Annotated in this window: 57 protein-coding genes and 1 tRNA gene (1 of these 58 only partly in view); 18 read left to right on the top strand and 40 right to left on the bottom strand. The window is 67.0% G+C overall.

Features of this window, described 5'->3' with window-relative positions; genetic code table 11:
* The 3 genes from ligA to sciP form a co-directional block, all read right to left on the bottom strand.
* Positions 1-1,243, bottom strand: partial view of an NAD-dependent DNA ligase LigA gene (gene ligA / locus ACJASC_RS09980; protein ID WP_415145646.1) — the 5' portion only. It extends 929 nt beyond the left edge of the window; 1,243 of the gene's 2,172 nt are visible here — the first part of the coding sequence; the start codon lies at positions 1,241-1,243; the stop codon falls past the left edge of the window.
* 100 nt (positions 1,244-1,343) lie between these two features.
* Positions 1,344-2,057, bottom strand: coding sequence for a response regulator transcription factor CtrA (gene ctrA, locus ACJASC_RS09975; protein WP_045320127.1), 714 nt, complete (start codon positions 2,055-2,057; stop codon positions 1,344-1,346).
* 70 nt (positions 2,058-2,127) lie between these two features.
* On the bottom strand, positions 2,128-2,430 hold the full coding sequence (sciP, locus tag ACJASC_RS09970) for a CtrA inhibitor SciP (RefSeq protein WP_415145643.1): 303 nt from the start codon (positions 2,428-2,430) through the stop codon (positions 2,128-2,130).
* Between the two features lie 152 nt (positions 2,431-2,582).
* Between sciP and mnmA the strand changes: the two genes are divergently transcribed.
* The gene (gene mnmA / locus ACJASC_RS09965) at positions 2,583-3,722 is read left to right on the top strand and encodes a tRNA 2-thiouridine(34) synthase MnmA (RefSeq protein WP_021694660.1); all 1,140 of its coding nucleotides are present in this window, start codon (positions 2,583-2,585) and stop codon (positions 3,720-3,722) included.
* A gap of 43 nt (positions 3,723-3,765) precedes the next feature.
* On the opposite strand, the gene lpxB is transcribed toward mnmA, so the two are convergent.
* The 13 genes from lpxB to pyrH all read right to left on the bottom strand — a co-directional run bounded on the left by lpxB (position 3,766) and on the right by pyrH (position 15,864).
* Entirely contained in the window at positions 3,766-4,914 is a 1,149-nt protein-coding gene (gene lpxB, locus ACJASC_RS09960) for a lipid-A-disaccharide synthase (RefSeq protein WP_415145641.1), read from the bottom strand.
* Positions 4,911-5,696: an LpxI family protein gene (locus ACJASC_RS09955; RefSeq protein WP_415145639.1), complete on the bottom strand. Its 786-nt coding sequence runs from the start codon at positions 5,694-5,696 to the stop codon at positions 4,911-4,913. Before ACJASC_RS09955 ends, lpxB begins: the two co-directional genes overlap by 4 nt.
* Positions 5,697-5,701: 5 nt before the next feature.
* Positions 5,702-6,484, bottom strand: a complete 783-nt coding sequence (lpxA, locus tag ACJASC_RS09950; RefSeq protein ID WP_415145637.1) for an acyl-ACP--UDP-N-acetylglucosamine O-acyltransferase — start codon at positions 6,482-6,484, stop codon at positions 5,702-5,704.
* A complete protein-coding gene (gene fabZ, locus ACJASC_RS09945; protein WP_415145635.1) occupies positions 6,484-6,960 on the bottom strand; it encodes a 3-hydroxyacyl-ACP dehydratase FabZ in 477 nt (158 codons plus the stop codon). Before fabZ ends, lpxA begins: the two co-directional genes overlap by 1 nt.
* Positions 6,961-7,046: 86 nt before the next feature.
* Positions 7,047-7,682, bottom strand: a complete 636-nt coding sequence (locus ACJASC_RS09940) for an OmpH/Skp family outer membrane protein (protein WP_415145633.1) — start codon at positions 7,680-7,682, stop codon at positions 7,047-7,049.
* Positions 7,682-9,997, bottom strand: a complete 2,316-nt coding sequence (gene bamA, locus ACJASC_RS09935; protein WP_415145631.1) for an outer membrane protein assembly factor BamA — start codon at positions 9,995-9,997, stop codon at positions 7,682-7,684. The genes ACJASC_RS09940 and bamA overlap by 1 nt, the downstream gene beginning before the upstream one ends.
* 70 nt (positions 9,998-10,067) lie before the next feature.
* Positions 10,068-10,193, bottom strand: a complete 126-nt coding sequence (locus tag ACJASC_RS09930) for a hypothetical protein (RefSeq protein ID WP_021694653.1) — start codon at positions 10,191-10,193, stop codon at positions 10,068-10,070.
* A gap of 91 nt (positions 10,194-10,284) precedes the next feature.
* Positions 10,285-11,619, bottom strand: coding sequence for an RIP metalloprotease RseP (gene rseP, locus ACJASC_RS09925; RefSeq protein ID WP_415145629.1), 1,335 nt, complete (start codon positions 11,617-11,619; stop codon positions 10,285-10,287).
* 9 nt (positions 11,620-11,628) lie between these two features.
* Positions 11,629-12,807: a 1-deoxy-D-xylulose-5-phosphate reductoisomerase gene (gene dxr / locus ACJASC_RS09920; RefSeq protein ID WP_415145627.1), complete on the bottom strand. Its 1,179-nt coding sequence runs from the start codon at positions 12,805-12,807 to the stop codon at positions 11,629-11,631.
* On the bottom strand, positions 12,804-13,556 hold the full coding sequence (locus tag ACJASC_RS09915; protein WP_045320130.1) for a phosphatidate cytidylyltransferase: 753 nt from the start codon (positions 13,554-13,556) through the stop codon (positions 12,804-12,806). Before ACJASC_RS09915 ends, dxr begins: the two co-directional genes overlap by 4 nt.
* A 106-nt stretch (positions 13,557-13,662) precedes the next feature.
* The gene (gene uppS, locus ACJASC_RS09910; protein WP_415145625.1) at positions 13,663-14,397 is read right to left on the bottom strand and encodes a polyprenyl diphosphate synthase; all 735 of its coding nucleotides are present in this window, start codon (positions 14,395-14,397) and stop codon (positions 13,663-13,665) included.
* Between the two features lie 32 nt (positions 14,398-14,429).
* Entirely contained in the window at positions 14,430-14,993 is a 564-nt protein-coding gene (frr, locus tag ACJASC_RS09905; protein WP_415145623.1) for a ribosome recycling factor, read from the bottom strand.
* A 145-nt stretch (positions 14,994-15,138) separates the two neighbouring features.
* Positions 15,139-15,864, bottom strand: coding sequence for a UMP kinase (gene pyrH, locus ACJASC_RS09900; protein WP_415145621.1), 726 nt, complete (start codon positions 15,862-15,864; stop codon positions 15,139-15,141).
* A gap of 107 nt (positions 15,865-15,971) precedes the next feature.
* Between pyrH and miaA the strand changes: the two genes are divergently transcribed.
* Both miaA and ACJASC_RS09890 read left to right on the top strand, forming a co-directional pair.
* Positions 15,972-16,856 carry a tRNA (adenosine(37)-N6)-dimethylallyltransferase MiaA gene (gene miaA, locus ACJASC_RS09895; protein ID WP_415145619.1) on the top strand — a complete coding sequence of 295 codons (885 nt, stop codon included), beginning with the start codon at positions 15,972-15,974 and terminating at the stop codon, positions 16,854-16,856.
* A gap of 83 nt (positions 16,857-16,939) precedes the next feature.
* Positions 16,940-17,773: a DUF1206 domain-containing protein gene (locus ACJASC_RS09890; protein WP_415145617.1), complete on the top strand. Its 834-nt coding sequence runs from the start codon at positions 16,940-16,942 to the stop codon at positions 17,771-17,773.
* Positions 17,774-17,779: 6 nt separating this feature from the next.
* On the opposite strand, the gene ACJASC_RS09885 is transcribed toward ACJASC_RS09890, so the two are convergent.
* Positions 17,780-18,388 carry a lytic transglycosylase domain-containing protein gene (locus ACJASC_RS09885; protein ID WP_415145615.1) on the bottom strand — a complete coding sequence of 203 codons (609 nt, stop codon included), beginning with the start codon at positions 18,386-18,388 and terminating at the stop codon, positions 17,780-17,782.
* 175 nt (positions 18,389-18,563) lie between these two features.
* Here ACJASC_RS09885 and ssb point away from each other — a divergent pair, with 175 nt between their 5' ends.
* Entirely contained in the window at positions 18,564-19,076 is a 513-nt protein-coding gene (gene ssb / locus ACJASC_RS09880) for a single-stranded DNA-binding protein (RefSeq protein WP_415145613.1), read from the top strand.
* 55 nt (positions 19,077-19,131) lie between these two features.
* On the opposite strand, the gene ACJASC_RS09875 is transcribed toward ssb, so the two are convergent.
* Positions 19,132-20,256, bottom strand: a complete 1,125-nt coding sequence (locus ACJASC_RS09875; protein ID WP_415145611.1) for an anhydro-N-acetylmuramic acid kinase — start codon at positions 20,254-20,256, stop codon at positions 19,132-19,134.
* Positions 20,257-20,319: 63 nt separating this feature from the next.
* Between ACJASC_RS09875 and tyrS the strand changes: the two genes are divergently transcribed.
* Together tyrS and ACJASC_RS09865 are read left to right on the top strand one after the other, a co-directional pair.
* Positions 20,320-21,570, top strand: coding sequence for a tyrosine--tRNA ligase (gene tyrS, locus ACJASC_RS09870; RefSeq protein WP_415145609.1), 1,251 nt, complete (start codon positions 20,320-20,322; stop codon positions 21,568-21,570).
* 113 nt (positions 21,571-21,683) lie between these two features.
* Entirely contained in the window at positions 21,684-22,331 is a 648-nt protein-coding gene (locus ACJASC_RS09865; protein WP_415145607.1) for a DUF998 domain-containing protein, read from the top strand.
* Here ACJASC_RS09865 and ACJASC_RS09860 read toward each other — a convergent pair.
* Positions 22,328-23,290 (bottom strand): DUF3179 domain-containing protein, encoded by a 963-nt coding sequence (locus ACJASC_RS09860; RefSeq protein WP_415145605.1) that lies wholly within the window; start codon positions 23,288-23,290, stop codon positions 22,328-22,330. The two genes, ACJASC_RS09865 and ACJASC_RS09860, sit on opposite strands and share 4 nt — an antisense overlap.
* 160 nt (positions 23,291-23,450) lie before the next feature.
* On the opposite strand from ACJASC_RS09860, the gene ACJASC_RS09855 reads away from it, so the two are divergent.
* The 3 genes from ACJASC_RS09855 to eno are packed head-to-tail and all read left to right on the top strand — an operon-like array spanning position 23,451 to position 26,078.
* A complete protein-coding gene (locus ACJASC_RS09855) occupies positions 23,451-23,876 on the top strand; it encodes a Fur family transcriptional regulator (RefSeq protein WP_021694638.1) in 426 nt (141 codons plus the stop codon).
* Between the two features lie 3 nt (positions 23,877-23,879).
* The gene (locus tag ACJASC_RS09850; RefSeq protein WP_415145603.1) at positions 23,880-24,770 is read left to right on the top strand and encodes a DMT family transporter; all 891 of its coding nucleotides are present in this window, start codon (positions 23,880-23,882) and stop codon (positions 24,768-24,770) included.
* Positions 24,771-24,800: 30 nt separating this feature from the next.
* Complete coding sequence (gene eno, locus ACJASC_RS09845) at positions 24,801-26,078, top strand: phosphopyruvate hydratase (protein WP_415145601.1); 1,278 nt, start codon at positions 24,801-24,803, stop codon at positions 26,076-26,078.
* A 70-nt stretch (positions 26,079-26,148) separates the two neighbouring features.
* On the opposite strand, the gene ACJASC_RS09840 is transcribed toward eno, so the two are convergent.
* Positions 26,149-26,628 carry a PRC-barrel domain-containing protein gene (locus tag ACJASC_RS09840; protein ID WP_415145599.1) on the bottom strand — a complete coding sequence of 160 codons (480 nt, stop codon included), beginning with the start codon at positions 26,626-26,628 and terminating at the stop codon, positions 26,149-26,151.
* 83 nt (positions 26,629-26,711) lie between these two features.
* Here ACJASC_RS09840 and ACJASC_RS09835 point away from each other — a divergent pair, with 83 nt between their 5' ends.
* Positions 26,712-26,951, top strand: coding sequence for a sulfurtransferase TusA family protein (locus ACJASC_RS09835; protein WP_415145597.1), 240 nt, complete (start codon positions 26,712-26,714; stop codon positions 26,949-26,951).
* A 108-nt stretch (positions 26,952-27,059) separates the two neighbouring features.
* On the opposite strand, the gene ACJASC_RS09830 is transcribed toward ACJASC_RS09835, so the two are convergent.
* From ACJASC_RS09830 to purC, 6 genes are all read right to left on the bottom strand, one after another.
* Complete coding sequence (locus tag ACJASC_RS09830) at positions 27,060-29,798, bottom strand: Rne/Rng family ribonuclease (RefSeq protein WP_415145595.1); 2,739 nt, start codon at positions 29,796-29,798, stop codon at positions 27,060-27,062.
* 428 nt (positions 29,799-30,226) lie between these two features.
* Positions 30,227-31,561 carry a sigma-54-dependent transcriptional regulator gene (locus tag ACJASC_RS09825; RefSeq protein ID WP_021694226.1) on the bottom strand — a complete coding sequence of 445 codons (1,335 nt, stop codon included), beginning with the start codon at positions 31,559-31,561 and terminating at the stop codon, positions 30,227-30,229.
* Between the two features lie 9 nt (positions 31,562-31,570).
* Positions 31,571-33,319: a sensor histidine kinase gene (locus tag ACJASC_RS09820; RefSeq protein WP_021694225.1), complete on the bottom strand. Its 1,749-nt coding sequence runs from the start codon at positions 33,317-33,319 to the stop codon at positions 31,571-31,573.
* An 82-nt stretch (positions 33,320-33,401) separates the two neighbouring features.
* Positions 33,402-34,070, bottom strand: a complete 669-nt coding sequence (purQ, locus tag ACJASC_RS09815) for a phosphoribosylformylglycinamidine synthase subunit PurQ (protein ID WP_415145592.1) — start codon at positions 34,068-34,070, stop codon at positions 33,402-33,404.
* A gap of 246 nt (positions 34,071-34,316) precedes the next feature.
* Positions 34,317-34,556: a phosphoribosylformylglycinamidine synthase subunit PurS gene (gene purS / locus ACJASC_RS09810; RefSeq protein ID WP_021694223.1), complete on the bottom strand. Its 240-nt coding sequence runs from the start codon at positions 34,554-34,556 to the stop codon at positions 34,317-34,319.
* 53 nt (positions 34,557-34,609) lie between these two features.
* Entirely contained in the window at positions 34,610-35,371 is a 762-nt protein-coding gene (gene purC / locus ACJASC_RS09805; RefSeq protein WP_021694222.1) for a phosphoribosylaminoimidazolesuccinocarboxamide synthase, read from the bottom strand.
* 181 nt (positions 35,372-35,552) lie between these two features.
* Between purC and ACJASC_RS09800 the strand changes: the two genes are divergently transcribed.
* The 3 genes from ACJASC_RS09800 (at position 35,553) to bmt (ending at position 38,990) form a co-directional block, all read left to right on the top strand.
* A complete protein-coding gene (locus tag ACJASC_RS09800; RefSeq protein ID WP_021694221.1) occupies positions 35,553-35,867 on the top strand; it encodes a DUF1476 domain-containing protein in 315 nt (104 codons plus the stop codon).
* Between the two features lie 152 nt (positions 35,868-36,019).
* Entirely contained in the window at positions 36,020-38,014 is a 1,995-nt protein-coding gene (locus ACJASC_RS09795) for a phosphatidylglycerol lysyltransferase domain-containing protein (RefSeq protein ID WP_415145589.1), read from the top strand.
* Positions 37,977-38,990, top strand: a complete 1,014-nt coding sequence (gene bmt, locus ACJASC_RS09790; protein WP_021694219.1) for a betaine--homocysteine S-methyltransferase — start codon at positions 37,977-37,979, stop codon at positions 38,988-38,990. The genes ACJASC_RS09795 and bmt overlap by 38 nt, the downstream gene beginning before the upstream one ends.
* A 66-nt stretch (positions 38,991-39,056) precedes the next feature.
* Here bmt and ACJASC_RS09785 read toward each other — a convergent pair whose 3' ends face one another.
* The 3 genes from ACJASC_RS09785 to ACJASC_RS09775 all read right to left on the bottom strand — a co-directional run bounded on the left by ACJASC_RS09785 (position 39,057) and on the right by ACJASC_RS09775 (position 42,525).
* A complete protein-coding gene (locus ACJASC_RS09785) occupies positions 39,057-40,526 on the bottom strand; it encodes a carboxypeptidase M32 (protein WP_415145586.1) in 1,470 nt (489 codons plus the stop codon).
* The gene (gene ctaA / locus ACJASC_RS09780) at positions 40,523-41,680 is read right to left on the bottom strand and encodes a heme A synthase (RefSeq protein ID WP_415145584.1); all 1,158 of its coding nucleotides are present in this window, start codon (positions 41,678-41,680) and stop codon (positions 40,523-40,525) included. The genes ACJASC_RS09785 and ctaA overlap by 4 nt, the downstream gene beginning before the upstream one ends.
* A gap of 101 nt (positions 41,681-41,781) precedes the next feature.
* A complete protein-coding gene (locus ACJASC_RS09775) occupies positions 41,782-42,525 on the bottom strand; it encodes an RNA methyltransferase (protein WP_415145582.1) in 744 nt (247 codons plus the stop codon).
* Positions 42,526-42,600: 75 nt separating this feature from the next.
* On the opposite strand from ACJASC_RS09775, the gene ACJASC_RS09770 reads away from it, so the two are divergent.
* Both ACJASC_RS09770 and ACJASC_RS09765 read left to right on the top strand, forming a co-directional pair.
* A complete protein-coding gene (locus ACJASC_RS09770; protein ID WP_415145580.1) occupies positions 42,601-42,930 on the top strand; it encodes a TfoX/Sxy family protein in 330 nt (109 codons plus the stop codon).
* 52 nt (positions 42,931-42,982) lie between these two features.
* The gene (locus tag ACJASC_RS09765; protein ID WP_415145578.1) at positions 42,983-43,609 is read left to right on the top strand and encodes a thiamine phosphate synthase; all 627 of its coding nucleotides are present in this window, start codon (positions 42,983-42,985) and stop codon (positions 43,607-43,609) included.
* Here ACJASC_RS09765 and olsA read toward each other — a convergent pair.
* From olsA to ACJASC_RS09750, 3 genes are all read right to left on the bottom strand, one after another.
* Positions 43,585-44,463 (bottom strand): lyso-ornithine lipid O-acyltransferase, encoded by an 879-nt coding sequence (gene olsA, locus ACJASC_RS09760; protein ID WP_415145576.1) that lies wholly within the window; start codon positions 44,461-44,463, stop codon positions 43,585-43,587. The genes ACJASC_RS09765 and olsA overlap by 25 nt on opposite strands.
* Positions 44,460-45,221: a GNAT family N-acetyltransferase gene (locus ACJASC_RS09755; RefSeq protein ID WP_415145574.1), complete on the bottom strand. Its 762-nt coding sequence runs from the start codon at positions 45,219-45,221 to the stop codon at positions 44,460-44,462. Before ACJASC_RS09755 ends, olsA begins: the two co-directional genes overlap by 4 nt.
* 159 nt (positions 45,222-45,380) lie before the next feature.
* Positions 45,381-45,566 carry a DUF3553 domain-containing protein gene (locus ACJASC_RS09750; RefSeq protein ID WP_021694211.1) on the bottom strand — a complete coding sequence of 62 codons (186 nt, stop codon included), beginning with the start codon at positions 45,564-45,566 and terminating at the stop codon, positions 45,381-45,383.
* Positions 45,567-45,596: 30 nt separating this feature from the next.
* On the opposite strand from ACJASC_RS09750, the gene ACJASC_RS09745 reads away from it, so the two are divergent.
* Positions 45,597-46,190 carry a histidine phosphotransferase family protein gene (locus tag ACJASC_RS09745; RefSeq protein ID WP_415145572.1) on the top strand — a complete coding sequence of 198 codons (594 nt, stop codon included), beginning with the start codon at positions 45,597-45,599 and terminating at the stop codon, positions 46,188-46,190.
* On the opposite strand, the gene ACJASC_RS09740 is transcribed toward ACJASC_RS09745, so the two are convergent.
* From ACJASC_RS09740 to ACJASC_RS09710, 7 genes are all read right to left on the bottom strand, one after another.
* Entirely contained in the window at positions 46,191-47,456 is a 1,266-nt protein-coding gene (locus ACJASC_RS09740) for a glutamate-5-semialdehyde dehydrogenase (RefSeq protein ID WP_415145570.1), read from the bottom strand.
* Positions 47,457-47,509: 53 nt separating this feature from the next.
* On the bottom strand, positions 47,510-48,616 hold the full coding sequence (gene proB, locus ACJASC_RS09735; protein ID WP_045320014.1) for a glutamate 5-kinase: 1,107 nt from the start codon (positions 48,614-48,616) through the stop codon (positions 47,510-47,512).
* On the bottom strand, positions 48,604-49,644 hold the full coding sequence (gene obgE, locus ACJASC_RS09730; RefSeq protein ID WP_021694207.1) for a GTPase ObgE: 1,041 nt from the start codon (positions 49,642-49,644) through the stop codon (positions 48,604-48,606). The genes proB and obgE overlap by 13 nt, the downstream gene beginning before the upstream one ends.
* A 100-nt stretch (positions 49,645-49,744) precedes the next feature.
* On the bottom strand, positions 49,745-50,260 hold the full coding sequence (locus ACJASC_RS09725; RefSeq protein WP_415145567.1) for a GNAT family N-acetyltransferase: 516 nt from the start codon (positions 50,258-50,260) through the stop codon (positions 49,745-49,747).
* 11 nt (positions 50,261-50,271) lie between these two features.
* Positions 50,272-50,820 (bottom strand): GNAT family N-acetyltransferase, encoded by a 549-nt coding sequence (locus tag ACJASC_RS09720; RefSeq protein ID WP_021694205.1) that lies wholly within the window; start codon positions 50,818-50,820, stop codon positions 50,272-50,274.
* Between the two features lie 151 nt (positions 50,821-50,971).
* On the bottom strand, positions 50,972-51,241 hold the full coding sequence (gene rpmA, locus ACJASC_RS09715; protein ID WP_017928738.1) for a 50S ribosomal protein L27: 270 nt from the start codon (positions 51,239-51,241) through the stop codon (positions 50,972-50,974).
* Positions 51,242-51,253: 12 nt separating this feature from the next.
* The gene (locus tag ACJASC_RS09710; protein WP_415145564.1) at positions 51,254-51,853 is read right to left on the bottom strand and encodes a 50S ribosomal protein L21; all 600 of its coding nucleotides are present in this window, start codon (positions 51,851-51,853) and stop codon (positions 51,254-51,256) included.
* Positions 51,854-52,070: 217 nt separating this feature from the next.
* Between ACJASC_RS09710 and ACJASC_RS09705 the strand changes: the two genes are divergently transcribed.
* Entirely contained in the window at positions 52,071-52,400 is a 330-nt protein-coding gene (locus ACJASC_RS09705) for a hypothetical protein (RefSeq protein ID WP_415145562.1), read from the top strand.
* On the opposite strand, the gene ACJASC_RS09700 is transcribed toward ACJASC_RS09705, so the two are convergent.
* A complete protein-coding gene (locus ACJASC_RS09700) occupies positions 52,401-53,240 on the bottom strand; it encodes a hypothetical protein (protein ID WP_415145560.1) in 840 nt (279 codons plus the stop codon). It lies immediately after the preceding gene.
* A 161-nt stretch (positions 53,241-53,401) separates the two neighbouring features.
* Here ACJASC_RS09700 and ACJASC_RS09695 point away from each other — a divergent pair.
* Positions 53,402-53,491 (top strand) — tRNA-Ser (locus ACJASC_RS09695).
* Positions 53,492-53,913 lie beyond the last annotated feature (422 nt).

The following is a 53,913-nucleotide window of genomic DNA, read 5'->3' as shown; positions in this document are numbered from 1 at the left end:
CGAGATCGACATCGGCAATCTTGGGGATCACGTCGCCGGCGCGGTAGACCTGCACGCGGTCGCCTTCGCGGATGTCGCGCCCCTCGCGGATCGCCATGCCCTTGGAATCGCGGCCCGCGATATAGTCCTCGTTGTGCAGCGTCGCATTTGAGACGACGACGCCCCCCACCGTCACGGGCTTGAGCCGCGCCACGGGGGAAAGCGCACCGGTCCGACCCACCTGGATCTCGATCTTCTCCAGCGTGGTCCAGGCCAGCTCGGCGGGAAACTTGTGCGCCAGCGCCCAGCGCGGCGTGGTCGAGCGCATGCCGAGACGGCGTTGGAACGACAGGTCGTCGACCTTGTAGACGACGCCATCGATGTCATAGCCCAGATCGGCGCGTCTCGCCTCGATTTCGCGGTAGGCGTCGATCATCTTCTGAGGGGTGTCGCAGCGCCGGGTCATGGGGTTGGTGCAAAAGCCGAGTTCCCGCAGGCGAACAATGGCGTCGAACTGATGCGTGGCCAGCGGCGCCGACAGTTCGCCCCACGCATAGGCAAAGAACCGCAGCGGCCGCATCCTCGTGATCTCGGGATCGAGTTGGCGCAGCGAGCCCGCGGCGGCGTTGCGCGGGTTGGCGAAGGTCTTGGAACCGCGCTCGGCGTGGCGGGCGTTGAGGGCGGCGAAATCGGCATGGCTCATATAGACTTCGCCGCGCACCTCCAGCACCTCGGGCGCGCCGTCGAGCCGGTCGGGAATGTCATCGATGGTGAGCGCGTTGGGGGTTACATCTTCGCCCACGGCCCCGTCACCGCGCGTGGCGGCGCGCGCCAGACGCCCCTGCTCATAGCGCAGCGACAGCGACAGCCCGTCAATCTTGGGCTCGGCGGTGAAATCAAGCGGCGCATCCTCGGCGAGGCCGAGGAACTTGCGCACGCGCATCGCGAACTCGGTCACCTCCTCGTCGGTGAAGGCATTGCCCAGAGACAGCATTCGCACCGCATGGGGCACCTTGCCGAAACCGTCGGCCGGGGCGGCCCCCACCTGTTCGGTTGGGCTGTCCTCGCGCTTGAGGTCGGGAAAGCGCGCCTCGATCTCGGCATTGCGGCGGCGCAGCGCGTCATAGGCGGCATCGCTGATCTCTGGCGCATCGCGCTGGTGGTAGGCGGCATTCGCCGCACCGATCTCCGCGGCGAGACGCTCGATCTCCTCGCGTGCCTGAGCTTCGGTGAGTGCCGCGACCTCGATCGCCGCCAAATCCATGTCCGCCGTCAAAGCCGTCTCCCGGTCGCCGTCGCGGACTGATCCATCCGCGTGGCGAACTTAGAAGCCCTGTGCGGGAGCGTCCAGATGCGAGCCGGGGTCAGGCACCGATGGCGATCGGGGGCGTTTGCGTCAACGGCTCGGGGTCGCGCAGCACGTAGCCACGGCCCCAGACCGTCTCGATGTAATGCTCGCCCCCCGTCGCCTGAGCCAGCTTCTTGCGCAGCTTGCAGATGAAGACGTCGATGATCTTCAACTCCGGCTCGTCCATGCCGCCATAGAGGTGGTTGAGGAACATCTCCTTGGTGAGAGTGGTGCCCTTGCGCAGGCTGAGAAGCTCCAGCATCTGGTACTCCTTGCCCGTCAGATGCACTGCCTGCCCGGCGGCCTTGACCGTTTTGGCGTCGAGGTTCACCGACACCTCGCCGGTTGTGATGACCGATTGCGCATGCCCCTTGGAGCGGCGGATGATCGCATGGATGCGCGCCACCAGCTCGTCGCGGTGAAACGGCTTGGTCAGGTAGTCGTCGGCCCCGAAGCCGAAGCCCTTGAGCTTGCTTTCGGTGTCGTCGTCGCCCGACAGGATCAGGATCGGTGTCTCGACCCGGCTGAGCCTGAGCTGGCGCAAGACCTCGTGCCCGTTCATGTCCGGCAAATGCAGGTCCAGAAGGATCAGGTCGTAGTCGTACAACTTGGCCAGATCGATCCCCTCCTCCCCCATGTCGGTGGCATAGACATTGAGGTTCGCATGAGTGAGCATCAATTCGATGCTTTTCGATGTGGCCGGGTCATCCTCGACTAGCAAGACGCGCATTCCATCCCCTCCGTGATCGGCTTGACCGTTGCAGGGCAGTAAGCCAGTTGACGGTTAATTCCGTATTACCTTAAGGCAACTCTGATGCTTCACCCTCAGGTTGTCTATACCTTTGTACAGTTGTGGCTTTGAGAGCCGCCGTTCCGTAGCGTCCGACGAGCCGCTCCCAACTGGTCAGCTCCTCTTCGGAGAGCCGATAGGTCCGGATCGCATAATCGCGCGATATCAACCCGGCGGTGATCGCGAGCAGCAGTTGCGCCTTTCGCGACGCGACCCAGCGCTCCGTATCCGGCGGTGGCAGATCGGCGCGCGTCATGACGCGTCCATCGGGCAACGTCACCGCATGTCGGCCTTCGGTCTTCTTCAGGTACATTCTCACCTCCGTTCGCCCCGGGGCAGACCTTGCCCAAACGGAGCTAAGGAGCCGTGAAGCGAGGGGGTTGAGAATGGGTGCCATTTTCATATATTGCGGCGCGATCACCCGCCTCGCGCGCCTCCCCTCCCTCTCGCGCCAAGGATCGCCCCATGCCGCTGGACACCGCACTCAATTCGCTGGGCTTCGCCAAGCCCGCCTCCGACACCCGCGTCGTCGTGGCGATGTCAGGCGGCGTCGACAGCTCGGTCGTGGCCGCCCAGCTCAAGGAAGAGGGCTACGACGTGGTGGGCGTGACGCTGCAGCTCTACGACCATGGCGCGGCGCTCGCCAAGAAAGGGGCCTGCTGCGCGGGCCGCGACATCCACGACGCGCGCCGCGTGGCCGAGAGCATGGGCTTTCCGCATTACGTGCTCGACTACGAGAACACCTTCCGCGAGGCGGTGATCGACGAGTTCGCCGACAGCTACCTTGCGGGTGCGACGCCGGTGCCCTGCATCCGCTGCAACGAGCGGGTGAAGTTCAAGGACCTGCTCGCTACCGCGAAGGATCTCGACGCCGACTGCATGGCCACCGGGCACTATATCCGCCGCGAGATGGGCGTGGCCGGCGCCGAGCTGCATTCGGCCGCCGACGCGAACCGCGATCAGAGTTATTTCCTGTTCTCGACCACGCAGGAGCAGCTCGATTACCTGCGCTTTCCCCTTGGCGGGCTGGCCTCCAAGGCCGAGACCCGGGCGCTGGCCGCGCGCTATGGCCTCTCGGTCGCCGACAAGCCCGACAGCCAGGACATATGCTTCGTGCCCGACGGGAACTATGCCGCCGTGATCGAGAAGCTGCGCCCCGGCGCCGCAGAGCCGGGCGAGATCGCGCATGTCGACGGGCGCATCCTCGGCGAGCATCGCGGGCTGATCCATTACACGGTGGGCCAGCGGCGGGGCCTCGGGATCGGCGGGCTCGACGAGCCGCTCTATGTGGTGAAGCTCGATGTCGAGGCGCGCCGCGTCATCGTCGGACCCAAAGAGATGCTCGCGACCCGGCGCGTGCCGCTGCGCGAGATTAACTGGATCGGCGGCGGCGGCTTCACCGATCAGGCCGAGCGCGAGGTTCTGGTGCGCGTCCGCTCGACCCGCCCGCCCGCGCCTGCGGTGATCCGGCCGCTCGGCGCGACCGAGGCCGAGGTCGAACTGCTGTCGCCCGAACAGGGCGTCTCGCCGGGGCAGGCTTGCGTGTTCTATGCGCCCGAAGGTAGCCGGGTGCTTGGCGGCGGCTGGATCTGGAAGGGCCGCTGAGGCGCAATCCTTCGGATTAGCTGAAAATCCTCGACAGAAACCTTCAGCGTGTGCAGTCGAGAATCGCGCGCGCGGCCCTCAGACCCGGCGCTTCACCCCCTGCTCCGAGGCGTTTCATCGTCTCACGCAACGCCGCGCGCTGAGCTTCGGGCCGCTCGAGCACGCGCAGCAGCGCCCGGCCGATCGGCTCGGGGCTGCAGTCCTTGCCGATGTACTCCGGCACGCTTCGAGTTTCGCTCACGAGGTTCACCAGCGTCACCGTATCGGTAAGCAGCATCCGCCCGATGATGACCCGCGACACCCAGCCCATGTCATAGGCCACGACCATCGGCGTGTCCGCCGCCGCGAGCTCAAGCGACACCGTGCCGGAGGCGGCGAGTGCCACGTCGGCGGCGCGGAAAGCCGCGCGCTTTTGCGCGCCGTCCGGGTCCTGCGCCGGATCGATCAGCAGCGGCGCGACCGACCAATGGCGCGTCTCGGCGCGGACCAGATCGACAACGGACGCCGCGCAGGGCAGCACGACGCGCGCCTCCGGCAGCGCTGCCTGCACCCGCGCCAGCGCCGCGCCGAAGGTTTCGGACAGGCGCTGCACCTCGCCCCGGCGCGATCCGGGAAGCGCCAGCAGGAGAGGTGCGTCGCCAATGCCGTGCTGGTCGCGGAACGCGCGCGCCTCCCTGTCGTCGGCCTGCGGATCGGTGACGACCGGGTGGCCGACGAAATCGCACTCCATCCCGGCGGCTTCCATGTAGGGCGGCTCGAACGGCAAAAGCGCCAACACCTGATCGATGCTGCGCGCCATCTTGGCCGCCCGGCCCGGACGCCAAGCCCAGACGCTCGGTGCGACGTAGTGGACGCAGCGCACCGGCGCGCCCGCCGCCTTGACCCGCCGCGCCACGCGCAGGCAGAAATCCGGGCTGTCGATGGTGAGCAGGATGTCGGGGCGGGTCTCGATCACGGCCCGTGCCGTCTCGTCGAGACGACGCATCAGCTGGCGGTAGCGCGGCAGCACCTCGGCGATGCCCATCACCGACAGCTCCTCCATCGGAAAGCGGCTCCTAAGCCCTTCGCCTGCCATACCGGGACCGCCGATGCCGTCGAAACTCACCTCGGGCGACAATTGCCTTAGCCCGGCCATCACCGCCCGGCCCAGCCGGTCGCCGGACGGCTCTCCTGCAATGACGAAGACTTTCATGCCCGCACCAAGAGCGCGATGCCGTGGCGGTCGGCGGCGGCGAGGGTGGCGTCGCGGTCGAGCAGCATGACGCCGCCCGCCTCGATCACGATGGCCGACAGTCCCGCTTGCGCCGCACCCTCGATCGTGCCGGGGCCAATCACCGGCAGGTCGGCGCGGCGATCCTGACCGGGTTTGGGCGCCTTGTAGAGCAGGCCCCCCGTCGCCTCTCCGCCGGAGAGGCTGCGCAGCATCCAGTCGGTGCCGGGCAACGCCTCGACCGCAAGACAGAGCCCGCGGCGCACCACGCAGGCCTGACCGACATCGGCCACGGCCATGGCGCGATGCACAGACGCCGCGCGTCGCGCATCGGCCTCCTGCGCATCCGTGACGGCAACGGCCCCCAGAATACCCGGCGCGGGCAGAAGCCCGGGCGCAATCTCGTGGGCGGCGCGCAGGGCGAACCCCTCATCCTCCAGAAGCGCCATCACCGCCCGAAGCGTGGCGTCGTCGCCCTGCCCCATGGCCGCCATGAGGCGCGGCACGAGCGGCGCGGTGGCCGCGTCGATGGCACCGGGGTCGATCTCGGGCCGGGTCATCGCGCCGGCAAGGCAAATCTCGTTCAGGCCGCGCGCCCGCAGATCGGCCAGAAGCGTGCCAAGGGTCTCGATCCTGTAGCCGAGGCGATGCGTTCCCTCGGGCACGGTCACCGGCACGCCCGCCATTTCGCAGACCAGCGCCTCGGGCCGATGGGCGAGGATCGCGCCCGGAAGCGCACCGGTGCCGGCGAGAAGCGCCAACATGCGGTTCAGCCCTGCGGCGTCAGGAACTGCCGGTCGCTCTGAGCCGAGACGAACTCCGACAATTCACGCACGAGGTCGCTTTCGATGGCGCCAAGCCCGGCGGCGCGCTCGTGGAAGGTGCCCCCGCCCTCTTTCAGCGCGCGAAAGGCCCCGCGCAGCGCGGTGATCTCCTCGCGCGAGGTGCCGCGCCGCTTGAGACCGACGAGGTTCAGCCCGTCGAGCCGCCCCCGCGGGCCTTGGACGAGGCCGAAAGGGATCACGTCGTTGGTCACCATCGTCACCGCGCCGATGATCGCGCCGCGACCGATGCGCACCCATTGGTGGATGCCGCAAAGCCCGCCGACGATCACGTCGTCGCCGATGTCGCAATGCCCGGCGATGGCGGCATGGTTCACGAGGATCACCCGGTCGCCCACCCTCACGTCATGCGCCACATGGCATCCCGCCATCAGCAGGCAATCGTCGCCGATCCGCGTTTCGGCCCCGCCACCGGCGGTGCCGGTATTGATCGTCACATGCTCGCGGATACGGTTGCGCGCGCCGATCCGCAGGCGCGTATGCTCGCCGCCGAACTTCAGGTCCTGCGGGATCTCGCCGATCACCGAAAAGGAAAACACCACCGTGTCCGCGCCGATCCACGTGTCGCCGGTGACGACGACATGGCTCTTGAGCTCGACGCCATCGGCAAGAACGACCTGCGGCCCGACATGGCAGAACGGACCGACGCGGCAGCCGTCGCCGATCCGCGCGCCGTCCTCGATCACGGCCGAAGGGTGGACATCGCTCATCAGCCCTGCAGGTCCATCATCGCGGTGAATTCGGCCTCGGCGGCCATTTCGCCATCGACTGTCGCCACGCCCTTGAACTTCCAGACCTTGCCACCCGGCTTGCCGCGCGTGGTCTCGACCTTCATCAAAAGCTGATCGCCGGGGACGACCTTGCGGCGGAACTTGGTGTTGTCGATGCCCATAAAGTAGATGAGCATGTTGCCATCCACGAGGCCCATGGCGGTGCCGACCATGACGGCGGCGGTCTGCGCCATCGCCTCGATGATGGTGACGCCGGGCATGATCGGATTGCCGGGAAAATGGCCTTGGAAATGCGGCTCGTTCATCGTGACATTCTTGATGCCCGTCGCGGTCGAGGTGCCGTCGATATCGACCACGCGGTCCACCAGCAGAAACGGGTAGCGATGCGGCAGGATGCGCTGGATCAGCTGGATGTCGGCGGTGGTGGGCGTGCCCGTGTCGGGGGTGTCGGTCATGTGCTTTGGGTCCTTCCCGTCGGGGGCATGTGTCGCGATCTGAGTAGCAAGCCACGCCTGAGGCGGCAAGCCGGGCCGCCTGCGTCCTAGCGGTCCTGCGCCGGGACGGCCGTGGGAGCGGCGTCGGGCTGGGCTGCCTCGGGGACCGGCAGGTCCGACCCGTTGCCGATCTCGGCGTCGACCGCCGCGATGGCCGCATCGGTCACGTCGACCGCCCCCGTCGAGAGGAACACCGCCCGGCGATCGAGGATCACCGCGGCGCCGCGCGCCATCATCACCTGTCCCAGCGTCGGACCGATCGCCGCGAGAAACCGCTCGCGCCCAGCGGCGGCCTCGAGTTGCAGCGCCCGCTCCTTGGCGTCGCGCTCGCGGCGGATCTCCTGCACCCGCGCATCGAAGGCCTCGGCCTCCTCGCGGAAGGCTGCGGGCTCCATGCCCGGGCGGCGCCGGGTCAGGCTCTGTTCTTCGGCGGTCAGTTCCGCCTCGATGCGGCGATTTTCTTCGATCAGCGCCTCGGTTTCTGCCTGCAGGTCGGTGGCAAGGGCCTGGCCGAAAAGGCTTTCAGCGAAAAGCCGGTCGGTGTCGAGCACCACGACACCGCCCTGCGCCGCCAGATCGACGGCGGGCGGCACGATGACGGGCTCCGCACGCTGCGCCGCGGCCGGCCCCGCGAGGCAAGCCAGCAGAGCGCAGAGCGCCCGCCCTGCCGGACGCGCACGCATCAGAACCGCGAGGAGATGGTCAGGTCGAAGTTGCGGGTCTCGTCTTCCGCCTCGGATTGCAGCGCTTCGGTGAAGTTGAAGCGCAACGGCCCAAGCGGCGTGTCCCAGAAGACCGAGGCCCCGACCACCGCGCGCGGCGTGTAATCGTCGTAGAGGACGAGGTCGGGATCGCGGCCGCGCAGGTCGCCCACCTCCCAGACCGAGCCGTAATCGACGAAGGCGCCGCCGCTGATGCCGTAATCCTCGGGCAGGCCGAGCGGGAACTCGGCCTCGAGACGGGTCACGGCGTATTTGTTGCCTCCCAAGGCGTCTTCGGTCTCCGCGTCGCGCGGACCGATGCCGCCGGGTTCGAAGCCGCGCATGATCCGGCTGCCGAGGAAGAAACGATCGGTCACCCGGGTGCTTCCATCGGAGTGGTTGAGCATGCCGCCCTCGATGGTGGCCCGCAAAAGCACGTCCTCACCGAAGACCCGCGTCTCGGCCGAGGCCAGCGCCGTGGTCTTGACGAAGGCCTCGTCGCCCACGCCGAACTCCTGACCGAAGCGCAGCACCACGCCGGTGTTGGGGTCGAGCCCCGAGCGGCGGGTGTCGTAGCTGTAGGCGTAGCCCAGCGAATTGGTCCAGACACCCGCCTCGGCCTGCTCGGCGATGATGATCGGGCTGGCATCGTCCATGTCGACATCGGTGATGTCGGTGTATTCGGCGGCATAATAGGTCTGCAGCCGCCCATTCTCGCTCACCGGGAAGGTGAAGGAGGGCGAGATGCGGAAGGTGTCCGTGTCGTAAAGCGCCGAGTCGTTGTCGGTCGAGCGGTAGTCGACGCCGAAGCCGAAGCGCAGGTCGCGGCCGAGGAACGCGGGCTCGGCGAAGTCGAAGGAGACGACGCGGTTGCTCTCGCTGGTCGAAAGATCGAGGCTGAAGAGCTGGCCACGACCAAGGAAGTTGCGCTCCTTGAAGCCCGCGACAAGGCCGAAGCCGTTATCGGTCGAGTAGTTGGCGCCGAAGGAAAGCGAGCCCGTGGGCTGCTCTTCGACATCGACGTCGATCACTACGGAGTCGGGCGTGCTGCCGGGACGGGCGTTGACCTGCGCGTCGGCGAAGTAGCCCAGGGCGCGCACCCGCTCGGCGCTCTCGCGGATGGCGCGCGGGTTGAAGGGGTCGCCCTCGACGGTGCGGAACTGCTGGCGCACGACGCGATCGAGCGTGGTGGAGTTGCCCTCGATGTCGATGCGCTCCACGAAGATCCGTTCGCCCCGGCTCAGGACATAGGTCAGGTCGAGCGACAGGGTGCGCGGGTTGCGTTCGATCTTCGGCTCGACCCGCAGGAAATCGACGCCGTCGCGGATCGCGATGCGCTCCATGCGGGCGATGTCGTTCTCGAGATCGGTGGGCGAGAAGAAGTCGCCCTGATCGATGCGGATCGCTTCGTTGAATCGGCTGGCGTCGAGGCCGGGAATGGCGCTCGCGACCTTGACGCTGCCGATCGAGAAGCGCTGTCCCTCGCGGATGTTGAAGGTCAGGAGGTAGGCGTCTCGCGCACGCGTCAGCTCCGCGTCGACATCGAGGATCTCGAAATCGACATAGCCGCGCGAGCGGTAGAAATCAGTGAGCATCTGCCGGTCGAAGGCGATGCGGTCGGCGACGAAGGTGTCGCTCTTGATGAGCTGGCGCAGCAGCCCGGCCTGACGGGTCGCCAGAACGCCACGCAAGCGGCGATCGGAAAAGTCGCGATTGCCGGCGAAGGAAATCCGCTCGATCTCGGTCACGCCGCCTTCGGTGATCTGGTAGACCAGATCGACGCGGTTGTCGGAACGCTCGATCAGCGCGGGACGGACGGTGGCGCTGATGCGGCCCCGCTCGGCATAGGCGCGCGCGATGGCATTGGCGTCGGCCTGTGCCTCGGCGGGGTTGTAGACGCGCCGCTCGGTTGCCGAGACCAGCGTCGCAAGCTCGCTGTCATCGACCTTGGCGTTGCCTTCGAAGCTGATGCGGTTGATTGTCGGAAACTCGGTCACCGCGATGACCAGCCGCCCGCCTTCCGGGCGCACCTCGACCGACTCGAACAGGCCGGACTCTCGGATCCGCTGGCTTGCGTCGTTGAGCGCGGCGGCGCTGACCGTTTCGCCGCGCGAGATGCCCGCATAGGTGAGGATGGTGCCGGTCTCGATCCGGCGATTGCCCTCGACCGCCACCTCGTCGAAGCTGAAATCCTGCGCGAGCGCGGGGGCCACGGCGCTGATCGCGGCGATGAGCGCGGCCACGCTGGCGGCACCTGTCAACTTGCGCGCCAAGGCGCCTCTGCTTCGAGCCGTCATCGTCACCATCCCTGCCACGCGTCGTTTCTTATAGGAGGGAAGTATCGGGACATGGCGGCCTTGTCAAAAGCTACGGTGCCGCGAAATGGACCGAAACCGCCAGTGCGCAGGCGATCGCTGCGGGAAAAAGCATCCGGTCCAGATGCATGAGCAGCAAGAACCGCAGGCCGATATCGGACTTCGTCGGAAACATCATTGGACCTCTCCCGGCAAACACGCCTCGTAGGAGCATCGCGGCACAATCCGGCAGCAATTCGACATTGCGCGGGCCGCGATGCGGCGCGGCGTCAGGGGCAGAGGAACAGGTCGTTGAGAACCGCGAAAACCGTCATCGTCAAGATCAGAGACAGACCAAGCGCCATCAGCACGCGCAGCGCCTTGTCGCTGGGCTGGCGGCCGGTGATCGCCTCGTAGCTGAAGAATACGAGATGTCCGCCGTCGAGCACCGGGATCGGGAACAGGTTCAGCAGACCAACCGCCGTCGAGAGCACCGCGACGAACCAGATGAAGCTGGTGGCTCCCTGCTCGGCCATCGCGCCCGAAGTCTGGGCAATGCCCACCGGCCCCGACAGGTTGCACGAGGAGATCGCGCCGGTGATCATGTGGCCGAGCCCCGAGAGCGACGAGCCGATGATGCGCCAGACCTGTCCCACGGCATCGCCGAAGGCCGCACCGAGCCCCGGCGTTTCCGTCGCAGCCTCGAAGAACAGCCCCGAGGAAATGCCCAGCAGCCAGCGCGTCTCGAAGCCGCCCTCCTCGCGCGGCAGATCGACCCGGCGGGGGGTGAGCGTGAGATCACGGGTGGCGCCATCGCGCCAGATCGTCAGATCGAGGCTGCGGCCGTCGGAGTCGGTGACGATCTCGATCAGCTCCGCGAAAGCGAAGACCTCGCGCCCGTCGAGCGACACGATCACGTCGCCCGCGCGCAGCCCGGCGGCATCGGCGGCCGAACGCGGCGACACGCCGCCCACCAGTGGCGGCTGCGGATAGGGGCCGCGCACCAGCATCTCGCGCCCGTCGCGCCGCACCCGGTAATCGAGCACCGGCTCGGCCGGGTAGCCTTCGGCCAGCCGCGACATCCCGCCCTCCGAAGGCAGTTCCGCGCCGCCGATGGCGAGGATCTCGTCGCCCGCGCGCAGCTCGTTCACGTAGCTGTCGGGCAGTGTCAGCATCCGCTCGACCGTCAGCGGATCTGCGGCGCGGCCTTGAGTAAGGATCACGCCGGTGAAGATCAGGATCGACAGGACGAAGTTGAAGACCGGCCCCGCCGCCACCGTCGCCGCGCGCGCCCAGAGCGGCGCGCCGAGCATGGTGTGGCGCAGCCGCGCTGGATCGGTCCCCGCCGCTTGCCCGACCGAGGCCGCGTTGGCATCGCCGAGGAACTTCACGTAGCCGCCGAAGGGCAGCGCGGCGAGTTGCCAGACCGTGCCGCGCCGGTCGCGGCGCGACAGCAGCACCGGGCCGAAGCCGAGGCTGAACACCTCGGCATGGATGCCCGACCAGCGGCCGACGATGTAGTGACCGTATTCGTGGATCGCCACGATCACCGACAGGGCCACCACGAAGGCGGCGAGGGTGAAGGCGACATTGCCGAACTGCGGCAGGATCTGGGTCGGGTCCAAGGGGTCGTCCTATGCGGTGAAAAGATCGGTCCGGGCGATGGCCGCGGCGCGCGCGCGCGCCTCTGCGTCGGCTCCAAGGACCGCGTCGAGGCCGGGGCTGTCAACCCGCAGCGCCCCGTCACGCGACATCATGTCCAACACCCGCTCCACCACCTGCGCCATCTGCATGAAGCCGATGCGCCGGTCGAGAAAGGCGTCGAGCGCGGCTTCCTTGGCGGCGTTGAAGGCCGCCCCCGCGAGCCCACCCTCCTCCATCACGCGCCGTGCAAGGCGCAGCGCCGGGTAGCGGGCATCGTCGGGGGCGCGGAACGTCATCGACCCCACGGCGGCGAGGTCGAGCCGCGCCACCGGCAGTTCGCGCCGCTCGGGCCAGTTGAGCGCGTAGCCGATCGCATGGCGCATGTCGGGCGCACCCATATGTGCCATCAACGCGCCGTCGTTGAAGCCGACCAGCGCGTGGATTAGGCTCTCGGGATGGATCACCACCTCGACCTGCTCGGGCGCGAGGGCGAACAGCTCCTTGGCCTCGATGACTTCGAGCGCCTTGTTGAACATCGAGGCGCTGTCGATTGTGATGCGCTGGCCCATGGCCCAGTTGGGATGGGTCGCGGCCTCTTCCGGCGTGGCCTGGGCCAGCCGGTCCGGCGGCCAGTCGCGGAAGGCGCCGCCCGAGGCGGTGAGGATCACCCGCTCGACCGCGGCGCGATCCTCGCCCGCCAGCGCCTGGAACACGGCAGAATGTTCGCTGTCGACCGGCAGCAGCGTCGCGCCATGGCGGCGTGCGCGGTCGAGCACCAAGGACCCGGCGGCGACCATGGTTTCCTTGTTGGCGAGCGCCAGCGTCGCGCCCTGCCCGATCGCGGCGAGCCCCGGCACCAGCCCCGCCGCCCCGACGATGGCCGACATCACCAGATCGGCGGGCATGGCCGCGGCCTCGGCGATGGCGGCGTCGCCCGAGGCGACGGCGATGCCGGTCCCGGAAAGGCGTTCGGTCAGTTCGGCGCGGCAATCGTCATGGCAGGTGACGGCGAGACGCGCGCGCAGCCGCTTCGCCTGATCGGCGAGCAGCGCCACGTTGCGCCCGCCGGTCAGCGCCACGGTCTCAAAGCGGTCGGGCGCCGCCTCGATCAGCTCCACGGTCTGACAGCCGATCGAGCCGGTGGCGCCGAGAATGGTGACGCGTTTCAAAAATGCACCCCGGGAATGAACCCGAGCGCGGAGGCCGCCAGCATGAAAAGCGAGGCCCCGAGCATCGCGTCGAAGCGATCGAACAGACCGCCATGGCCGGGGATCAACGTCGAGCTGTCCTTGACCTTCATGCGCCGCTTGAGCGCGCTCTCGGCGATATCACCCATCTGGCTGGCAAAGCTCAGCAGCATGGAGATCCAGACGAGGTGCCACGGGCTGTCGGCTAGCATGACGAAGGCCAGACCGACGACACCCGCCGACACCCAACCCGCCGAAGTGCCCGACCATGTCTTCTTGGGGCTGACCTTGGGCCAGAACTTGGGCCCACCCAACGCGCGCCCCGCAACATAGCCGAAGACGTCGGTGCAGATCACCACGAGGATCAGCCACAACAGCCATTGAAATCCGTATTCGGCGCGAAAGGTGACGAGGCCCCAGCCCGCGATCTCGATGCCCAGCGCGAAGGCGAGAAAGGTCGCCCTTTCCCGGCGCAGCATCAGGGCCCCCGCGATCGGCGCCACCAGAAACAGCAGCAGCACCCAGTTGTCGCCGTGTGACAGCTGACCCGACAGCACGCTGGCGCACAGCGCGGCCAGAAGCATGCCCGGCGTCGGCTTGCCGGGCTCTATCATCATCCACAGCTCCCAGACCATGACGGCGGTCACGAAAACCGTCAGCATCTGGAACCACAGACCGCCCATCATCACCGCGAGCGCGCCAAGGAGCGCCATGGCCGCGCCGGAGACCATGCGCACGCCCAGATCGCTCCAGCGTCCCGGGTCGGCCAGCGCGGCGGCCGTCACCGCCACACCTTCGGTGGGTTTGTCGCCCCTGCTGTCCCGTTGCTCCGTCACGTCAGGCCCTGACGGCGCCGTAACGGCGATCGCGAGTGGCATAGTTGGCGCAGACCTTGGCGAATTCGGCAGGCGTGAAATCGGGCCAGAGCGTATCGACGAACTCGTATTCCGCATAGGCCGACTGCCACAGCAGGAAGTTCGAGATGCGCGCCTCGCCAGAGGTGCGGATCACCAGGTCGGGGTCCGGCAGGACATGGGTGTCGAGAAAGCGCGACAGCGTCTCGGCATCGACATCCTTGTGGGTGAGGCGACCCTGCTCGATCTCGTAGGCGAGCCTCTTGGCCGCGCGGGTCACCTCGTCGCGCCCGCCATAGTTCAGCGCCACGGTAAGATGCACCAGGTCATTGTGGCTGGTCAGAAGCTCCAGTTCGTCCATCATCGCCACCAGCTTCTCGTCGAGCCGGATCCGGTCGCCGATGAAGCGCACCCGCACGCCTTTGGTCAGGAGCGCGCGCGCCTCGCGCACGATGTAGCGGCGAAACAGCGCCATCAGCCCCGAGACCTCGGTCTGGGTGCGTTTCCAATTCTCGGTCGAGAAAGCGAAGATCGTCAGATATTTGACGCCCAGATCGGGACAAGCCTCGACGATGTCGCGGACCCGGCGGGCCCCGGCCTGATGCCCGAAAAGCCGTGGCCGGCCACGGCCTTGTGCCCAGCGGCCATTGCCATCCATGATGATGGCGACGTGATCCGGGCCACCCTTGGGTGTCGTGTCTTGCGCATCGGCAGCCATGGCGGCCTCCCTGGCATTCTCTGAGGAAACCCTCAGACCTGCATGATCTCGGCCTGTTTCGTCTCGAGCTGCTGATCGACCAGCTTGATGTAGCGGTCGGTCAGCTCCTGGACCTCCTGCTCCCAGAACTTCTGGTCGTCTTCGGAGAGACCGTCATTCTTGGCCTTCTTGATCTGGTCCATGCCGTCGCGGCGCAGGTTGCGGATCGCGACGCGGGCGTGCTCGGCATATTGACCGGCCACCTTGGTCAGCTGGGTCCGCCGCTCTTCGTTCAGCTCGGGGATCGGCAGCATGATGATGGTGCCGTTGAGCTGCGGGTTGATGCCGAGGCCGCTTTCGCGGATCGCCTTCTCGACCTTGCCCACGAGCGCCTTGTCCCAGACGTTGATCGTCACCATCCGCGGCTCGGGCACGTTGACGGTGCCGACCTGGTTGATCGGCGTCGGGCTGCCATAGGCGTCGACCATCACCGGCTCGAGCATCGAGGCCGATGCCCGACCCGTGCGCAGGGAGGCGAATTCGGTGCGCAGGGAGGCGATCGCCCCGTCCATGCGGCGCTGAAGGTCGTCGGTGTCGAGTTCGAAATCGTCTGCCATCGGTCTCTTCTTGTCTTTGGGAGCGGGCTGTTGGCGCCGGTGATAACCGAGGCGGCCCCCGCATTCCAGAACACTTTGCCCGACCCTAACCTCGCCGCGTGTCGGGTCGTGGGCAGACACGTGGCAAGATCGGGTCGGGTTTCACTTAGCCATGCACCCGCGTCGAGGTGCCCTCGCCCGCGAGGATGCCACGCAACCCGCCGGGTTCGTCGAGAGAGAACACGATGATCGGCAAGCTGTTGTCGCGCGCCAGCGCGATCGCCGAGGCATCCATCACGCCCAGATGCTTGGCCAGCACCTCGTCATAGGTCACGGTCTCGTAGCGCTTGGCATCGGGGAACTTCTTGGGGTCCTTGTCATAGACCCCGTCGACCTTGGTGCCCTTGAAGATCGCCTCGCAGCTCATTTCGTTGGCGCGCAGAGTCGCGGCGGTGTCGGTGGTGAAATACGGGTTGCCGGTGCCTGCGGCAAAGATGCAGACGCGCTGCTTCTCGAGGTGGCGCACCGCGCGGCGGCGGATGTAGGGCTCGCAGACCTGATCCATCGGGATGGCCGAGATCACGCGGGTGAACACACCGAGCTCCTCGAGCGCCGACTGCATCGCCAGCGCGTTCATCACCGTGGCGAGCATGCCCATGTAGTCGGCGGTGGTGCGCTCCATGCCCTGCGCCGAGCCCGACAGCCCGCGAAAGATGTTGCCGCCACCGATCACCATGCAGATCTCGACGCCGAGATCATGCACCGACTTGACCTCGCGCGCGATGCGTTCGACGGTCGGCGGATGCAGACCGAACGCCGTGTTCCCCATCAGCGCCTCCCCGGAGATCTTCAGCATCACCCTGCGGAAGGCAGGCTTTTGGGTATCGGTCATGGGGGCTCCGTCGGTGGTTCGGGGGGGTCTGGGTCGCCGCGCAAGATGACCGAAACCGCAGGCGGGTTCAATGCCGTACGGGCAGCTTCGGCGCCCCTTGGCCGGGGATGAGCGCGTGGAGGGACATCGCGCGCGGGCTCGATCCCGCGCGCCCGGTGCTGATCGCCGGGCCGACCGCCTCGGGCAAGTCGGCACTGGCGCTCGCGGTGGCCGAGGCGGGCGGCGGCGTGGTGGTGAACGCCGATGCGCTTCAAGTCTATGCCGACTGGCGCGTGCTCACTGCCCGCCCCCCGGCCGAGGAAGAGGCCCGCGCGCCGCATGCGCTCTATGGGCAGGTGCCGCGTGATGCAGCATGGTCCGTGGGCCATTGGCTGCGTGCGGTGACGACATATCTGGACGGCGCGCGGCCGATCATCGTCGGCGGCACGGGGCTGTATTTCTCCGCCCTGACCGAGGGCCTTGCCGAAATCCCGGCCACGCCCCCTTCGATCCGCGCCGAGGCCGACGCGATCGCCCTGCCCGATCTGATCGCCGGGCTCGACGCGCCCAGCGCCGCGCGGCTCGACCTCAACAACCGCGCGCGAGTGCAAAGGGCATGGGAGGTGCTGCGCGCCACCGGGCGGGGCATCGCCGAATGGCAGGCCGCGACGCCTGCGCCGCTGCTGCCGCTCGACGCCGCGCAGCCGTTGGTGCTGCGGCCCGATCCGGGATGGCTCGACGCACGAATCGCACGGCGCTTCGATCTCATGCTCGACGACGGCGCGGTCGAGGAGGTGCGCGCCAACCTGCCGCATTGGACCCCCCGCGCGCCTTGGGCGCGGGCCATCGGCGCGCCGGAACTGGTGGCGCATCTGCGTGGCGAGACCGATCTTGCCACAGCGCGCGCGCACGCGATCCTCGCCTCGCGCCAATATGCCAAGCGGCAGCGCAGCTGGTTTCGCAGCCGCATGAGCAGCTGGCGCGAGATCGATCCAGCGTCGCCGACCCGCTGACACGACCCCTGCCCGACGACACGGTCCCGCGAAACAGCGTCGAGCGGGTGGAACCCGCAAGGCCCGGGTCGCCTTGTGGGGTCATGACACAACAAAATCTCCAATGGGCGGTCCCGGTGATGCGCGCGGGCTATGCGGGCCGCGGCCTCATCTATCTTGTGGTGGCGATCCTGTCGCTCCTCGCGATCTGGCGCGGCTCCACGCCGGGCGGCACCGGCGAGGCGATGGCCTCGCTGGAGCGGGCTTGGTGGGGCATCGCACTTCTGGCGCTGATCGCCATCGGCCTCGCGGCCTATGGCGTCTGGCGCCTTGTTGCGGCGTTCTGGGATCTCGAAGCGCATGGCAGCGACGCCAAGGGCATCGTGGCCCGGCTCGGTCAGGTCGTGACCGGCATCATCCATCTCGGTCTCGCTTTCACGGCGGCGGCGATCCTGATGCCCTCCGGCTCTGGAGGCAGCGGCGGCTCCAGCCTCGACAAATGGACCGCCAAGATCATGCAGATGCCGTTCGGCCAGTGGATCGTCGGCCTTGCCGGGGCCATCGGTTTCGGCGCGGGCGTCTATTACATCTGGAAGGGATTGTCGCACAAATACATGGCCAATCTGCGCGCCCGTCCCGTGACGCTGAAGCTGCAACCGGCGCTCACTGCGGGGCTCGTCGCCAATGGCGCGGTCGTCACCATCGTCGGCTTCCTGCTCATCTATGCGGCATGGACCCTCAACCCCAGCGAAGCGGGCGGTCTGGCCGAGGCCTTCGACTGGTTGCGCAGCCAGCCTTATGGCACGGTGCTGGTGACAGCGCTGGCGGTGGGTCTCTTGGGATTTTCGCTGTTCTGCTTCGTCAACGCGGCCTACCGGCTGATCCCCAAGCTCAAGACCGACGACGTGGAAACCATGGCGCGCCGGCTGGCATCCTGAGAGCCGTCAACCCCCGAGAATAGCCTTCACGTAATGCCGGGTCTCGGCGAAGGGCGGAATGCCACGATATTTGGCAACCGCGCCGGGACCCGCATTGTAGGCGGCAAGCGCCAGCCGCCAGTCGCCGAAGGCGTCATACTGCATCCGCAGATACCGCGCCCCGCCTTCAAGATTCTGGCGCGGATCGGTGGGATCGACGCGCAGCTGCCGGGCCGTGTCAGGCATCAGCTGCGCCAGCCCAAGCGCACCGACCCGGCTGACGGCCCCCGCGTTCCAACCGCTTTCCTGCTGCACAAGGCGCAAGAACAGATCTTCGGGGATCCGGTGCTTGCGCGCGGCGTCACGCGCCAGCGTCAGATAGGGACCTTTGTAGCGCCCCCTGAAAGCCGGAGAGACCGGCGAGGCCGCCACCACCAGATCCTGCGGCACCTCGGCGCGGGGTGGCTGCAACCGGCCCGAACCTGCGTATTGCGATGCGGCCCGCCCGTCGAGCACGCCGAGCTGCGAGGCGAAGAGGCCCGGCGCGGAGCGGCTCGACACCCGGTCGGCTAGAGCGGGCGCCGTGCAGGCAAGGCAAAGCGCCGCCAGCATGGCGCCCCTGAAGAGATGTTTCATCGCGTCCCCCCGTTGCGCCAGTTGTCCCCGGCGCTGCTGCGTTCGCTGCGCCGACGCTACCCGCGATCATGGTGGAAAGGAAAGCGCGAATGGGCAATTGGGCTGTCATCGGGCGGTCGCGCGGCTTAGGGTCGGCGCGAGAGAAACGCAAGATTCGACAAGGCAGGAGGACCTCATGGCTGGTTCCGTCAACAAGGTTATCATCATCGGCAATCTGGGCCGCGATCCCGAGGTCCGTACCTTCCAGAACGGCGGCAAGGTGGTGAACCTGCGCGTCGCCACCTCCGAAAACTGGAAGGACAAGAACACCGGCGAGCGCCGCGAGCGTACCGAGTGGCACTCGGTCGCAATCTTCAACGAGCCGCTGGGCCGGATCGCCGAGCAATACCTCAAAAAGGGCTCGACCGTCTATCTCGAGGGCCAGCTGGAAACCCGCAAGTGGCAGGACCAGCAAGGCAATGACCGTTACTCCACCGAGGTCGTGCTGCGCCCCTTCACCGGCAACCTGACGCTGCTTGGCGGTCGCGGTGACGGCGGCGGTTCGAGCGGTGGTTATGGCGGCGACGACCGGGGCGGCTATGGCGGTGGCTCGGGCGGTTACGATGACCGCGGCGGCTATGGTGACAGCAATCAGGGCGGCGGTCAGGGAGGCGGCAGCCGCGACATCGACGACGAGATCCCGTTCTGAGATCAGGCCCTGTGCAGATCGAACGCCGCCCCCTCTCGGGGCGGCGTTTCTCGTTTCAGCCCAGCGCCACGGCAAGCTCGCCCGGACGGCTGAGTGTTCCGCCTCCCACGGCGGCGCGCACGCCCGTCGTACCGGGCGCCGAGGTGGGCAGGCCCCGCGCCACCCGCACCGCGAGATAGGCGAAGGCCTGCGCCTCAAGCATGTCACCGTCGAGACCCGCCTCCTCGACCGGCAGGACCGGACAGTCGCAGCCCGCTGCGATCATCGCCATCATCACCGGGTTGCGTCGCCCCCCCCCGGTGACCAGCAACCGCTCCGGCGGTGCGGGGCACAACTCCATTCCGCGCATTACGCTGGCCGCGGCACAGGCCGTCAACGTCGCCGCCGCATCCGCGTCCGAAAGCGTCGCCACCTCGCCCGCCAGCGCGGCAAAGGCGTCACGGTCGAGCGATTTTGGGGCCATCCGAAAGAAATGCGGATGCTGCAGGAAGCGCGCCACCACGGCGTCGTTCACCTCGCCCCGCGCCGCAAGTGCGCCATCCTCGTCGAGCGCTCGCCCCAGCCGGGTCTGCAGCAAGTCGTTGACCGGCGCGTTGGCGGGACCGGTGTCGAATGCCAGCAACGCGCCTTCGGTCTCGGGGCGGGCAAAGCCCGGATCGGCGAAGGTCAGGTTGCCGACGCCGCCGAGATTGAGGAAGGCCAGCGGCGCGCGGGCCTCGATGAACCGGGCCAGAGCGAAATGATAGAACGGCGCGAGCGGCGCGCCCTCGCCTCCGAAGCGCACATCGGCGCTGCGGAAGTCCCAGACCACGGGCAGGCCCAGCGCCTCGGCGAGGATCGCGCCGGAGCCCGCCTGATGCGTGCCGCGCCCGCGCGGGTCATGCGCGAAGGTCTGACCGTGAAATCCGATCAGGTCGATGTCGTCGAAGCGCGACAGTATCTCGGCATGGGCGGTTTCGACCACCTCAGCGGCGGCCTCGACCTCCGCGCCGTCCCAGCGCCCGAGAGCGGCGCGCAGCACCTCGCGCTCGGTCTCCGAATAGGGCCTGTAGGCGCTTTCCCCAAAGCCGAACACGGTCTCGCCATCGGTCTCGATGATGGCGGCGTCGACCCCGTCGAGCGAGGTGCCCGACATCGCGCCCAAGGCCCTGATCTTGTCGCCCGTCCCGATCCGCCGCATCGCGCTTTCCCTCGTCCCGCTTGATGCCTATAGAGTGGCGCGACCAAGAGAGGGGCACAAGACATGACCTACCACCCCAAGAGCGACTTCATGTCCGTGATGATCGAGCGCGGCTATCTTGCCGACTGCACCGATTATCAGGGCTTGGACGAGGCGCTGTCGAAGGGGGTCGTGCCCGCCTATATTGGCTATGACGCCACAGCGGCGTCGCTGCATGTTGGACACCTGCTCAACGTGATGATGCTGCGCTGGCTGCAAAAGACCGGCCACAAGCCGATCACCCTGATGGGCGGCGGCACCACCAAGGTGGGCGATCCGAGCTTCCGCTCGGACGAACGGCCCCTGCTGGGCCCCGACCAGATCGCCTCGAACATCGCCGGCATGAAACAGGTCTTCGCGCGCTATTTGTCTTATGGTGACGCACCGACCGACGCGCTGATGCTCGACAATGCCGAGTGGCTCGACAATCTGAACTATCTCGAGTTCCTGCGCGACATCGGGCGGCATTTCTCGGTCAACCGGATGCTGTCCTTCGAGAGCGTGAAGTCGAGGATCGACCGCGAGCAATCGCTGTCGTTCCTTGAATTCAACTACATGATCCTGCAGGCCTACGACTTTCTCGAACTGAACCGTCGCTATGGCTGTGTGCTGCAGATGGGCGGCTCGGACCAGTGGGGCAACATCGTCAACGGTATCGACCTGACGCGCCGCGTGCTCGACCACGAGATTTACGGCCTGACCTCGCCACTGCTGACGACCTCGGACGGCCGCAAGATGGGCAAGTCGGCGGGCGGCGCGGTCTGGCTCAACGAAGAGATGCTGAGCCCTTACGAGTTCTGGCAATTCTGGCGCAACACCACCGACGCCGATGTGGGCCGCTTCCTCAAGCTCTATACTGAACTGCCGGTCGATGAGTGTGAGCGCCTCGGCGCGCTGGCAGGTTCGGAGATCAACGAGGGCAAGATCGTGCTGGCCGACGAGGTCACGGCGCTTTTGCATGGGCGTGACGCGGCCGAGGCGGCCAAGGCCACGGCGCGCGAGGTGTTCGAGAAGGGCGGCGTGGGTGACGACCTGCCGACGCTGACGCTCTCCGAGGCCGAGGTGGCGGACGGCATCTCGATCGTGCAGCTGATCGTGCGGGCGGGGCTTGCCGGGTCGGGCAAGGAGGCCAAGCGATTGATTTCGGACAATGGCGCGCGTCTAGATGACGCGCCGCTGACCGATGCGGGGCTGATCATCGACCGCGCGGCCCTCACCGCGCCGATCAAGCTTTCGGCCGGCAAGAAACGCCACGCCCTGGTGCGTCTGGGCTGAGATCTTGAAGGGGCGGCGCGCGCCGCCCCTTTTCATGTGACGCGGCGTGGCACGCCTCTTGGCGGAACCAGCGCCGCCCCCTCCCGTTGGCCCGCCAACACGGGAGAGACGCCATGAAGGACGCCGTCGGACAACCGGTCGACGCAGAACGCCCCTACCTGCTTTTGCTGATGGCGGGACTGGGTTTTTTCGGCTGCATGTCGATGATCGGCGGCACCATCGCCGCACAGATCGTCGTGCCGGGCCATGATTGGGTCGCTGACACGATCAGCGATCTGGGCGCCGGCGAGTGGGAGATCATCATGGACGTCGCCCTCTACGGCTTTGCGGCGGGTCTCTTCGCCATGGCGCTGGCGGCGTCGCATGCGCATCTGGGCGGCATCGGCTGGTCGGCTGGCGTGGTGTCCCTCGCCATTCTCGCGGCGCTGGTCGTCGTCGTCGGCGCGCGCAACGAATACGGCGATGGCGACGACGAAGGCGTGGTGATCCACATCTACCTCGTCTACGGCCTCGGCGTGCTGTTCCTCGCGGCCCCGCTCAACATGGCGGCGGGATTCGGGCGCGATCACCCCAAGGTACGGTCGGCGCTGATCGGCCTCGCCATCGCCTGGGGCGTGTCCGCGCCGCTGTTTCTCATGGCGCCAACTTCGATCGACGGTCTGGCCGAGCGGGTTCTGGGCCTCATCGCCTGCGCCATCCTTGCGGTGATGGCATGGGTGTTCTGGCAGCGCGGGCTCGATGCGCGCGAGGGCCGGGTCTAGCCGCCTAGCATCCATTCGCCCTCTGGCCAGAACACGTGGAAAGCAAAGGCGAAAAGCACGTCATGCGGCACGTCGCGGCCCTGCGCGTCACGCACGCGCACATTGCCCACGTCGCGCCCCTGCGCGACTGCGCTTGCGTCGAGCGCGCTGGCCTGCCCGGCCTCCCACGTGATCGTCACGCCGGCCTCGCTCACCGATCCCGCCTCGCGTAGCCGCGAAAAAGTCCAGGCCCGGTCGCCCACGCGCACCACCCGCATCAGGGGCGCGATGTCGTGCGGCGGCATTTCGCCCGAATAGAGGAAGGGCCGCGCCGAGCTGTCATAGCTGACATAGGGGTTGCGCCCGTAGTCGCGGCTCCAGTTCGGCTCGTCCATCACCAGCCCCTCCGGATAGGCCGCGAGATACCTTTCCCAGCTGTCCATCCAAGCGGGCAGCAACTCAAGCTCGCGGCCCGTCATCTCGCCGACGATGCCGGTGCCGATGGCTTGCTGCCACCAGCTTTCGGTCTGGCGGTCATACATCACCATGTCCGAGGCGCGCAGCATCCCCGAGACGCCGAAGGACAGCTCCTGCCCCTCGACCCGGCGGTCGAACACCATGCCCGAGTTGCATAGCGGACAATAGGTGACGGCCACCGGCACGCCCCCCGCCGCGTCGTTGACGATCTCGTGCCAGAGCAGGTAGCGGATCGGGTAGGCCCGCGCGGGCCCCTCCGGGGCGGGCCAGACCATCACCGGTTCCGCCGGCCCGAGCCGCGTCTCGGATGCGGCCGGGACCATGCGCGGATCATCGATCGCGGGGATGCCGTCTTTCGGCGGTCCGCCCGACATGATCTCGGACCAGTCGGTGATGTCGGTGGTGGCGAAATCGGTGTTCGGCCATTGGCCCTGCCAGCGCGCGGGCTGGGCCTGCGCGGCCCCCGCAATCGCCAGCGCGGCGATGATCGTGATGATGCGCATGTCGTGTCCTCCCCTGCGTCAGCCTGCCCGGCCGGTCTCGCGCGCGACACCCCGCCTCACCGCATGGTGACGCCGCGCGAGCCGCCGTGTGCCCGCAGGGTGGCGTCCTCGCCTCGAACCGGCTAGACGGGCGGCGAGACATCTCCACGGACCCTGCCCCATGCCCGAAACCATCCTGTCGCGCTGCGAGCAGAACGGCCTGCGCCTGACCGAACAGCGCCGGGTGATCGCGCAGGTTCTGGAGGCGGCGGACGACCATCCCGATGTCGAGGAACTGCACGCCCGCGCCGCCGCCGAAGACGCACGCATCTCGCTTGCCACGGTTTACCGCACGGTGAAGCTCTTCGAAGAGGCTGGCATCCTCGAAAAACACGAGTTCGGCGACGGGCGCGCGCGCTACGAAACCACCGACCGCGAGCATCACGACCACCTCATCGACATGCATTCGGGCGAAGTGATCGAATTCGTCGACGACGAGATCGAGGCGCTTCAGGAACGCATTGCCGAGCGGCTGGGCTACCGGCTCATCGGGCACCGGCTGGAACTCTACGGCGTCCCGACCGCCCCCGCCAAGAAAGAAAGCTGAGAAATGGAGAACCTGCGCGGCAGCGCCTTGATAGTGGCGGGCATGCTCGGCTTCGCGCTCGAGGACATGTTCATCAAGATGATGGCAGGCGCGTTGCCGGTGGGGCAAATCCTGATGCTTCTGGGTCTCGGCGGCGGCATCGTCTTTGCCATGATGTCGGTGGCGCGCGGCGAGCGGCTCCTGTCGCCGGATTTCCACCACAGGGCGGTGATCGCGCGCAACTTGGGCGAGGTGATCGGCACCGCGGGCTTCATCACCGCCGTGGCGCTGTCGCCGTTGGCCACGGCCTCGGCGATCTTGCAGGCCAACCCGCTTCTGGTGACACTCGGGGCGGCCGTGTTCTTTGCCGAGCCGGTGGGCTGGCGCCGCTGGAGCGCGATTTGCGTCGGTCTGTTCGGCGTGCTGCTGGTGATCCGGCCGGGCGCCGAGGGTTTCACGCCGCTGTCGCTCTTCGCGGTGCTCGGCACGATGGGCCTTGCCGCGCGCGACCTCGCCTCGCGCCGCGTGCCGCGCTCCATCTCGTCGCTGAAGCTGTCGACCTACGCCTTTCTGATCCTCGTGCCCGTCGGCTACCTAATGGTGGTCGTGGCGGGCGAGGCGCTGGTCTGGCCATCGACCGTCAATTCATTGCGGCTTCTGGCCGCCATCGGTGTCGGCGTCGCGGGCTACTGGGCGCTGACGGCGGCCACGCGAATGGGCGAGATCTCGGTGATCGCGCCCTACCGCTATACCCGCCTCGTCTTTGCACTGTTCGTGGCCTACTTCGCCTTTGGCGAGCGGCCCGATCTGCTCACCTATATCGGTGCCGCGATCATCGTCGGATCGGGCATCTACACGCTTCTTCGCGAAGCCCGGCTCAGGCGCGCTTCACGCCGGGTCACGCCCGCGTTATAGAACCTCCAAACCTTCCCACAGGAGATCTCCATGAGCACGATCATCGACATTCACGCCCGCGAAATCCTCGACAGCCGGGGCAACCCGACGGTCGAAGTGGACGTGATCCTCGAAGACGGCACGATGGGCCGCGCCGCTGTGCCCTCGGGCGCCTCGACCGGCGCCTACGAGGCGGTCGAAAAGCGTGACGGCGACAAGTCCCGCTACATGGGCAAGGGCGTGCTCGAAGCCGTGGCCGCCGTCAACGGCGAGATCGCCGAAGCCATCCTTGGCATGGACGCGACCGAGCAGGTCGAGATCGACCAGACCATGATCGAGCTCGACGGCACCGACAACAAGGGCCGTCTCGGCGCCAATGCGATCCTCGGCGTGTCCATGGCCGTCGCCAAGGCCGCGGCCGAATACACCACCCAGCCGCTGTTCCGCTATGTCGGCGGCATGTCGGCTCGCGTCCTGCCGGTGCCGATGATGAACATCATCAATGGCGGCGAGCATGCCGACAACCCGATCGACATCCAGGAATTCATGATCATGCCGGTCTCCGCGACCAGCATCCGTGAAGCCGTCCGCATGGGCTCGGAGGTGTTCCACACCCTCAAGAAGGAACTGTCGGCCGCTGGCATGTCCACCGGTCTCGGCGACGAGGGCGGCTTCGCCCCCGAACTGGGTTCGACCCGCGAGGCGCTCGACTTCATCCTGAAATCCATCGAGAAGGCGGGCTACAAGCCTGGTGAGGACATCTATCTCGCCCTCGATTGCGCCGCGACCGAGTATTACAAGAACGGCAAGTACGAGCTGAAGGGCGAAGGCAAGTCGCTGACCTCTCAGGAAAACGTCGCCTATCTCGAAGCGCTGGTGAACGACTACCCGATCATCTCGATCGAAGACGGCATGTCCGAGGACGACTGGGATGGCTGGAAGGCGCTGACCAATGCGCTGGGCGACCGTGTGCAGCTCGTCGGCGACGACCTGTTCGTGACCAACCCCACCCGTCTCAAGGACGGCATCGAAAAAGGCTCGGCCAATTCGCTCTTGGTGAAGGTCAATCAGATCGGCACTTTGACCGAGACGATGCAGGCCGTGGAGATGGCGCAGCGCGCCCGTTTCACCTGTGTGATGTCGCACCGTTCGGGCGAGACCGAGGACGCGACCATCGCCGACCTCGCCGTCGCCACCAACTGTGGTCAGATCAAGACCGGCAGCCTCGCGCGCTCCGACCGGCTCGCCAAGTACAACCAGCTGATCCGCATCGAGGAAATGCTGGGCGAGACCGCGATCTATGCAGGTCGTTCGATCCTGCGCGGCTGATCGGGCCCCTCACGACGAGAAAGGGCCGTGGCGGATGCCACGGCCCTTTTGCTTTCAACTGGCAGAGCGATCAGTCGCGCCAGTTGTAATAGCCTTCGTCGGCCTGCGGCAGCGCTTCGAGCTGCTCTTGGCTCATGCGGGTCACGAGCGAGAAATCACCGCCGGCATAGTCTCCGGCAAAGCGCACTTCGCTGAAATCAAGGATGACATCCTCGTCACCGATATCGAGCCAGCCGCCCGTCTCGATCACCAGACCGATCATCTGACCATCGGCCGAGATCACGATGTCCTCGACTTCACCGATGTCTTCCCATTCGGCGTCGACTTCCTCGTAATAGGGCGTGTCGGTCCACAGTGTCTCGTCATACTCGGCCTGAAGCGTGTAGATGTTCGAGCCGATCAGGTTTTCCGCGCGAATCGTGTTCATCATGTTGTCGGCCGTCAGACGGCCGCTGCCCATGCCCATCTCCATATGCGCCTCGGCGAGCGCGCCGCCAGCGGCGAGGGTCAGTCCGAGAGTCAGGGCTGTGGTGTTCATCATGCGGGTCATGAGATCTCCTTCATCTTGCGTTTCCGTCTTCGGCGGGTCAACCGTTCAACTCCGCTCCTGTTCCAGACCAAAGGTTTCCCCCAATGTCGGCTTCGGCTTCTTCTTCGCAGCGCTATGACGCGCGCGGGCTGATCTGCCCGCTGCCGGTCCTCAAGGCGCGCAAGTTGCTGGCGGCGATGACACCGGGCGAGGTGCTGGAGATCCTGTCCGACGATCCCGTGGCCCGGATCGATCTGCCGCATTTCTGCGCCGAAGCGGGGCATGTCCATCTTGACCTGATCGAGGACGGTGCGACGCAAATTCACCGCATACGCCGCGGTTGACGGAACGACACGAACGATTTCGTTCCGTCGTCATACCGTCTCTTTGAAAGGTAAAGGCCGGGCAGGTTTCCCTGCCCGGCCTTCCTTCGCATTCCGCGAAGCTACGGATCAGCGGCCGATCGACCACCAGCCACGGCGGCGCGGCTTGGTCTCTTCCTCGTCCGCGTCGGCACCGGCATCCACGGTCTCGCGGGGAGCCTCTTCGGCCTCGGGCGCCTTGCGGGTCTGCGCGACCGTATCGGCAACCTGCTGCGCAACCTCGGGCATCACCTCGGGGGCCTCGGAGGCCGGAGCCGCTTCGGGCCTGTCGCCCGCCTCGGCCTCGGCCGCACCGGCGGCGGCGGGCTCGGCCGCGGCCGGGACCGGGGCGGTCTCGGCGACCTCCTCGGCCTTGGGCTCGGCCTTCTTTCGACGGGTCCGCTTGGGCTTGGGTGCAGCCTCGGCCTCGGCCTCCGCCGGCTCGGCGGCGGGGGTGTCGGCCTTCTTGCGGCGCGTGCGCTTGGGCTTCGGTGCCTCTTCGGCGGTAGGCTCGGCTGCGGCTTCCGCCTCGGGAGCCGTGGCAGGCGCGTCCTCGGCGGTGTCCTTCTTGCGGCTGCGCGTGCGGGTCCGCTTGGGCTTTGCCTCGGCCTCCGTCTTGGCTTCGGTGACGGCCTCCGTCGCGGGTGCCTGCTCGGCCTCGGTCGCCGTGGCCGGTTCGGGAACCTTGGCGGTTTCGGCCTCGGCCACCGGATCGGAGCCGGTTTCCTCGTCCTCGTCGGAATCATCTGCGTCGTCATCGCTCCGATCGTCGCCCTGCGCATCGGCTCCTTCGCCGTTGCCGCCCCGGCGCCGACGCCGACGGCGCCGCTTCTTGCGAGGCTTGTCGTCCTCGTCCGCCGCCTCATTGGTCTCCTGCCGCGACGAGGTCTCGGTCGTGATCTCCGCTTCGGCCTCGGCGACTTCTTCCTCTTCGACCTCATCATCGGCGTCGAAGTCGTACTCGGCGTCGAGCGCCTCCATCAGCGCGGCCGACGATACGATCGGCGCGACCTCGGGCACGGCGCGTGTGGCGGTCTTGAACTTCTCGACCACGAAGTCGGGCGAGATCAGCGTGGCGTCGCCCTCGACCCGCACGGCCATGCCGTAACGCTGCTCGATGGCGGCCACGTGTTCGCGCTTGTGGTTCATCAGGAAATTCATGATCGCGTAGGGAACGCGGACCAGCACTTCCTTGGTGCGGCCGCGCACGCCCTCTTCCTCGAGCTGGCGCAGGATCGCCAGCGCCACGTTGTCGTCCGAGCGCAGCAGGCCGGTGCCGTGGCAATGCGAGCATGGCTGGGTCGTCGCCTCGAGCATGCCCGGGCGCAAGCGCTGGCGGCTCATCTCCATCAGGCCGAAGCCCGAGATACGGCCGACCTGGATGCGGGCGCGGTCGGTCTTGAGCTTGTCCTTGAAGCGCTTTTCCACGGCGGTGTTGTTGCGCCGCTCGTCCATATCGATGAAGTCGATCACGATGAGGCCCGCGAGATCGCGCAGCCGCAGCTGGCGCGCCACCTCGTCGGCGGCTTCGAGGTTCGTCTTGAGCGCGGTCTGCTCGATCGAACCTTCCTTGGTGGCGCGGCCCGAGTTCACGTCGATGGCGACGAGCGCCTCGGTCACGCCGATCACGATGTAGCCGCCCGAGGGCAGCTGGACTGTCGGGTTGAACATGCCCGCGAGGTAGCTCTCGACCTGATAGCGGGCAAAGAGCGGCAGGCTGTCGGTGTAGGGCTTCACGTTCTTGGCGTGCGACGGCATGATCATCTTCATGAAGTCGCGCGCGGTGCGGAAGCCGTCGATCCCTTCGACGATGACCTCGTCGATCTCCTTGGAATAGAGATCGCGGATAGACCGTTTGATGAGATCGCCTTCCTCGTAGATCTTGGCCGGCGCGATCGATTTCAGCGTCAGCTCGCGGATCTGCTCCCACATGCGCTGCAGGTATTCGTAATCACGCTTGATCTCGGACTTGGTGCGCTGCGATCCGGCGGTGCGGATGATCAGCCCTGCGCCTTCCGGCACATCCATTTCGCCCGCGATCTCCTTGAGTTTCTTGCGATCCGCGGCGTTGGTGATCTTGCGGGAGATGCCGCCACCGCGCGCGGTGTTGGGCATCAGCACGCAGTAGCGGCCCGCCAGCGACAGGTAGGTGGTGAGCGCCGCACCCTTGTTGCCGCGCTCTTCCTTGACAACCTGCACCAGCATGATCTGCCGGACCTTAACGACTTCCTGGATCTTGTAGCGCTTGGGACGCGGCTTGCGCGCGGGGCGCACGTCCTCGCTGTCATCCTCGTCGGCGACGCTTTCGATGCCCTCGTCCTTGGACGCGGCGTCATCCTCGTCCTCGTCCTCGGCGTCGATCACCTCCATGCCGGAGATCTCGTCGTCGCTTTGGGTGCTGACGGCGTCGGAGCCGGCCTCCGAGGCGCGGCTCCGCGAACGCGAGCGGCGGCGACGCGGTCGATCGCCGCCGTTTTCCTCGGCCTCGTCGGTCTCGTCATCCGCGCCCGCCGCCTCGGCTTCGGCCTTCATGCTCTCGGCATAGGCCTTTTCCTCGGCCAGCAGCGCCTCGCGGTCGGCGACGGGGATCTGGTAGTAGTCGGGGTGGATCTCGGAGAAGGCGAGAAAGCCGTGCCGGTTGCCGCCGTAATCGACAAAGGCCGCCTGCAGCGACGGCTCTACGCGCGTGACCTTGGCGAGGTAGATGTTTCCCGCGAGCTGACGGCGGCTCTGGCTTTCGAAGTCGAATTCCTCGACCTTGTTTCCGTCACAAACCACGACGCGGGTCTCTTCCGCATGCGTGGCGTCGATGAGCATTTTCTTTGCCATGTTATCCATTCGCATGGCGCGCCGACTGACGCCCCCGGGGGGGCGCCTGTCGCGCGCTCATGTCCGATTGTGGCGATGACGCGCGTATCGGCCTCCGTGCGGCCCCTCGGGGCCGTCAACGGGTCGCCTGCATGCTGCGCGCGTTGCATCGCGGTTCTTCCTCGGCCCTAGGGGCCAGTTCATGCCCGGCGGCCATCCAGATGAGCGGGCCGGTCGGGGTCAGGTCAACGGCCCCTCTCGGGGCCGGTCTCGTCCGCCTCCGGTGCCGGGGAACCCCGTCGCAAAGGGAGCGGAAAATCCGTCCGGGCAACGGCGCCAAGCGCATGCCCGTTCCGACCTTCATAGCGGCACTTGTCCACATGACACAATGACGAATGTGAAAGGCCGCCCCGAAGGGCGGCCCGATCATCAATCGATAGCCCTGTTTTTTACAGGTAATCCGAACGTTGCAGCCCGTATTTGGCCATCTTCTCGTTGAGCGTTCGCCGCGGCAGACACAGCTCGTCCATCACCGCCACGATCGACCCCTTGTGGCGGCGCATCGTGTTGTCGATGAGCATCCGTTCGAAAGCCTCAACGAATTCCTTGAGCGGCTTGCCCTCCGTGGTCATCGCCTGATCGCTCTGCTCGTCGCCATCGGTCATCAAGAGCGAGGCGATCGAGCCCGACCCGCGCCGGTTCTGCAGCACCGCGCGTTCGGCCACGTTGATGAGCTGGCGCACATTGCCAGGCCATGGCGCCTGCAGCAGCTGCGCCGCCTCCTGCGCGCTCACCTCGGGTGCGTCGCAGCCGTATTCGTCGGCGAACTGCTCGGACAGCCGGGTGAACAACGACAGGATGTCTTCGCCGCGCTGACGCAGCGGCGGCACGATAATGCGCAGGGCCGCCAGACGATAGTAGAGATCGGGCCGCAGCACGCTCTCGCAGGTCTTGCCTTCGTCCTGCAGGTTGCAGATCGCGACGATGCGCGTCTCGGCGGGCGTGCCCTGATCGTTGATCGCGGTCAGCAGCCGGGCCTGCATCGCGCTCGACAGCGCCTCGATGTCCTCGAGCACCAGCGTGCCGCCGCGCGCCTCCTCGAGCGCCGGGATCGGGTCGTCCTCGCCCGCGGGGCCGAAAAGCCGCGCGCCGAGCCGTTCCTCGTCATAGGCCGAGCAGGAGATCAGCACGAACTTCTTGGAGGCTCGCGCGCCCACCGCATGCAGCGCATGCGCCACCAGCGTCTTGCCGGTGCCGGTCTCGCCCTCGATCAGCACGTGGCCGTCGGCCTGGCCCAGATCGAGGATGTCCTCCTTGAGCCGTTCCATCACCGGCGAGGAACCGATCAGCTTGTTCATCAGCGCCGAGCCGTCCGACAGCTCGCGGCGAAGCGCGCGGTTGTCGAGCACGAGGCGGCGGGCACTGCTGGCCTTCTTCGCGAGCTCGGTCATCCGGTCGGGGTTGAACGGCTTTTCGAGAAAGTCGAACGCGCCGATCCGCATCGCCTCGACCGCCATCGGCACGTCGCCATGGCCGGTGATCATGATCACCGGAAGCGTGCTGTCGACGCTCTTGAGCTTTCGCAGGAATTGCATCCCGTCCATGCCCGGCATGCGGATGTCGCTCACCACGATGCCGGGGTAATCGGCCGTCAGCCCCTTGAGCGCCTCTTCGGCGCTGGCAAAGCTCTCGGTGTCGAAGCCCGACAGCGCCAACCACTGGCTGATCGACTGGCGCATGTCTTTTTCGTCATCGACGATGGCGACCTTCATGGTCTTGCTCATGGGAGCCCCCTATTCCGCCGCTGCCATTTCTTCTTCCAAGATAGGCAGCTGCACTTCGAAAACAGCCCCGCCGCCGGATGCGTTCCGCGCGGTCAGCCGTCCGCCGAGATCGTTCACGATCCCGGAGGAGATCGCGAGACCAAGCCCGACACCGTCGCCAGGCGCCTTGGTCGTATAGAACGGCTCGAACAGCGCATCGAGGTTCTCGATGCCCGGGCCGTTGTCATGCACGGTAAGGACGACGGCGTCCTCGACCGTGAGCGTGATGTCGATGCGCGGATCCCGGACCTCCTTGGTGGCATCCAGCGCGTTGCGCAACAGATTGATGATCACCTGCTCGAAACGCAACCTGTCGCCCAAAATCATCGCGGGTCCGGAAGGCAGCGTACGGTTGATCGCGACCGAGCGGGTCTTGAGCTGCGGCTCCATCATGGCGAGCGCCGATGACAGCGCGGCGCGCGCATCGACCGGTTCGAAGGCCTGATTGCCCTTGCGGGCATAGGATTTGAGCTGTCGGGTGATCGCGCCCATCCGGTCGATCAGATCGTCGATCCGCTGGAACGAGGAGAGCGCCTCCTCCGGGCGGCGGCGCTGCAACAGCAGCCGCGCCCCGGCGAGATATGTCTTCATCGCCGCCAGCGGCTGGTTCAGTTCGTGACTGACGCTGGCCGACATCTCGCCCAGCACGGCGAGCTTGGAGCTTTGGGCGATGGTCTGCTCGGCGCTTTCAAGATTGCGCTCGACCTGCTGGCGCTGCGCGATCTCGCGCTGCAGCCGCATGTTGAGCCGCCGCAGCTGGTCGCTTTCGCGCCGCACGAGCAACAGCCGAGAGGCAGATTTGCGCGAGCTGATCCAGAAGGTCAGCGCCAGCAGCATTGCAAATCCCATGATTTCAAGCGCCAGCACACCGTTCACCCGCTCGCGTACGCTCGTGTAGGCGGTGAAGGTCACCATCTTCCACCCTTGGAACGGCACCCGCAGTTCGCGCCGCATCACCGCCTCGCCGCGCAGATAGGCGTCGATCGGCAGGGCGGTCCAGTCGGTGGCAAGAAAGGCCCGTTCGATCGCCGATGGCGCGGACTGGCGCTCCAGCGCCTCACTCTCGGGCAGGCCGCGCCAGCGCGGCTCGGTCGACAGGATGATCTCGCCGGTGCTGTTGGTGACGAGCACGGCGTCGGAAGTGCCGGCCCAGCTGCGCTCGAGCTTGGCCAGATCGACCTCGACCGAAATCACTCCCAGCGCCGCGCCGTTGGCGTCAACCTTGCGCGAATAGAGGAATGAGTAGCCGCCCGTGGGCCGCTGGAAGATCGTGAAGATGGTGGAGTTCGCACGCATCGCATCGATGAAATAGGGCGCGCTGCGATGCGTCTCTCCGAGGCGATTGCGGTCGGTCGCCGCGACGATCCGACCGTCGCTGTCATAGAGCACGAGCGAAGCCGCGCCGATCTCGTCGACGAAGGACAAGAGCCGCTGGGTCGAGCGCGAGAAGTCGGAGGAGGACAGCGCCCCGATCAGCTCGGGGTCGCGCGCCAGAAGCTGGGGCACGATGGAGTTGCGCTGCAGCTCGGAGATCAGGTTGCCGACATAGAGCGTGAGGCGCACGTCGGTGCGGGTGCGCGTGGCTTCGGTGAAACGCTCGGTCAGCAGCACGTTCGTCACCCAGATCACCGCGATCGCGGCAAGGCAGAACAGCGCCAGCGCTATGCGCGGAGCCCAACTGCGCCGTGGACGCGGCCGTCTGGAAGTGTCGTTCGCCATGCAGACGGGTTTACGCCGCGCCGGGCGGCGCGGCAAGCCGGGGCGGATCACGCCGCATTCACAGGCGGCGTGAGATCGAGGCTCAGGCCGAAACCAGCGCGCCCACGAGGCTGACGAACAGGCCGCGCCCGTCGGTGCCGCCATGTCCCGCATCCACCGCCCGCTCGGGGTGCGGCATCATGCCGAGGACGCGGCGGTTCTCGGAGAGCACGCCAGCGATGTCGCCGGTCGAGCCGTTGGGGTTGTCGCCATAGGTGAAGGCGATCCGGTCCTCGGCGCGCAGCCGATCGAGCGTCGGCTGATCGACGAAGTAGTTGCCGTCGTGATGGGCCACGGGGATATGAAGCGTCGCACCCTCGGCGTAGCCGCTGGTGAAATCGCTCCGGGTGGTCCCGATCTCGAGCGGGATCGTCTTGCAGACGAAGCGGATGCCGGCGTTGCGCATCAGCGCGCCGGGCAGCAGGCCGGTTTCGGTCAGCACTTGGAACCCGTTGCAGACACCCAGCACGTAGCCCCCCTTCTGCGCGTGATCGATCACGGCGCGGCAGACCGGCGACTGCGCGGCGATGGCGCCGCAGCGCAGGTAGTCGCCGAAGGAGAAGCCCCCCGGCACGGCGACCAGATCGACGCCGCGCGGCAGACCGGCATCCTTGTGCCAGACCATTTCGACCTCGGCACCGGCGGCGCGCAGGGCGACGGCCATGTCGCGATCGCAGTTGGATCCGGGAAAGACGATGACGGCGGCCTTCATGGCGGGCATCCTTCGGGGTCTGGGGCGGGACCGCAAACGGGGGTCGGCGGAACCGCGAACGAGGTAACTGGAGGCCGGGGGCTCTGGCGGCCCGCGGCGCGAATTCAGGTCGGCGGTGGCGCCCTCCCCTGCAACCACCGCCGCATCGCTCCCGGTGCTCAGGCCCCCCGAAGACGGCCGAGCGATGCCCGAAAGCGAAACCTGTTCCAAAGACGCGAACGCCGCCCCGAGAGGCGGCGCGCGACCTCAGCTCAGGTCGATCTTGTAGCTTTCGATCACCGTGTTGGCGAGAAGTTTCTCGCACATCTCGGTCACTTGGGCCTCGGCGGCGGTCGCATCGTCCCCCGCGAGGTCCAGTTCGATCACCTTGCCCTGCCGGACGCCCTCGACGCCGTCGAAGCCCAGCGCGCCGAGCGCATGGCGGATCGCCTCGCCTTGCGGGTCGAGGACTCCGGTCTTCAGCATCACCTGCACGCGAGCCTTCATGCGCGCCGCTCCTTCTTCTTCGATCTGTCAGTCGGTCCGGTCGACCCGACGCCTCAGTTGATGAGCGTCGGGCGGGGACGGTGGGTCACGTTCGAGGGCAGCACGCCCAAGCGTCGCGCCACCTCGGTATAGGCATCCGTGAGGCTGCCCAGATCCTTGCGGAACACGTCCTTGTCGAGCTTCTGGCCGGTCTCGATGTCCCACAGCCGGCAGCTGTCGGGCGAGATCTCGTCGGCCACGACGAGGCGCTGGAAGTCGTTGTCCCAGATCCGGCCGATCTCGATCTTGAAATCCACCAGCTTGATGCCGACGCCGTGCATGACACCCGACATGAAGTCGTTGACCCTGAGAGCCAGCGCCACGATGTCGTCGAGATCCTGCTGGGAGGCCCAGCCGAAGGCGATGATGTATTCCTCGGGCACCAGCGGATCGCCGAGCTTGTCGTCCTTGTAGGAGAACTCGATGATCGGACGCGGCAACGGCGCGCCTTCTTCCATGCCCAGACGTTTGGCCATGGAACCGGCGGCAAAATTGCGCACGATGACTTCGAGCGGAATGATTTCCACCTGACGAATCAACTGCTCGCGCATGTTCAGCCGCTTGATGAAATGCGTCGGCACGCCGATCGACTGCAGCCCAGTCATGAAGAATTCGGACAAGCGGTTGTTGAGCACGCCCTTGCCCTCGATCACCGCCTTCTTCTCGGCGTTGAAGGCGGTCGCGTCATCCTTGAAATACTGGACCAGCGTTCCCGGCTCGGGGCCTTCATAAAGGATCTTCGCCTTGCCCTCGTAAATCTTCTTGCGACGTGCCATGCGCTCTCCACGGGGTTTCGCGCGCCAAGGCCCCGGATGTCGGGGCGACGCAGCAGGTCCGTGACCGGATTGCTGCGTAACGCGGCCTTGAGGGCCTCATAGTCCAAGCCCCCCTTGCGGGCAAGGTGTCGCGGGGCGTATCCTTTATTGCATGGGGCGGAGGCGCGGAAAGGCAAGTCAAATGACGATTTTCGATGAACGGGAGCATGCGTTCGAGGCGAAGTTCGCGCATGATGCAGAGATGAAGTTCCGCGCCGAAGCCCGGCGCAACCGGATGCTCGGCTTCTGGGCCGCCGGCCTGCTGGGCAAGGAGGGCGACGCCGCCGCCGACTATACCCGCGAGGTCATCAAGGCCGAGTTTCAGGAGGCGGGCGACGACGACGTGTTCCGCAAGCTGCGCCGCGACATAGGCCACCTGATGAGCGACGAAGAGATCCGCGAGAAGATGGCCGAGTTCACCATCGCAGCCAAGTCGGAGCTGTTGCAGGAAAACTGATACCCTGTTTCTCTACCGCCTATCCTACGGCCCCGGGGATCTCTTTTCGGTGGCTCGCCCCTCCTGCACAAGCCCGATTTTCAATCAAAGTCCGATACTGTCCGGCCGACCGCCGCGACGGTATTCAGGCCCTCTGACCCCGAGCCGCGCCCATGTCCGCATCCTCGCCTGAACCCGCCACGCGCGGAGCCCGGTCCCTTCCGCTCAGCTTTGGGCGAACCGCGCTGCGGCTGTTGCCGTTGCTGGCATTGGGCCTTGGCGCATGGCTTCTGGCGCAGCGCTGCGAGACCATCGATTTCGGCGCGGTCTGGCCCGCGCTTCGGGCGCTGCCTCCGCAGCAATGGATCGGCGCTCTGGCCTGCACCGCCTTGAGCCTCTGGGCCTTGGGTCAATACGACGTGGTGTTGCACCGTGCCATGGGCACCGGCATCGCTCCCGCCCGCGCCCGCGCGGCGGGCATGCGCGCCATGGCCATCGCGCAGACCGTGGGCTTCGGCAGCCTCACCGGCGCGCTGGTGCGCTGGCGCAGCCTGCCCGAATGCGACCTATGGACGGCGACGCGGCTGTCGCTGTGGGTTTCGGCCTCCTTCATGGGGGCGCTTGGCGTGCTGGCGGGGCTGTCGTTGCTCTTGCTCGATGGGCACACGGCGCTGGCCGCGCTTCTGGCGATCGTGGTGATCGCGGGGGTGTCGCGGATCACCCGCCTGCCCGGCCTGCCGCAGATGCGGGCGGGCACGCTGCCCCGGCTGATCGTCTGGACCGCCATCGACACCTGCGCCGCGGGCGCCGTGCTCTGGCTCCTGCTGCCGGCGGACGTCGAGATCCCGGCCTCGGCGGCAATCTTCGCCTATCTCGCGGCGCTGGGCGCGGGCCTCGCCAGCCAGAGCCCCGGCGGCGTCGGCGCGTTCGAGCTGTGCCTTCTGGCGCTGCTGCCGCAGGTGCCCGAGGCCGACCTGATTGCCGCGATGATCGGCTACCGCGTCGTCTATCACGCGGTGCCCGCGCTGCTGGCGCTGCTCCTGCTGATCCGTCCGATGACCATCGATGCACGGCCGGGCCTGACCTCGGCCGAAGGGGCGGCACGGCACCGGGCGCTGTCCTGCGCGCCGCAGGCCGAATGGGGTCTCGTCTGGCAAGGCGCGCGGATTCTGCTGTCGCCCGATCAGGAGAGCGGCTGGCTCGTGCGGCGCACCGGCGGCACGCTGGCCGCGATCGGTGAGCCGCTGGGCCGCCCCGAACTTTCGGCGCTGCGCGCCCATGCCAGCCGTCTCGGCTTCAACGCGGCGATCTACAAATGCGGGCCCCGCATGGCGATCCGCGCCCGCGCGGCGGGCTGGGCAGTCGAACGGATCGCCACCGAGGCGGTGATCGACACCGCCCGCTGGAGCCTCGATCGGCCCGCCTGCCGCGGCCTGCGCCGCAAGCTGAAATCCGTGGCCAAGGCAGGTGTTACGATCGAAACCGCGCCGCAAATCCTGCCCTTGGACGAGATGGCGCGCATCCATGCCGACTGGGCCGCGCGCTCGGGCGGCGAGCGAGGGTTTTCGATGGGGCGGTTCTGCCTCGAGCTTCTGAACCACCAATTCGTCGCGCTGGCCCGGCACGAGGGCGAACTGGTGGCCTTCGCCAGCTTCCATCAAGGCCGGGGCGACTGGACCCTCGACCTGATGCGCCAGACCGACACGGCCCCCGATGGCACGATGATGGCGCTGATCCTCGCCGCGATCGAGGCCGCCCGCGCGGCACAGGTGCCACAGCTGTCGCTCGCCGCGCTGCCACAGATGCCGCACTGGATGCCCGGATGGGCCTGCGCGAAAGTGGCGGCCCGGCCCGGCGGCGCGGGGCTCGAGCAGTTCAAGCGCGGCTTCGGGCCCGGCTGGCGACCGCTCTACGCCGCCGCCCCGACCCGTCTCGGTCTGTTGCGCGCCGGGATCGAGATCGCGCGCGCCGTGCACGTGCCCGCGCCGCTCCACGCCGAACCGCCGATCCCCGACATTGAATTCGGCGGCGCTCCGGTGCAGAAGGGCGGCGATACCGCCCGGCGGCCGATCCGGCTCCCGGTCTTCCGCGGCGCTGCGCCGCGCCTCACTGACCAGACAGGCCCCGCCAATGACCGACGCGCTTACCCGACTTCTCGAAACCCGTGACTGGCTTCTGGCCGACGGGGCCACGGGGACGAACCTGTTCAACATGGGTCTGAGCTCGGGCGACGCGCCCGAGCTTTGGAACGTGACCGAACAGGACAAGATCCGTGCACTCTATGCCGGTGCCGTCGATGCGGGATCGGACCTGTTCCTGACCAACAGCTTCGGCGGCAACGCCTCGCGGCTCAAGCTGCATCAGGCGCAGGACCGGGTGTTCGAACTCAACAAGGCTGCCGCCGAGCTGGGCCGCGAGGTCGCCGACAAGGCGGGCCGCACGGTGATCGTCGCGGGTTCGGTCGGCCCCACGGGCGACATCATGGCGCCGATGGGCAGCCTCACCCACGAGATCGCGGTCGAAATGTTCCACGAGCAGGCAGAGGGCCTGAAGGCGGGCGGCGCCGATGTGCTCTGGGTCGAGACGATCTCGGCCGCCGAGGAGTTCCGCGCCGCCGCCGAGGCGTTCGGCAAGGCCGACATGCCTTGGTGCGGCACCATGAGCTTCGACACGGCGGGCCGCACGATGATGGGCCTGACCAGCGCCGACATGGTCAAGATGGTCGGCAAGCTCGACCACGCGCCGCTGGCCTTCGGTGCCAATTGCGGCACCGGGGCGTCGGACCTGTTGCGCACGGTTCTGGGCTTTACCGCCGCCGGGCCGGAGCGGCCGATCATCGCCAAGGGCAATGCCGGCATCCCCAAGTATCAGGATGGCCATATCCATTACGACGGAACGCCCGAGCTGATGGCCGACTATGCCTGCCTCGCGCGGGACGCGGGTGCGACGATCATCGGTGGCTGCTGCGGCACCATGCCGGACCATCTGCGCGCCATGCGCGAGGCGCTGGAGACCCGCCCGCGCGGCGAGCGTCCGACGCTGGAAACCATCGTCGAGAAGCTGGGCGGCTTTTCCTCGGCCTCAGACGGGACCGATGGCGCAGGCCCTGAACGCGCGGCGCGGCGCGGCCGTCGCCGGAGCTAGGGCTCGAAATGTAAAAACCCCCGCGACCTTACGGTCGCGGGGGTTTTTACATGGGTGGCCGGCAAATCACAGATCGTAGAGCGCACTGAACTTGGCTTTGAGATAATCGAGCAGCGGCGCTTCGGACGGTGCTGCACCACAAGCCGCCTTGATCGTCTCGCGCGGCGACATCAGCGCCCCGTGGCGCTGCACCTTGTCGCGCAGCCATGTCGTGGCACCCGAGAGGTCGCCGCGCGCCAGTTCGGCGTCGAGGGCGGGTCGGTCGGCCCGCAGCGCCGCGTGCAGGCAGCCCGCATAGACGTTGCCGAGGCTGTAGGTCGGGAAATACCCCATCAATCCCACCGACCAGTGCACGTCCTGCAGGCAGCCATTCGAGGGCTTGTCGACGGCAAAGCCGAAATCGGCGGCAAAACGGTCGTTCCAGGCCGCTTCGAGGTCGTCCACCGCCAGATCGCCGGAAATCAGCGCCCGCTCGAGATCGAAGCGCATCATGACATGCAGGTTGTACTGCACTTCGTCCGCCTCGGTGCGGATATAGCCGTTCGAGACACGGTTGACGGCGCGGACGAACTCCATCGGGTCGGTGATGCCGATATCGCCGAAGGTGTCGCGCATACGGCCCAGCAGCCAACCTGCAAAGGCAGGAGACCGCGCGAGTTGGTTCTCGTAGATCCGGCTCTGGCTTTCATGCACGCCCATCGACACGCCCCGTCCGATCGGCGTCAGCAGGTGGTCGGGGTCGACGTTCTGCTCGTAGCTTGCGTGACCGACCTCGTGGATCGTCGAATAAAGGCAGTTGAACGGATCGACCGGATCGGTGCGGGTGGTAACACGCACATCGCTGCCGGAGCCCGAGCAGAAGGGATGCACCGCCTTGTCGATACGCCCGCGCGAAAAATCGTAGCCGAACAGCCCTGCCAGCTCGCGCGAAAGCGCCAGCTGTGCCGCCTCGTCGAAGCGGCCCGCAAGCGCGGCAGGCTGCGGCTTGTCCAGTATCGCCGCCCGCAGCGCCACGAGGCGCGGACGCAGGGCACCGAACATCTCGTCGAGCTCGGCGGCCCGGGCGCCCGGCTCGTAATCGTCGAGCAGCGCGTCATAGACGTCCCCGCCTTGCGCCAGAGCCTGCCCCTCCTCCTGACGGAGCGCCACGACGCGCCGCAGGGTCGGCAGGAAGGCCGCGACATCCTCGGCGGCGCGGGCCTCGGCCCAGACGCCCTGCGCCACCGAAGTGACGCGGGCAATCTCGGCGGCGAGCTTTGCGGGCACCTTCTTTGCGCGCTCGTAGGCGCGGCGGATCTCGCGCAGGTTGGCCTCGGCCACCGCGTCCCCCGCCTCGGCTTGCGCGAGCCAGTCGCCAAGGCGCGAATCGGTGCGGCGCGCGTGCAGCACGCCCTCCATCGCCGCCGATTCCTCGCCGCGCTGGGCGGCGGCGCCGCGTGGCATCATCGTCTCCTGATCCCAGCCGAGACGGCCCGCCACCTGCGCCAGCGCCTCGGTCTCGCGCGCATGCGCCATCAGATCGTCATACACAGTCATTTGCGGATCTTCCTAAGGGACTGGACATAGGGGTAGCGGGTGAGAAAGCGGGCGCGCAGGATCAGCACCCACAAGAGCACCGCGCCGAGCTGATGCGTGATCGCGGCATGGAGCGGCGCTGCGTAGATCGCCGTGACGATGCCGAGGACCATCTGCACCACCAGCATCGCCAGCACGGCATTGACCGCGAGGCGGGTCGACGGGTGCGGCGACCGGCGGCCCCGCAACCAGACGACGACGCCGAGGATCATCAGCAGGTAGCCCGACATGCGGTGGATGAACTGCACCAGCCCCGCATCCTCGAAGAAGTTGCGCCAGATCGGCTCGAGCTGGAACGGATCGGGCGGCAGGAAGCTGTCGCCCATCAGCGGCCAGGTCGGAAAGGCGCGGCCCGCGTCGATCCCCGCCACCAGCGCCCCGAGGATGATCTGCAAGAAGCCCAGATGCATCAGCCCGGTCATCCCGCCCCAGAGCTTGCGCTCGGCCGAGCGGCGAGCCTGCAGCAGATCGACCTCTCGCCGCTTGAGCCGCAGGATGTACCACGTGATCAAGCCAAGAATCGCGAAGGCGAGGCCGAGATGCGTGGCGAGGCGGTAGGAGGCGACGGTCACCATGCCGTCCTGAAGCCCGCTATGGACCATCCACCAGCCGACCGCGCCTTGAAGCCCGATCAACGCGCCGAGACCCAGAAAGCGGGTCTTGAAGCCCGCCGGAATGCGCTTGGTCACAAGAAAGCCCAGAAAGCCCAGCGCCCAGACGAGGCCGATGGTGCGGCCAAGCTGGCGATGGCCCCATTCCCACCAGAAGATGCGCTTGAACTCGGACATCTCCATGCCTTGGTTCATCAGCTCGTATTGCGGACTGGCCTTGTAATTGGCGAACTCCACATCCCAATCGGCGGCCGAGAGCGGCGGGATGGCCCCCGAGACCGGGTTCCATTCCGTGATCGACAGCCCGCTGTCGGTCAGCCGCGTCATGCCACCGACGAAAACGATGGCGGCGACGAGCACGAAGAGAATGCCGAGCCAGATCCGCAACCCGCGGCGCGCATCGGCGCGACCGCGGTCGATGCCGCCGGGGGTGGCGACGGATTTCTGGCTCGTGCCCACCTCCTCGAAAATGGAGCGGGGTCGCTTTTCCGCCTGTTTCGCCATGTCGGGGCCTCCGGTCTGATCGGCGCGCAGACTAGGCGCGCGCCCTGCGGGCGACAACACCCGCCATTGCAACGACTTGGAATGCGCGAAGGGCTATGCCCTCAGCCGCGCTCCTTCCAGCGGACCATCTGTCGCATCACCCCGTGCAGCGTCTGCACGTCCGAACGCGTCAGGGGCATCCGGCTCCACAGGTTGCGCATGGTCTGCTTCATGTGGGCGGCCTTGTGCTCGGGGAAATAGAACCCCGCCTCCTCGAGCCGCTCCTCGTAATGCTCGGCGAGCTTTTCGACCTCATGCGCCTGCGCCCATTCGGCCCCCGCCATCTCGATCCGGCGATCGGCCACCTCTGTCGAGGCGCGACGCCACTCATAGGCCATGAGCAGGACGCATTGCCCGAGGTTGAGAGAGGCGAATTCGGGGTTCACCGGGACCGAGACGATGACGTTGGCGCGCGCGATGTCGTCGTTCTCCATGCCCGCGCGTTCGGGTCCGAACATCACAGCGACCTTCTGGCCCTGCGAGATCCGCTCGGCGGCGTCGCGCATCGCGGCCTCGGGCGTCATCACCTCCTTGGTGAGACCGCGCGGCCGGGCCGTGGTGGCGTAGACGAAGGTGCAGTCCGAGACCGCCTCGGCGGTGTCGCCTGCCAGCATCGCCTCGTCCAGAAGCCGCCCTGCGCCGGAGGCCAGCGCCACCGCCCGCTCCTGCGGCCAGCCGTCGCGCGGGGCCACGACACGCATCCTGTCGAGGCCGAAGTTCCACATCGCGCGCGCCGCAGCACCGATGTTCTCGCCCATCTGCGGGCGGATCAGGACGAAGGCGGGCTGTGGCTTGGGGTCGGTCATGATGGTCCCGGGGCTAGGCGGAAGGATGCGCGGCGGTGTAGCCTCGGGGGACGTCCGAGACAAGGAGTGGCACCGATGGCCTATGACGAAGGACTGGCGGCGATGTTGCGCGACGATCTGAACGGGCGGCCGGGCATCTCGGAAAAGCGGATGTTCGGCGGTCTGGCCTTCATGCTGTTTGGCAACATGCTGTGCGGCGTCACCTCGCAGGGCGCGATGTTCCGGGTCGGCAAGGAACGCGAAGCCGAGGCGTTGGAGATTCCCGGCACCGGGCCGATGATGTTCACCGGGAAGCCGATGGGCGGCATGGTCGCGGCCGCGGACGAGACGGTGGCCGACGACGATTCACGCGGCACGCTGATGGCGCTGGCCTTCGCCCATGCCGAAAGCCTGCCTGCGAAGTAGCCAAGCCCCGCGATCCCCGATATAGGGCGGCCTCGAAGTGCAGGAGGCCCTCATGAGCGACCAAGACGACGCGCCGCAGATCTATCTCGTCACCCCGCCCGAATTCGAACTGTCGGAGTTTCCCGACCGGCTCGCCGCCTGCCTCGATGCCACGGAGGTCGCCTGCGTGCGCCTCGGGCTCGCCACGCGCGACGAGGACCGTATCAGCCGCGCCGCCGACGCGCTGCGCGAGATCACCCATGCACGCGACGTGGCGCTGGTGATCGACACCCATGCCAAGCTCGTGACCCGGCTCGGGCTCGACGGCGTGCATCTCACCGATGGCTCGCGTTCGGTGCGGGCCACCCGCAAGGATCTCGGCGAGGACGCGATCGTCGGCGCGTTTTGCGGCAACTCGCGCCATGACGGCATGACCGCGGGCGAGGTGGGGGCGGATTACGTCTCCTTCGGCCCGGCGGGGGCCACCGATCTGGGCACCACGCCACAGGCCGAGGCCGAGCTGTTCGAATGGTGGTCGATGATGATCGAGGTGCCGGTGGTGGCCGAGGGCGCGCTCGACCTCGATCTCGTGCGGCGCCTTGCCCCGCATGCCGATTTCTTCGGGATCGGCGAGGAGATCTGGCGTGAGGCCGACGCGGCGGAGATGCTGCGCCGCTACGCCTCGGCCATGGCGGGCTGAACTGCCGGTTGCTCCAGCGCGCCGGCGCTCTTCAGCCCTGCGCGCACGACGCCCTCGAGCTTGCGCGCCAGCGCCTTGCGGTCGGGATGGTCGGCGACCCGCAAGGCCGGGTGATAGATCACCTCGATCCGCCCATGCCGCCGCGCCGACAGCATCCGCAGCATGTGCGGCCCGAACTCCATGTCGCCCCACCAGCCATAGAACCGCGCATCACGGCCTCGGGGTGCGCGGTAGACTACGCTCACCGGCTGAATCTCGAGGTTCGGCTGATCGGACGACAGGAAGGCCGCGAAAAGCGTCGCCTTGAACGGCAGCACCCGCCGCCCGTCGGTCGAAGTGCCCTCGGGAAAGAACACCAGCCGATGGCCATGCGCCAGCCGCTCGCGCATCAGACGCACCTGCGCGGCGGCCTCACGCCGCTCGCGGCGGATGAAGACGGTGCCCGTGGCGCGCGCCAGCCAGCCGATGCCGGGCCAGCCCGCCACCTCGGCCTTGGACACGAAATAGACCGAAGCCTTGGCGTTGAGCGCGAAGATGTCGAGCCAAGACGCATGGTTGGCGACCATCGCCCCGTGCCCCTCCATCGGGCGGCCGGTCAGCCCCAGCCGCAGCCCCAGGATCGCAAGGGCGGCGCGGCAGGCCCCTTGGGTGATGCGCGAGGTGACCGGGCGGCTCAGCCCCCAGATCCGCCGCTCCAGCGGTCGTAACGCCAGCGACACCGCCAGTGCCAGCAGCATGACGCCGCCCAGAAGCGGGGCGCGCCACGCCACGCGCAGCCAACCGACCGGATCGGGGCCATCCCATGGCGCGGGTTCGACCCCGTGCCAGGTCAGGGGCTCGGGTGTGCCTCTCATCCGCGCGCGCCGTAGCGGGCGCGCTGGCCCGCATGGGCCAGGTTCATGTCGAGGATCATGCAGACATCCGTGGTGTTGAAGGCGCGGTCCGAGAACACGCCCTGCCCGACCCGGCCGCCGATCCGTAGATAGGCCTTGATCAAGGGCGGCATCACCCGCATCGCCGCCGCCCGGTCGAGATCTGCGACCACCGGCATCGCGTCATGATCCACCTGCCGGCTCGTCACCCGCAATTCGGGCGGGGCGAGGTGATCGCGGCCCAAAAGCGCCAGCGGCCCGAGATGCGCGCGCGGATCGGCCCCTTGGAACGAAGCGGTGCCGAACAGGATCTCGATGCCGCGCGCCTCGATATGCGCGGCCAATCCCTGCCACAACCGGAACATCGCCGTGCCGCCCCGGTAGTCGCGATGCAGGCAAGAGCGCCCCAGCTCCAGCAGCCGCCGCCCGGAGCGCTTGAGCGGGGCGAGGTCGAACTCGTCCTCGGTATAGAACTGCCCCATCCGCGCAGCGCCCTCGTCGTCGAGCAGGCGGTAGAGCCCGACGATGCGCGCGCTTTCGGGCCGCGCCTCGTCGATCAGGAGCAATTGCTCGGTCACCGCGTCGAAGCGGTCGCGCTCGCGGCCCGTCTCGTGATCGACCATCTCACCATCGCCGCCCAGTTCACGCACGAAGATATCGTAGCGCAGACGCTCGGCCTCGGCATGCTCGGCCGCGTCACGGGCAAGCCGCACCGACAGGACAGGAGAGGACAGGATCATCGGCGTCGGATCGGACTCGGCACAGGCGCCATGAGGGCGGTCTCCGGATCGGGATGTTGCCTCCGGGTTCTAGGCGGGGTCGCCCCGCTTGGCAACAAGACTGCGCCGGCTCGCCTCAGTCGTTGACAGGTGGCGACGGTTCGCTACCTTGGGTTGAAATCAGTCACTCGCCGATACAAGGACAAGCGCCACCTTGGACCCATCGAGCACCACCTTGCCCTCTTCGCGGAAATTCACGGTAATGCGGCCACCGATGTTGGACTGGATCTGGCCATTGCCCCATTCGGGACGATCGGGATGGCGCACGATCATGCCCGGCGTGAGAATGGAATTCAAATCGGCCATCGCGGCCTCCTGCTGTCTTGGGAACACGCCATGAGCGACGATCCGGATCTCGGCGCGCTGATCGCTTCGCGCCTGTGCCACGATCTTATCAGCCCGCTGAGCGCGATCGGCAATGGGGTGGAGCTTCTGGCGTTGACCGCCCCGCCCGGGCCCGAGCTGTCGCTGATCTCCGAAAGCGTTGAGAGCGCCCTCGCCCGCATCCGCTTTTTTCGCCTCGCCTACGGCGCCGCCACGACCCGTCAGATCATCGGCAGGAACGAGGTCGTGTCGATTCTCGACGCGGTGTCGCGCAGCGGCCGCCTGCGCCTTGATTGGGAAGTGACCGAGGATCTGACCCGCGACCGGGCGAAGCTGGCCCTGCTGCTCATCGCCTGCCTTGAAGCGGCACTTCCCTATGGTGGCAGCATCACGGTCGACGGGTCGGTCGATGCACTTCGGCTGCGCGGGCATGGGCCACGGCTCCGGATCGAAGCAGATGCTTGGAACCGGCTGCGCGGCCTCGAGGTGACGAGCGACGCCAGACCCGGCGAAGTGCAATTCGCGGCGGCCGCGGCCCTGCTGCGCGCCCGTGCCCGCCCGGCGTCGATCGAGACGGGCGAGCACGGGATCGAAGTCAGGCTTTGATCAGCTGCGAACCGCGCCGTCACCGACGACGAGATACTTGAAGCTGGTCAGCTGCTCGGCCCCCACGGGGCCGCGCGCATGCATCTTGCCGGTGGCGATGCCAATCTCGGCCCCCATGCCGAATTCACCACCATCGGCGAACTGGGTCGAGGCGTTATGCACGAGGATCGCGCTATCGACCCGCTCGAAGAACCGCTCGGCGGTCGCCTTGTCCTCGGTCAGGATGCCGTCGGTATGGTTCGAGCTGTAGGCGCGGATATGCTCGATTGCGCCGTCGACATCGCGGACAGTCTTTGCCGCAATATCCATGTCCAGATACTCGCGGCCCCAATCCTCCTCGGTCGCAGGGGTCGTGCCCGCGACATCGGCGAACTCGGGCGCGGCATGCACGTTGACACCTGCCTTGACGAGCGCTGTGACGATGTCGCGGCCAAGGCTGTCCTTGAGGTCCTCATGCACCAACAGGCATTCGGCGGCGCCGCAGATGCCGGTGCGACGGGTCTTGGCGTTGAGCACGACTTCGAGCGCCTTCTTGGGATCGGCGGCCTTGTCGACATAGATGTGCACGATGCCTTCGAGATGGGCGAAGACCGGCACCCGGGCCTCACGCTGCACCAGCCCGACGAGGCCCTTGCCGCCGCGCGGCACGATGACGTCGATATGGTCCGTGGCCTTCAGCATCTCCGAGACGGCGGCGCGGTCGCGGGTCGGCACCAGCTGGATCGCATCGGTCGGCAGCCCGGCCTTCTCAAGGCCGGTCTTCAGGCACTCGGTGAGGATCGTCGAGGAGTTGAGCCCCTCGGAGCCGCCGCGCAGGATCACGGCATTGCCCGCCTTGAAGCACAAAGCGCCCGCGTCGGCCGTCACGTTGGGACGGCTTTCGTAGATCACGCCGACCACGCCGAGCGGCGTACGCACGCGGCGGATGTTGAGGCCCGATGGCATGTCCCATTCGGTGAGCACCGCGCCCACCGGATCGTCCTGCCCCGCGATGGCGCGCAAACCATCCACGATGGATTGGATGCGGTCGTCATCGAGCTTGAGCCGGTCCATCATCGCCGGGCTGATGCCCTTTTCGGTGGCAAAGCTCTGATCTTTGGCGTTGGCCTCCTTGATCTCCTCGCGGCGGCGCAACACCTCCTCGGCGGCGGCTTCGAGGGCGGTCTTTTTGGCTTCGGGCTTGGCGAAGGCCAGTTCGGCGGCGGCGGCGCGGGCACGCTCGCCGATATCCTTCATCAAGGCGGGAATGTCGGTGTGCTCGGTCATGCGGGTTCCTTTCGGACGCTGATTTCGGATCTGTCGAGAAGATGGAAGGTGCGTCAGACGACCATGTCGTCGCGGTGCACCAGCGAGGCACGACCCTTGTAGCCAAGCACCTTCTCGATCTCATCGCTCTGGTGGCCGCGAAGTTTGCGCGTCTCCTCGGCCGTGTATCGGGTCAGACCAAAGCCGACGCGGGTGCCGTCGGGCCCGGTGATGGCCACCGGGTCGCCACGGCCAAAACGACCCGAGACGCCGGTAACACCCGCAGGCAGCAGCGAATTGCCGTCAGCCAGCGCGCGAGCGGCCCCGGCATCGATGCGGATTTCGCCCTTGGGCTTCATCGCCGAGATCCAGTTTTTACGTGCTGAATGCGGATCGGTCTGCGCCTTGAACCAAGTAGCGTTGCAGCCATTCATGAGCTGTTTCAAGGGATTAAGTGGCGAACCTAGCGTAATCGCCATATCGCATCCGGCCTCCGACGCCACTTTGGCTGCGAGCAGCTTGGTGATCATGCCGCCCTTGGACAGGCCCGAAACGCCGAGGCCGGCCATGGCCTGGATCTCGGGCGTGATCTCCTCGACCTCTTCGAACCGCTTGGCCGAGGGATCGACATGCGGGTTGCCATTGTAGAACCCGTCGACATCCGACAGCAGGATCAGCTGATCGGCCCCGACCGTCACGGCGACCTGCGCCGCAAGACGGTCGTTATCCCCGTAGCGGATCTCGTCAGTGGCGATGGTGTCGTTTTCGTTCACGATAGGGATCGCCCCGAGGGACAGCAGCGTATCGAGCGTCGCCCGACTATTAAGGTAGCGACGACGACTTGTTGAATCATCAAGCGTAACAAGGACTTGTGCGGTGATCTTGCCATGCGGTGTGAACACGTCTTCGTAAGCCCGCGCGAGCCGGATCGAACCCACGGCGGCGGCGGCTTGGCTCTGTTCCACCGGTAGTTCGCCTTCGGGCAGGTGCAGAACACGGCGGCCGAGGGCGATCGACCCCGAGGACACGAGGGTCACTTCGGTCCCATTGTCGCGCAGCATCGCCACGTCTTCGGCCAAGCTGCGCAGCCAATCGGATTTGAGCTGTCCGGTTTCCCGGTCCACCAGCAGGGCCGAGCCGATCTTCACGACCAGCCTCTTGGCGTCCGTCAGGGTTGCCATGTCTTGTCTTCCTCTTCCGGTATTTCCTTCTGGCGCAGGCGGTTCGCATCGATACGCGCGCGCAGGGCACGCAGCACCTCGGTCACGCCTTCGCCCGTGGCGCCGGACATCAGCATTACTTCGCCACCGGATTCGGCAGCGAGTTCATCGGCCAGAAAGGCCCGTTCTTCTTCGTCCAGCGCGTCGATCTTGTTCAGCACCGTGATCCTCGGCTTTTCAGCCAAACCCCCGCCATAGGCTTCGAGTTCACCGATGATGGTACGATAATCGACCATTGGGTCGCCGGAGGTGCCATCGACAAGGTGCAAGAGCACCGCGCAGCGCTCCACATGGCCGAGGAACATATCGCCCAAGCCCCGGCCCTCTGAGGCCCCTTCGATCAATCCAGGGATGTCGGCCACTACGAATTCGACGTTGTCGACGCCGACCACGCCGAGGTTCGGCGCCAGCGTGGTGAAGGGGTAATCCGCGATCTTGGGGCGCGCGTTCGAGGTCGCAGCAAGGAAGGTCGACTTGCCCGCATTGGGCAGACCCAGGAGCCCCGCATCGGCGATCAGCTTGAGCCTGAGCCAGATCTCCCGCTCGACGCCCGGCTGGCCGCCATTGGCGCGGCGCGGCGACTGGTTGGTCGCCGATTTGAAATGCAGGTTGCCCCAGCCGCCATTGCCACCACGCGCCAGCACGACGCGCTGGCCCACCTCGGTGAGATCGGCGATCACCGTCTCCTCGTCCTCATCGAGAATCTCGGTGCCCACGGGCACGCGCAGCACGATGTCGTTGCCCGTGGCACCGGTGCGCTGGCTGCCTTGGCCCGCGCGGCCGTTCTGGGCAAAGAAGTGCTGCTGGTAGCGAAAATCGATCAGCGTGTTGAGACCGTCCACGGCCTCGGCGATCACGTCGCCGCCATTGCCGCCGTCGCCGCCATTGGGACCACCATACTCGATGAACTTCTCGCGGCGGAACGAGACACAGCCATTGCCGCCCGAACCGGAGCGGATGGTGACCTTTGCGAGATCGAGAAACTTCATGGGACGGCGCCTCTTGCGGATAAGCGCTTGAGGTAGCCGATCATGCCGCCGTTCTCAAGGGTGCGCGGGGGAGCGGCAGTCGCCGCTCCCCCGCGACTGGTCAGGCAGCCGCGGTGCGTTCCTGTGCCCGCAGCGCATTCCAGCGCGCCCGGGTGAGCCGCGTCTTCTGGCCCGGCACGTCGTGGCCAAGCACCATGGACGGCAGCATCTGCGGTCCCACCAGCTCGAAACCGAGCTTGTCGAGCACGCGGCCCGAGCCCGCGTTGTCGTCGTAGTACCCCGCCTCGACCGCCTCGGCGTCGCCGTTCGAGAAATGCGCATCGAGCAGCGCCCGCCCGGCCTCGGTGGCATAGCCCCGGCCCCAGCGGTCGCGCGCGAACCAGTAGCCCAGCGTCGGATCGATCGCGATGACCCCGGCAAAGCCGTCGGCGTCGATTACCGCACAGGCCGGAATTCGGCCTGCCTCGACCTCTCCCGCGAACCATTCGGCGTCGTCGCGGCCATAGGGATAGGGCACGCGGCTCAACCAGCGGGCGATCTCGATGTCCTGAAGGGCGGCGTGGATCGCCTTGACATCGGCCTTGCAGACCGGCCGGAGCCGGAGTCGTTCGGTCATCAGTTCCTGGGTCATTCGATCTTCAATGCATATGTCCATGTCGGCGCGGTGGCGCCACGGGCGACCGAATAGGCCTCGGCATCGCCCAGATATTCGAAACCGCAATTGGTCAGGACGCGGGCCGAAACGGCATTGTCCTGAAACACCTCGGCAAAGACCTGCGCCGCGCCATGCGGGTTGACGTTGATCAGCGCGCGCAGCGCTTCGGAAGCGAAACCCGTATTCCAGAAGGCGGGCGCAACCCAGTAATGCACCTCGGACTGACCACGATCCATGCGAGTCAGCGTCACGAGGCCCAAGACCTCGGCCAAGGCGTTCTCGGAGCCGTCGATGACCCAGACATCTTCGGTGCGGTCGGGACGCTGCGCCCGCTCGATCAGTTGGGTCACTGTGCCCGGAGGCAGCGGATGCGGAATCCGGCGCGTGCCGCGCGCGACACGCGGATCGGCAGCATAATGCGCGATCAACCCCTCGTCGGAGCGACGCAGCGGCCGCAGCACGAAACGCTCCGCCTCGATCACCGGCTGGCCGTCGCTCACCTTGATGTCATTGCTTCTCATGGGCCGCCTCCTCCGCTTCCCTGCTGCTCGGGCCCCGGTTCTGCGCCGGGGACTCATGGCGCCCTTATGGGCGACATCTATGTTCATAATGCGAACGGGGGACCGGTTTCTCACCGATCCCCCGTCGCTGTCGTCACATCGAGGTCCGGCGTTACTCGGCGGCCTCGGCGACCGGGAGCACCGAGATGAAGGTGCGGCCCTTGAGACCCTTGTGGAAGGTCACGCGGCCTTCCTCGGTCGCGAAGATGGTGTGGTCGCGGCCCATGCCGACGCCGGCGCCCGGCCACATCTTCGTGCCACGCTGGCGCATGATGATGTTGCCCGGGATCACGGCTTCGCCACCGAACTTCTTGACGCCGAGACGGCGTCCGGCGCTGTCGCGCCCGTTGCGGGAGGAGCCGCCTGCTTTTTTATGTGCCATGTGTCTCTCTCCTTAGGCCTTGAGGTCCTGGGACTGGGCAACCCAGCCCTCTTTCTCGATCTTGCCCTTGAGGCCAAGCTCTTCATCGTAGCGGGCGACGTCCGCTTCCGACCAGCTGGCAATCTGGGCAAAGCTGGTGACACCAGCTTCGATCAGCTTCTTCTCAAGCGCCGGGCCGACGCCCGAGAGCTTCTTGAGATCGTCGCCCGATGCGGCAGCCTTGGCGGGCTTGGCCGCGGGGGCGGTTTCGGCCGAACGCGGCGCGGAGCCCGCACCGATCGCGGCCTTGACGCCCGACTTGTCGGCGCCGTCGGCCAGCAGGTCGGTGACGCGGATCAGCGTCAGCTGCTGACGATGGCCCTTGGTGCGCTTGGACGAGTGCTTCCGGCGACGGCGCACGAAGTGGATGACCTTCTCGCCCTTGATCTGGTCGATCACTTCGGCCTGAACGCCCGCACCCGCGACGAAGGGCGCGCCGATGGCATCGCCGATCATCAGAATGTCGTTGAACTGGACGGTGTCACCCGCCTCTGCAGCCAGCTTTTCGACCCGGAGCACATCGCCCGAGGCCACTTTGTACTGCTTGCCGCCGGTCTTGAGAACCGCAAACATGTGTCGTTCCTTCGTATACCGCGTCGCTTGGGCCCCCCATACGGGGCGTTTCCGGAGCTTTTGGCCCCACCGTCGGACTGCGCGCCCCGATCGGGGCGGTCATTGAAAACCGCGACTTGCCTTGCGGATAGTCGCTCATCCCATGACAAGGGGTCTTGCCGGGATGCGGGCTTATCAACGAGGCGGTATCCCAAGTCAACCCCGCGAAAGGACCGTCATGCGCGCTCTTCCCCTCCTGCTGCTCCTCGCCGCCCTACCCGCCTGCGCGCCTGGCGCGCTGCCCGGCCTGCGCTCCACGCTGCTGCCTGCCACGGCGCAGGACAACGCCCGCCGGGGCGCGGTCGAGATCGCCGTGAAAGGCAATTTCGCATCCGTGCTTGACGACATCTCCCGAGGCGGTGGTTCCGCGCTGGAGCGCGCCTTCGATGCGGCGGGTGTGCCGCTCGCCGATCGCCCGGCCCGCAGGCTTCAGCTCACCGGCGATCTGGGGCTTTTCGAAAGCAACCCCGGCGCGCTTGTCACGTCGCTGCTGCTTTGGGGCGGGTGATCAGATCTCCTGCCCGGCCATCAGCCGCGCCGCCGTCTCACCCAGATCCCGCGAGATGCCGATCAGCATCGCATCATAGGCAGCAAAAAGCGCCTTGTTGAGATCGCGCCCCGCAGGCGCTTGCGAGAAGGCGACATAAGCCTCCAACTCCTCGGTCGTCGCCGGGCCATAGGCGAGGTTCAGAAAGGCATAGAGCCATTCAGTAGTGTCGCGCCGGATCTGCGGCTCTTGCAGCCAGATGTCGCTCAGGATCTCATTCTCTCCCATGGCGCCGCCAAAGGCTCCGCCGTCGAGCAGCGCCCGGGAAAAGGCGAGGCTCGCGTTGAGCGCGCCCGCGACATTGATCTCGATCAAGTTGTTCGTCGCGACGAAAGAATCAATCAGCGCGAACCGCTCTGTCTCTGCGTCCATTGCCTCCGCGGCCGATATCTCGGCCCCGGCCTCGACATCGGGGTCCAGCATGGCGCGCCGTGCCGATGCCTCGAGCCTCGAGAATCGCGCGCCCGGCCCGGTTTCGAAGAAGGCGAGCACCGGGCCGATCTCGTGACCCACCAACCCCTCCTCGAGCCCCCCCGCCAGCGCGTCCTGCATCGCCCGCGCGTCATAGATCCGCGCCAACTCTTCGCCCCAACCGGATCGGCCCTGCGCGAAAAGCTCCGCGCCCAGATCCGCGCCATAGGAGAGGCCCTCCTCGCGCATCACCGCCGTGATCTCGTCGAGCGACAGCGCCTTGACGAGCCGATCGATCTCCTGTGCGGTCAGCGCGCCAGCCGCATTCGGCGCGAGCGTACCCAGCACGATGGCGGCGAGAACGGCGAGAGGGCTTTTGTGACGCGGCATGGCATGGTCTCCGAAATGCGTCTTCCTGTGATAGGCTCTCGCCCCGCACATTCCAACAGCACAGCAAAGGCTGACGCCACGGTGACCGAAAACTTCGACAAATTCTCGTCGCGGGGGACTTGCGCCCGTCCGCGCCACTGGCTAAACGCCCCACAGACCGCGGAGAGGTGCCGGAGTGGTCGAACGGGGCGGTCTCGAAAACCGTTGAGCCTGCAAGGGTTCCCAGGGTTCGAATCCCTGTCTCTCCGCCAGTCTCCCTATGGCGTTGATGCCAAAGGAGAAAGCGAGACGATGTCCAGTAAGTCGTTGTCCAGAATGGACCACACAGGCGACGCTGAAGACATGCAGTATCTTATCCAACCTCGCGGCCCCGGCACTGGCTGGGTGTTCCGCATGGTCACTCCCCCTGAGCTTGTCGGCAAACCCAATCCGTGGACCGGCAAGGAGATTAAGAAGGGGCTTAAGACCCGCCGCCTTCCTGAAGCCCGGAAGCTCCGCGACGTTGCCCTAGGAGACGTCCGGAAGCTTGCCTTCGAGAACACGGATGCTGACCTGCTCCCCGCCGGTCCCTCGGTCATAACGAGAGTTTGCGGGTTTGAGATTGGTAGTTGGACTGGTCGTTTCGGGCAAGCGCGCCTGGCGTGGAGCCTTCAAATTGCTCAAGCGCCCGGCG

Origin of the sequence: Limimaricola cinnabarinus (assembly GCF_047631075.1) — a bacterium.
Classification (GTDB): domain Bacteria; phylum Pseudomonadota; class Alphaproteobacteria; order Rhodobacterales; family Rhodobacteraceae; genus Limimaricola; species Limimaricola cinnabarinus.
Note: the sequence above shows the minus strand (reverse complement) of the source record. Positions and strands in the feature narration are given on the sequence as shown.

What these genes read in the sequence shown, in the direction of transcription:
- ACJASC_RS09710 (WP_415145564.1), bottom strand. Translation starts at nt 51,853, where the DNA reads ATGTTTGCGGTTCTCAAGACCGGCGGCAAGCAGTACAAAGTGGCCTCG.
- ACJASC_RS09825 (WP_021694226.1), bottom strand. Translation starts at nt 31,561, where the DNA reads ATGAGCAAGACCATGAAGGTCGCCATCGTCGATGACGAAAAAGACATG.
- ACJASC_RS09830 (WP_415145595.1), bottom strand. Translation starts at nt 29,798, where the DNA reads ATGGCAAAGAAAATGCTCATCGACGCCACGCATGCGGAAGAGACCCGC.
- ACJASC_RS09835 (WP_415145597.1), top strand. Translation starts at nt 26,712, where the DNA reads ATGTCGGCTTCGGCTTCTTCTTCGCAGCGCTATGACGCGCGCGGGCTG.
- ACJASC_RS09745 (WP_415145572.1), top strand. Translation starts at nt 45,597, where the DNA reads ATGAGCGACGATCCGGATCTCGGCGCGCTGATCGCTTCGCGCCTGTGC.
- miaA (WP_415145619.1), top strand. Translation starts at nt 15,972, where the DNA reads ATGAGCGCGTGGAGGGACATCGCGCGCGGGCTCGATCCCGCGCGCCCG.
- olsA (WP_415145576.1), bottom strand. Translation starts at nt 44,463, where the DNA reads ATGAGAGGCACACCCGAGCCCCTGACCTGGCACGGGGTCGAACCCGCG.
- tyrS (WP_415145609.1), top strand. Translation starts at nt 20,320, where the DNA reads ATGACCTACCACCCCAAGAGCGACTTCATGTCCGTGATGATCGAGCGC.
- ACJASC_RS09940 (WP_415145633.1), bottom strand. Translation starts at nt 7,682, where the DNA reads ATGCGTGCGCGTCCGGCAGGGCGGGCGCTCTGCGCTCTGCTGGCTTGC.
- bmt (WP_021694219.1), top strand. Translation starts at nt 37,977, where the DNA reads ATGACCGACGCGCTTACCCGACTTCTCGAAACCCGTGACTGGCTTCTG.
- ACJASC_RS09840 (WP_415145599.1), bottom strand. Translation starts at nt 26,628, where the DNA reads ATGACCCGCATGATGAACACCACAGCCCTGACTCTCGGACTGACCCTC.
- ACJASC_RS09850 (WP_415145603.1), top strand. Translation starts at nt 23,880, where the DNA reads ATGGAGAACCTGCGCGGCAGCGCCTTGATAGTGGCGGGCATGCTCGGC.
- lpxA (WP_415145637.1), bottom strand. Translation starts at nt 6,484, where the DNA reads ATGAGCGATGTCCACCCTTCGGCCGTGATCGAGGACGGCGCGCGGATC.
- ACJASC_RS09775 (WP_415145582.1), bottom strand. Translation starts at nt 42,525, where the DNA reads ATGACCGACCCCAAGCCACAGCCCGCCTTCGTCCTGATCCGCCCGCAG.
- purC (WP_021694222.1), bottom strand. Translation starts at nt 35,371, where the DNA reads ATGGCACGTCGCAAGAAGATTTACGAGGGCAAGGCGAAGATCCTTTAT.
- ACJASC_RS09915 (WP_045320130.1), bottom strand. Translation starts at nt 13,556, where the DNA reads ATGGTCTCCGGCGCGGCCATGGCGCTCCTTGGCGCGCTCGCGGTGATG.
- ACJASC_RS09765 (WP_415145578.1), top strand. Translation starts at nt 42,983, where the DNA reads ATGAGCGACCAAGACGACGCGCCGCAGATCTATCTCGTCACCCCGCCC.
- proB (WP_045320014.1), bottom strand. Translation starts at nt 48,616, where the DNA reads ATGGCAACCCTGACGGACGCCAAGAGGCTGGTCGTGAAGATCGGCTCG.
- eno (WP_415145601.1), top strand. Translation starts at nt 24,801, where the DNA reads ATGAGCACGATCATCGACATTCACGCCCGCGAAATCCTCGACAGCCGG.
- purQ (WP_415145592.1), bottom strand. Translation starts at nt 34,070, where the DNA reads ATGAAGGCCGCCGTCATCGTCTTTCCCGGATCCAACTGCGATCGCGAC.
- ACJASC_RS09865 (WP_415145607.1), top strand. Translation starts at nt 21,684, where the DNA reads ATGAAGGACGCCGTCGGACAACCGGTCGACGCAGAACGCCCCTACCTG.
- ACJASC_RS09785 (WP_415145586.1), bottom strand. Translation starts at nt 40,526, where the DNA reads ATGACTGTGTATGACGATCTGATGGCGCATGCGCGCGAGACCGAGGCG.
- fabZ (WP_415145635.1), bottom strand. Translation starts at nt 6,960, where the DNA reads ATGACCGACACCCCCGACACGGGCACGCCCACCACCGCCGACATCCAG.
- ACJASC_RS09955 (WP_415145639.1), bottom strand. Translation starts at nt 5,696, where the DNA reads ATGTTGGCGCTTCTCGCCGGCACCGGTGCGCTTCCGGGCGCGATCCTC.
- ACJASC_RS09820 (WP_021694225.1), bottom strand. Translation starts at nt 33,319, where the DNA reads ATGGCGAACGACACTTCCAGACGGCCGCGTCCACGGCGCAGTTGGGCT.
- ssb (WP_415145613.1), top strand. Translation starts at nt 18,564, where the DNA reads ATGGCTGGTTCCGTCAACAAGGTTATCATCATCGGCAATCTGGGCCGC.
- ACJASC_RS09740 (WP_415145570.1), bottom strand. Translation starts at nt 47,456, where the DNA reads ATGACCGAGCACACCGACATTCCCGCCTTGATGAAGGATATCGGCGAG.
- frr (WP_415145623.1), bottom strand. Translation starts at nt 14,993, where the DNA reads ATGGCAGACGATTTCGAACTCGACACCGACGACCTTCAGCGCCGCATG.
- ACJASC_RS09875 (WP_415145611.1), bottom strand. Translation starts at nt 20,256, where the DNA reads ATGCGGCGGATCGGGACGGGCGACAAGATCAGGGCCTTGGGCGCGATG.
- ctaA (WP_415145584.1), bottom strand. Translation starts at nt 41,680, where the DNA reads ATGGCGAAACAGGCGGAAAAGCGACCCCGCTCCATTTTCGAGGAGGTG.
- ACJASC_RS09750 (WP_021694211.1), bottom strand. Translation starts at nt 45,566, where the DNA reads ATGGCCGATTTGAATTCCATTCTCACGCCGGGCATGATCGTGCGCCAT.
- ACJASC_RS09930 (WP_021694653.1), bottom strand. Translation starts at nt 10,193, where the DNA reads ATGATGTTTCCGACGAAGTCCGATATCGGCCTGCGGTTCTTGCTGCTC.
- ACJASC_RS09800 (WP_021694221.1), top strand. Translation starts at nt 35,553, where the DNA reads ATGACGATTTTCGATGAACGGGAGCATGCGTTCGAGGCGAAGTTCGCG.
- lpxB (WP_415145641.1), bottom strand. Translation starts at nt 4,914, where the DNA reads ATGAAAGTCTTCGTCATTGCAGGAGAGCCGTCCGGCGACCGGCTGGGC.
- ACJASC_RS09860 (WP_415145605.1), bottom strand. Translation starts at nt 23,290, where the DNA reads ATGCGCATCATCACGATCATCGCCGCGCTGGCGATTGCGGGGGCCGCG.
- ACJASC_RS09855 (WP_021694638.1), top strand. Translation starts at nt 23,451, where the DNA reads ATGCCCGAAACCATCCTGTCGCGCTGCGAGCAGAACGGCCTGCGCCTG.
- ACJASC_RS09795 (WP_415145589.1), top strand. Translation starts at nt 36,020, where the DNA reads ATGTCCGCATCCTCGCCTGAACCCGCCACGCGCGGAGCCCGGTCCCTT.
- obgE (WP_021694207.1), bottom strand. Translation starts at nt 49,644, where the DNA reads ATGAAGTTTCTCGATCTCGCAAAGGTCACCATCCGCTCCGGTTCGGGC.
- rpmA (WP_017928738.1), bottom strand. Translation starts at nt 51,241, where the DNA reads ATGGCACATAAAAAAGCAGGCGGCTCCTCCCGCAACGGGCGCGACAGC.
- ACJASC_RS09755 (WP_415145574.1), bottom strand. Translation starts at nt 45,221, where the DNA reads ATGATCCTGTCCTCTCCTGTCCTGTCGGTGCGGCTTGCCCGTGACGCG.
- ACJASC_RS09700 (WP_415145560.1), bottom strand. Translation starts at nt 53,240, where the DNA reads ATGCCGCGTCACAAAAGCCCTCTCGCCGTTCTCGCCGCCATCGTGCTG.
- ACJASC_RS09885 (WP_415145615.1), bottom strand. Translation starts at nt 18,388, where the DNA reads ATGAAACATCTCTTCAGGGGCGCCATGCTGGCGGCGCTTTGCCTTGCC.
- ACJASC_RS09705 (WP_415145562.1), top strand. Translation starts at nt 52,071, where the DNA reads ATGCGCGCTCTTCCCCTCCTGCTGCTCCTCGCCGCCCTACCCGCCTGC.
- uppS (WP_415145625.1), bottom strand. Translation starts at nt 14,397, where the DNA reads ATGGCTGCCGATGCGCAAGACACGACACCCAAGGGTGGCCCGGATCAC.
- ctrA (WP_045320127.1), bottom strand. Translation starts at nt 2,057, where the DNA reads ATGCGCGTCTTGCTAGTCGAGGATGACCCGGCCACATCGAAAAGCATC.
- mnmA (WP_021694660.1), top strand. Translation starts at nt 2,583, where the DNA reads ATGCCGCTGGACACCGCACTCAATTCGCTGGGCTTCGCCAAGCCCGCC.
- pyrH (WP_415145621.1), bottom strand. Translation starts at nt 15,864, where the DNA reads ATGACCGATACCCAAAAGCCTGCCTTCCGCAGGGTGATGCTGAAGATC.
- ACJASC_RS09770 (WP_415145580.1), top strand. Translation starts at nt 42,601, where the DNA reads ATGGCCTATGACGAAGGACTGGCGGCGATGTTGCGCGACGATCTGAAC.
- ACJASC_RS09720 (WP_021694205.1), bottom strand. Translation starts at nt 50,820, where the DNA reads ATGAGAAGCAATGACATCAAGGTGAGCGACGGCCAGCCGGTGATCGAG.
- ACJASC_RS09725 (WP_415145567.1), bottom strand. Translation starts at nt 50,260, where the DNA reads ATGACCGAACGACTCCGGCTCCGGCCGGTCTGCAAGGCCGATGTCAAG.
- sciP (WP_415145643.1), bottom strand. Translation starts at nt 2,430, where the DNA reads ATGTACCTGAAGAAGACCGAAGGCCGACATGCGGTGACGTTGCCCGAT.
- bamA (WP_415145631.1), bottom strand. Translation starts at nt 9,997, where the DNA reads ATGACGGCTCGAAGCAGAGGCGCCTTGGCGCGCAAGTTGACAGGTGCC.
- purS (WP_021694223.1), bottom strand. Translation starts at nt 34,556, where the DNA reads ATGAAGGCTCGCGTGCAGGTGATGCTGAAGACCGGAGTCCTCGACCCG.
- ACJASC_RS09890 (WP_415145617.1), top strand. Translation starts at nt 16,940, where the DNA reads ATGACACAACAAAATCTCCAATGGGCGGTCCCGGTGATGCGCGCGGGC.